This is a genomic window from Peptoniphilus sp. oral taxon 386 str. F0131, assembly GCF_000090945.1.
GTDB lineage: Bacteria > Bacillota > Clostridia > Tissierellales > Peptoniphilaceae > Anaerosphaera > Anaerosphaera mikwangii.
In genome coordinates this window covers 1,330,119-1,381,956 of the sequence record NZ_GL349422.1, presented here as the reverse complement: position 1 = coordinate 1,381,956, position 51,838 = coordinate 1,330,119, and the positions used below count along the sequence as shown (strand labels likewise).

The following is a 51,838-nucleotide window of genomic DNA, read 5'->3' as shown; positions in this document are numbered from 1 at the left end:
AAGAAATTGGTGTTTTATGTGTTGTTTAAAGCCAATATCTACTAAAAATAATGGTTGCAAGCAGCACATAAGCCGAAGAGAAAAAGAGGTAGTGTATGCAATGGATATTAAAAATTATCTTATTTCCGATTCGCCTTATCTTACGAATTTTGACAGCTTTTCTGAAATTCTTGCTTGGTATATGAACGGCACTTTTGTATATCGTTATGTTGTTCTGCATATTTGGAGCATTAGCTTCTTTCATTCAAGGAGAAGTCGGAATAGGTATATCGGGCTTAGTCATCGGTTTCCTATTTAGTCCTTATGGTCTCCCGATGATAGGAGCGACTGTGATAGCTTTTATTGAATTAATAAATGAGAAGATTAAAGCGGTGTAGACAAATTAGAAGTTGTAGGTGTGTTGAAATGGAAAAAGATATACAGTTATGTTTGATGGAAGAAGATGACCGAGAGCAGTTTATTTTGGATAATCAAGAAGCTTTTAACTACGGGGCTTTGGAGGAGTTTGGTTGTAGAGATAACCACTTTGAAGAAGATGGTCAAATCATTTCACGAGAGACCATCGAACAGTCCATTGACCACGGAAAGGCTTATCGTATTATTCTTGAAGAGAAAAAAGTTGGCGGTGCTGTAATTAAAGTTGATGGAGAAAAAGGAAGTTTAGACCTGCTATTCGTTTCCCCAGATGCTCACGGTAAGGGAGTTGGATCTGCTGCGTGGTGTCAAATTGAAAAGTTACATCCAGAAGTCAAAATTTGGGAGACTATAACACCATACTTTGAGCAGCGTAATATACATTTTTATGTAAATAGATGTGGGTTTCATATTGTTGAATTTTTTAATAAATTTCATCCTGACCCAAATGAGCCAGAAGCGGATGTTAAGGAATTTGATGAGCAATTTCCAGATGGAATGTTTCGGTTTGAAAAAAGAATAGATTAAATTAGAAGTTGGAGTTGCAATGGAGGGGTGCTTAATGACTATCTTAAAGATAATACTAATAACGATCGGTGTTGCATTTATTATGTTTGGATATGAGATTCATTTTCAAAAGAAGTATAATCTAATCAATGGTTTCGAAGAAGATTATAAAAACGGAAGAAAAACAGAATCGTATGCAAAAAAGGTGGGTCTAATAGAATTTGTATTGGGAATCGTATTAGCTCTAATTGGCATTTGCGTAATCATAATAAAGTAAATAACTCCCAGCTTGTCGAGCTGAATAAAATTAAATATTGAAGATATGGGGCGATAGAATGTAAAATATCTATCGCCTTTTTTTGCTCAAAATTAAAAAGAGAAGAGGTGCAAAAGTGGAATTTGACCATTTCTATAACAGAGACGGAGAGCGTATATGCTGCCGAAAACCCTTGTAACTGATGAGACGTTTAAGAACTTATCCTCGAACGCAAAGATTTTATATTCTTGCCTTTTGGAGCGAACAAGCTTGTCTTTTAGGAATAAATGGCTCGATGAAGAAAACAGAGTATATCATTTTCACTGTGGAAGAGATTATGGAGACTTTAGGAAGATCTAATAAGACGGCAGTCAAAATCCTTAACGAGCTTGATAACACCTCGGGAGGTATAGGACTTATCGAAAGAAAGAAACGAGGTTTTGGAAAGCCAAATATCATCTATGTTAGAGACTTTATGAGCGTATTTCGCTCCGAGTGTAAAAATTACACTTCAGAAGTGAAGAATTTACACTCCAGAAGTGTAGAAACTACATCTCAAGAAATGAAGAATGTACACGGAAGTAATCTTAATATAAATAATACTGAATATAGTAATCCTGATATGAGTTTAGGAAAAGTAGCCTATGGAACATTTCAAAATGTCTTTTTAACAGAGGATGAAGTAATGGACTTAAAAGAGATACTGCAAAGTCTTTTTGATAATTACATTGAAAGGCTTTCAACCTACATTCAAAGTACAGGAAAGACTTACAAAGACCACAAAGCAACTATTCTTTCCTGGTTCTATAAAGACAGAGGAAGCATTAAGCAAACAAACAAAGCTAAGTCATACAGCTTAGAAGATTATGAGATGGGAGATTATTTATGATGAAAGAATTGGCTGAGATTTTAATCAAGGGCGTTAGATATAGCTTCGATCCTGAAACGAAATATATGAAAGACGGACACGCCTATTGTAAAACTTGCCACGAAAGAAAAGGCGGTGAGGTTAGAAGCCTTATGGATATGAAATTTATCTTTAAGAATAACTGCAAATGCGACAGGGAAAGACTGGAAAAGCAGAAGCGAAGAGAAACAGATGTGTAGAATAGTATAAAAATGTCATTTTAAAGATTTTCTATCACTTCTGGAATAACAAGCATGGTTAAAAAGTAAAAAGGCTTTAGCCTTTTTATTTTTTTGTACTATTTAATTTGAAAAATTATGTGACAATTTAAAATGACCATCATGATTCATAAGCTCATCAAAGCTGTTTGTTTATACAATGTTTCCATTTTTTATAACAAGTATATTGTCATATCGTTTCATATTTTTACTCATGCTATGTGTAATTGAAACAACAGTTGTATCTTTCAACTCCAATAGATTTTTCACGATGCCATCAGCAGTCTTGTTATTACCTGTATAATTAACTCGTCTATTTTATAAATCGGATGATAATTTTATATTCAATTCAAATTTATATTAATATTTGATAATTAATATAAAAAATGGCAAAAATCCTATAAAAAAGCTGTATTTTTTAACTATTTGAGTATATAATATATTTCGGTTAATTATGTAAATATTTCTTGTAATTGAACTTATATAAATTACGTGATAAAATATTAATTTAGGTAAAGAAAGGGTGGTAAAATGAGTTTTTTGGAGAAACTTTTTGGCTCCTATAGTGATAGAGAAATAAAAAAAATAGAACCACTGGTAAATAAGGTAATGAACCTTGAAGCAAGTATGGAAAAATTGTCTGATGAAGAACTTAAAGCTAAGACACAGGAATTCAAAAATAGATATAACAACGGAGAGTCATTAGATGAAATGTTGCCGGAAGCATTTGCGGTAATGAGAGAGGCGGCATGGAGAGTACTTGGAATGAAGCACTTCAGAGTACAGGTAATAGGTGGTATTATACTTCACCAAGGACGTATTGCTGAAATGAAAACAGGGGAAGGTAAGACTCTTGTAGCGACACTTCCCGCATACTTAAATGCGCTTAGCGGTAAGGGCGTTCATATTGTAACGGTAAATGATTATCTTGCAAGCCGTGATAAGCAGTGGATGGGTAAAGTATATCAATTTTTAGGACTTACTGTCGGTTGTATTGTTCACGATATGAAACCTGAAGAGAGAAAGGTTGCATATAATGCGGATATTACTTATGGAACAAATAATGAATTCGGATTTGACTATCTAAGAGATAATATGGTTATTTACAAAGAAGAGATGGTTCAAAGAGAGCTTAATTATTGTATAGTAGATGAGGTTGACTCAATATTAATTGACGAGGCAAGAACTCCGCTTATAATTTCAGGTCAGGGAGATGAGTCTACAGATTTATATATAAGAGCAAACAATTTTGTAAATACGTTAACTCGTAGAATAAAGACAGAGGATGAGTCAAACTTTGAGAGATTTAACAGAGAGTTTGAGGAAGAAACTGTTGATTTTGTAATAAGTGAAAAGGATAAAACTTCTACACTTACAGATAAAGGTATCGCAAAGGCGGAAAGATATTTTAATATTGACAACTTGTCAGATCTTGAAAATATGGAAATTTCTCATCATATAAATCAAGCATTGAAGGCAGTAGGAAATATGAAGAGAGATATAGACTATGTCGTAAATGATGGAGAAATTATAATTGTAGATGAATTTACGGGCCGTTTGATGTATGGACGTAGATATTCAGAGGGACTACACCAGGCAATAGAGGCTAAAGAAGGTTTGGAAGTTAAGGCTGAATCTAAAACACTTGCTACAATTACATTCCAAAATTATTTCAGAATGTATTCTAAGCTTGCAGGTATGACAGGAACTGCGATGACAGAAGAATCCGAATTTAGAGATATTTATCATATAGACGTTGTTGAAATACCGACAAACAAACCGATAGCAAGAGAAGATAACAATGATTCAATTTATAAGAATGAAGATGCAAAGTTCAGAGCGGTAGTAAGAGATATACAAGTTGCACATGAAAAAGGGCAACCGGTTCTTGTCGGAACTATATCAATTGAAAAATCTGAAGAACTTTCAAAATATTTAAAGAGAGCAGGAATTAAACACAATGTATTAAATGCTAAAAAGCATGAACAGGAATCTGAAATTGTTGCTCAAGCCGGACGTTTTGGGGCAGTTACAATTGCCACAAATATGGCAGGACGTGGTACCGATATTGTACTTGGCGGTAATCCTGAATACATGGCAAAGGTTGAACTTAAAAAGCATGGAATGGAAGATGAAATTCTTGAACAGGTAGATTCATTTAACGAAACATCTGATGAAGTTATAGTTGAGGCAAGAAGACAGTATCAAGAACTTGTAAAGAAATTTAAAGTTGAAACTGACAAAGAAGCACAAGAAGTTGCGAATGCCGGCGGACTTCATATTATAGGAACTGAAAGACACGAATCACGTCGTATAGATAATCAGTTGCGTGGACGTTCAGGTCGTCAAGGAGACCCGGGCTCTACAAGATTTTATATATCCGGCGATGATGATCTTATAAGATTGTTTGCGGGAGATAGATTTAAGGATACTATGGAAAAGATAGATGCGCCTGAAGATGAACCTATCGAAGCCGGAATTCTTACAAGATTGATAGAGTCGGCACAGAGAAAAGTTGAAGGTAACAATTTTTCAATTCGTAAACATGTTTTACAATATGACGATGTCATGAATAAACAAAGAGAAGTAATATATAGGGAAAGAAGAAGAGTTCTTCAAGGTGAAAATCTTAAAGATGACATTGCACTTATGGTTGATGATGTAATTGAAAAGAATGTTGATTTCTATAATAAGGTAGATGAAACAGGAAATAGACATCTTGATTTTGAAGGTTTAGTTGGATTTGGAGTGAGAGAATTCGGATTTGATGAAGGATTCTTGGCAGATTTGAATAATTCGACAGTAGAACAAGTAATTGAAAGATTTAATACTCTTGCAAGAGAAAAATATACACAAAAGGAAGAAGAATTTGGTGACGAAAGATTTAGAGAAGTGGAAAGAGTTGTACTTCTTCAAGTAGTTGACCAAAAATGGATGGATCATATAGATGCAATGGATCAACTTAGAAAAGGTATAGGACTTAGAGCGGTAGGTCAAGTTGATCCGGTAAGAGCATATGGACAAGAAGGTTTTGACATGTTTGAAGAAATGAATGAGTCCATAAAGGAAGATACAGTAAAAATGTTGTTCCATGTGGTAAATCCGGAGAGGGTACAAAGGGTTAGAGTTGCAAAAGAGGTTGAAACTGTAAATCCTGATGACGGAAAGAAAAAGCCTTTTGTAAGAAAGACTAAAAAAGTCGGAAGAAATGATCCGTGTCCATGCGGAAGTGGAAAGAAATATAAAAATTGTTGCGGACGAAATGAATAAAAGAAAAGCTCCTAATAAGGAGCTTTTTTTATATTTCAATTGAATTTAAAACTTCTTCAAGTCTTGGAGTGATTTTTTCAATAACATAGGTAGTCATAGGATTTTCAAGATTTCCTATTTTCATGAGGTTAAAGAACGAATCGGAACCTCCGGCTTTACAAAGAGTAATATATTCATCCAATGTCTTTTTAGGATAGTTAATATATTTTAAAAGATATTGAAAAGCACAAACTTGAGCTAAGGTATAGTCAATATAGTAGAAAGGAGAGTTGAATACGTGAGCTTGACCGAACCAGTAAGTTCCTTGATTTAAATAGTCATCATCATAGTCTAAATCAGGAGTGTACATAAGTTCCAATTCATGATATTTTTGTCTTCTTTCTTTTGGAGTTGCATTCGGATTTTCATATACAAAATGTTGGAAATGATCTATTGTAGCTCCATAAGGTATAAACAGTAAAGCGCTCTTTAATGCGGAATATCTAAATTTATTGGCATCTTTTCCGAAGAATGCATTCATCCAAGGCCAAGTTAAAAATTCCATACTCATTGAATGAATTTCACAAGCTTCATAAGTTGGCCAAATATATTCAGGAAGAAGTTGATATTGAGACATAAAATTTTGAAAAGCGTGACCTGCCTCGTGAGTTATTACATCAATATCTCCTCTTGTTCCGTTGAAGTTTGAAAATATAAAAGGTGATTTATATTTATCAAAGCTTGTACAATATCCTCCTGCACGTTTTTTAGGCTTTGCAACTAAATCCATAAGTTCATTTTCAACCATAAAATCGAAAAATTTTCCTGTTTCGGGACTTAATTCCCGATACATTTTTTGAGCATTTTTAACTATGAAATCACAATCTCCATTCGGATTTGAATTTCCGTCTATAAAGTCACATGCAATATCAAAATATTTGAAATCTTCTATTCCAAGTCTTTCAGCTTGAGATTTTCTAATTGAGACTGCTAAAGGAGTAAAAGATTTTAAAAGTTTTTCTCTATATTTTGCAACATCTTTATGATCATAATCGGTTCTCTTCAACAGCTTATATTGAAGCTCTACATAGTTTTCATATCCAAGAGTGTGAGCCATATCTGTACGAACCTTTACAAGTTCATCAAAGATTGAATCAAATTCTTCTTGATGTTTTTCAAAAAAAGCATTTTTTGCTTTATATGCTTCTCTTCTCAGTTCTCTGTCCGGATCTTGTAAAAAAGGCGGCATTTGAGTTATGGTATAAATATTTCCTCTAAATTCAATTTTTGAATTTGCTATAATTTTATTATATTTTGTAATCAACTCATTTTCTTTTTGCATAAATGGAATGGCAGCATCATTTAATACAAGATTACACTCTAAGAGATTAAAATAGTGTTTTCCAAAATGTTTTTCAAGTTCACTTCTAAATTTTGAATTAAAAATTGCCTTTGAAACTTCTGTGTTAAGAGTTTCAAAAATAGGAGTGTTTTCATCAAAAAAAGAATTTTCCGCTTCATAAAATTCATCAAGAGTATCAATTGTATGTCTTACAGATGCGATAGAAAATGTGGTTTCTAAATCCTTTTTAAATTCTGCAAATTCTTCAATAATTTTAATTTGTTCATCCGCAGAGTTTGCCTTATTTAGATTTTCTTTAACGTTATTAAAATAAGCTTTAACTTTATTTATATCAGGTCTTACATACGGCATATCTTTAAATTTCATATATAACCTCCTTTGAAATTATTAATTAAAGTATAACTCTTATAAGCAGTTAATTGCAAGTAAAACAATAATAAAAACTTGTTTAATTAAATGCGATAAATCATCCATTAAATCAATATATCATCAAATTAAATCGATAAATCAAATTATATTAAAAAGTATAAAATAAAATTTATTAAATTGATATTATGACAAATTCGTGGTAAAATTTCATTACAAGAAATTATTACTTTAAATAGTTACGTTGGAAAATAGGTGAAAAAATGGAAGGAAAAATAGCTTTATGCGAAATGAAGAATCTGCATACCGGATTTAGAATTAGGGATAATTATTATGATGCTGTTGATGATGTGAGCCTAACTCTATATTCAGATGAAGTTCTTGCAATAGTTGGAGAGTCCGGATGTGGAAAAAGCACATTAGCTACCACTATAATGGGGTTACATGATTTTAATTATACCAGAGTGTCAGGTGAAGTTAATTTTGAGGGGAAAAATATACTTGAACTCAATGAAGAGGAATATAACAAGATAAGAGGCGGAAAGATAGGAATGATATTTCAAGATCCTCTTTCAGCTCTTAATCCGCTACAAAGAATAGGTCAACAAATAGAGGAAGGACTTATATATCATACGGATCTTAATGCAGAGCAGAGAAAACAAAGAGCCTTTGAACTATTGTCAAGAGTAGGAATTGAAAAGCCTGAAAGAATATATAGACAATTTCCTCATCAGCTTTCCGGTGGTATGCGTCAGCGTGTTATGATAGCAATAGCACTTAGCTGCAAACCCAAAATATTAATAGCTGACGAGCCTACAACAGCTCTTGATGTAACAATTCAAGCACAGATTTTAGACTTGATATCAGATTTACAAAAAGAAATTAAAGCGGGAATAATACTTATAACTCATGACCTCGGTGTAGTTGCGCAAATGGCGGATAGGGTTGCAGTAATGTATGCAGGAGAGATAGTTGAACTTGCAGAAAGTGAAGAACTGTTTACAAATCCATTACATCCATATACCAAGAGTTTATTAAATTCAATTCCGCATCTTGATAAAGAAGATGATAAACTTCATGTAATAAAAGGTATGGTTCCGTCATTAAAGAACCTACCGCGAACAGGTTGCAGATTCTCTGAAAGAATTCCTCATATACCTCATGAGGCTCATGAAGAAAATCCTACACTTCACGAAGTTAGTCCTGGGCATTTTGTAAGATGCACCTGCTGGAAAGATTTTTATTTTGATGAGGGGGATGACAACTAATGAGTTTACTTGAAGTAAAAGACCTTAAAGTTCATTATCCTATAAGAGGCGGATTTTTCAATAAGGTAGTTGACCATGTATATGCGGTAGACGGCGTAGATATGGTAGTAGAAGAAGGTAAGACCTACGGTTTGATAGGGGAGTCCGGATCCGGAAAATCTACCATAGGAAAAGCAATTATAGGGCTTGAGAAGGCGACATCGGGAGAAGTAATATATAAAGGAAAAAACGTTCTTGACTCCAGGGTTAGAAAAGAACTGAAATATAATCAGGATGTTCAAATGATATTTCAAGACTCAATGTCAAGTCTTGACCCGAAAAAAAGGGTATTGGACATCTTAGCGGAACCGATTAGAAATTTTGACAATCTTAATGAAGAAGCTGAAAAGAAAAGAGTATTTGAATTACTTGAAATAGTAGGTATGCCGAAGGATTCAATATATAAATATCCATTTGAATTTTCAGGCGGACAAAGACAAAGACTTGGAGTAGCAAGAGCAATAGCTTGCAAGCCGAAACTTATAATTGCAGATGAACCGGTATCTGCACTTGATCTTTCAGTTCAGGCACAAGTGCTTAATTATTTAAAAAAGATACAAAAAGATTTGAATTTGTCATATATATTTATTTCTCACGACCTCGGTGTAGTAAGACATATGTGTGATTATATTTATATAATGCACAGGGGAAGATTTACAGAAACAGGTTCCAGAGAAGATATATATAATAATCCTCAGCATATATACACAAAGAGATTGATAGCATCAATTCCTCAAATAAATCCTAAAGCGAAAGAGATTTTAAAGGAAAAGAGAGAATTAGTGGATAAAGAGTATGAACAGTCTTACTCTGAATATTACGATAAAGACGGAAAAGTATATACTCTTGAAAAAATGTCCGAGACACATTTTGTAGCACAGAAAAAAGGAGGTAATATCTAATGTGGAAAACAATACTTAGAAGAATACTTCTTATGATACCTCAACTTTTCATTTTAAGTATCTTGGTATTTATAATAGCAAAGGCGATGCCGGGAGATGCACTTACAGGTCTTATAGGACCTAAGGTAAGTCTTGAGGTAATAGAAAAGCTTAGACTTGAGGCGGGATATTACGATCCGTGGTATGTACAATATATAAGATGGATTACAAAGGCATTTCACGGTGATTTAGGAATAAGTTATAACTATAAATTACCCGTGCTTACAGTTATAGGACCTCGTGCGTTAAACAGCTTTGTACTGTCTCTTTTATCATTGATAATAATGTATATAATAGCACTTCCTGTAGGCATTTTTGCGGGAAAAAATCAAGGTTCAAGATTTGATAAAGGAGTAGTATTCTTCAACTTCTTTACATTTGCAATTCCATCATTTGTATTATATCTATTTGCAATTTTAATATTCGGATATAAACTAAAGTGGACACCTACGATAGGTTCAGTTGCAACCGGTCTTGCAAAGGGAACATTTGAATACTATTTAAGTAAATTACATCATATGATTCTACCTGCTTTGTGTATGGGAATATTAAGTACAACAGGAACAATTCAATATTTGAGAAATGAAGTAATAGATGCAAAAACATGTGATTATGTAAAAACGGCAAGAAGTAAGGGAGTTCCGATGAATAAAGTATATACAAAACACATATTCAGAAACTCGTTACTTCCGATAGCGGCATTTTTCGGATTTCAAATATCGGGACTTCTTGGAGGTTCGGTAATAGCAGAGGGAATATTTAACTATCAGGGAATGGGTAAATTTTTCTTAGAGTCGTTATTGACAAGAGATTACAGTGTAGTTACAGCACTGATATTAATATACGGACTACTTTTCTTACTCGGTTCATTAGTATCCGATATTACAATGACAATTGTAGATCCGAGAATAAGAATAGAGTAGGGGGAAGTCGGAACTATGAAACTTAAAAAGACAAAAAATAGTTTAGTGGAAGAAAACTTAAAGACAGAAAATCCGACAGGTTTTTCCGTTATTGCAAGAGAATTTAAAAAAGATAAGCTTGCAATGTTTTCGCTTATAGTATTGGTAGTATTTATAGTAACAGTTTTTGCGACTGCAATGACAATAGACTTAAAACAATTACAGGCAGTAGATATACTTAGAAAGTATGAACCGCCTTCATTCAATAACTTCTGGAATTTCTTCGGAAGAGATTCAGGTGGACGTAGTGTAATGGGATATGTAATTGTGGGAGCAAGAAACTCAATAACTATCGGCTTTGCTATTACAATAATTACAACATTGATCGGACTTATTACGGGACTTTCAATGGGGTACTATGGCGGTAAAGTAGATTCAATAGGGATGAGAATAGTAGACTTTATAGGAATTTTGCCGTCACTTATGATTATAATCGTATTTGTAAGTATATTACCTAAATATGATGTGTGGCAATTTATATTGATTTTCAGTGCGTTTTATTGGCCGGGAACAACAAGACTTGTTCGTTCAAAGGCATTGTCTGAGGCGAGAAGAGATTATGTAAATGCATCAAAGACAATGGGAACAAGTAATCTGAAAATTATGTTCGGTGGAATACTTCCTAATATTTCATCAATAATAATAGTAGATTCAACTCTTGCGCTTGCAGGAAACATCGGTGTGGAAGTTGCACTTTCATATTTGGGATTTGGACTTCCGCAATCAGTTCCGTCGCTTGGAACTCTAATATCTTATGCATCAAAGCCTGAAATCATTCAATATAAATACTATGTGTGGTTGCCTGCAGCATTGATATTATTATTTATGATGCTTGCTATAAACTACGTAGGACAGGCATTAAGACGTGCATCGGATGCAAAACAGAGATTGGGTTAATTTGGTAATAAAGCTTTGGCTTTTTACGATAAAAAAATAGGAGGGAATTATATTATGAAGAAGAATATTGCTAAGTTAGCTGGAATAATGGCTTGTGCATTATTGTTCACAGCTTGTGGAGATGTAAGCGGAGGAGGAGGTTCTTCAAAAGAGCCTACTGACGTAAAGCAAACAACATCTGCAATTGAAGAAAAATATCCTGCATTAGTTGAAAATGAAGGCGAACCTGTAGAAGGTGCAACACTAAAGGTTGCCATTGTATCAGATTCTCCATTTAAGGGAGTTTTTAACGGATTTTTATATACTGATGCGATAGACGATAACTTTATGAAGTATACAATGGACGGGGCTTTTCCTGTAGACGGAGACTTCAAATTAATTACAAACAGTGATGAAACACCTATAAATCTTTCATTTGATGAAGCTGAAAAAACAGTTACTTACAAAATTAATCCTAACTTTAAATGGTCTAATGGAGAACAAGTAACAACAGCTGATATTGTAAAGACTTATGAAATAGTTGCAAACCAAGACTATATAACAGCAGCACAATCTGCAAGATTTGATGAGTCAATGGAAAAAATAGTTGGTATTGTAGATTATAACCAAAAGAAAGCTGATAAGATTTCAGGACTTGAAGTTATAGATGATTCTACAATGAAAATACATTTAACAGAAATAACTCCGTCTGTGCTTTGGGGAGGATGTTTCTGTGGTGAATTTGTAAATGCAAAGCAATTTGAAGGCGTGGCAATGGATAAAATTATCGAATCGCCTGCACTTAGAAAAAATCCTCTTTCTTATGGTCCATACTTTATTAAAGATATGGTATCAGGAGAAAAAGTAATATTTGAAGCAAATCCATACTACTACAAGGGAGAACCTAAGATTAAGAACTTAGAAATGGAAATACTTCCACCATCTCAACAAGTAGCTGCTATAAAAGCAGGTAAGTATGACCTTGTATTTGGAACAAATGTTGATGTATTCCCTGAATTAATTGAACTTGACAACATAAATGTAGCAACAAGAATGGATTTATATATGAGCTATCTTGGATTTAAGCTTGGAACATGGGATGCTGCAAAAGGCGAAGTAGTTGTAAATCCGGAAGCAAAAATGGCAGATCCTAACTTAAGAAAGGCAATGGGATATGCAATAGATAATGATGCACTTGGAGAACAATACTACCATGGACTAAGATTTACAGCTGCATCACCTATACCACCACTATTTGCAACACTACATGATCCGGAAATTACAGGATATAAGTTGGACCTTGAAAAAGCAAAAACACTTCTTGATGAAGCGGGATTTAAAGATGTAAACGGAGATGACATCAGAGAAGATAAGAATGGAAATCCTTTAAAGATTAACTTGGCAATGATGAGCGGTTCAGAAATTCAAGAACCACTTTCTCAATACTATATGCAACAATGGAAATCTATCGGATTAGATGTAGAATTGGTTGATGGAAGACTACTTGATTTCCATAACTTCTATGACAGATTAGAAGCGGACGATGAAGGCATTGATTGTTACATGGCTGCATTCGGATTAGCATCTGACCCTGACCAAATCGGACTATTCGGAAAGAAGGCACCATTTAATATGGCTCGTTACACATCTGATGAATTACAAGCAGCAGTTGAAAAATTAGGTTCTGCAGAAGCTATGGATGATGCAAAGAGAGTAGAATTATATCATAATTTTGAAAAAGTATTTACAAATGAAGTGCCAATTATCCCACAAATGAACAGAGTAGACATTCTTCCTATAAACAAGAGAGTAAAAATGTATGACTGGAGATGGGATGACAGCGAAACAGGATTCACTTGGGCAAAGATTGAACTTGTAGCAAACGAACCTATAGCAAGTGGAAACTAATTAAAAATTAAACTACTTCAGAGAAATCTGAAGTAGTTTTTTTATATAATAAAATTTAAAAAGTTTAATTTTGCAGGTATTTAGAATATAAATATAGCATGCAAAATTAGAATGATTGTAAAATGAAATTATATTATTTCAGTTTTTATATTTAATTTATGATTTTAAATTATTATCGGACTTTTCAAATAGTCTTCCATAAAGTTTTTGTTTATCATCATATTATACATATTAGTTGCAAAAATTTCCTTTTCGGCAATTTGTTTGATTGTTGAGTTTTTGTTTAGAGAGTTTATTTTTGCAAATTTATCTATGAAAAAAATATTTTTATCTTTCAAAACTTTTAAAATTTCAGTTCCGTTTTTCCCTATTCCCAAAATTCTTATATAATTTGCGTTTAAAGCCTCAAATATAAAATCTTTTTTAATATCAAGTATAATTTGAGTTATAAGTCTTGATATTCTCGATTTGGTATATCGTTTTGAAGATACGGATTCTATAAAGTCATATATGTTTTTATTACTAAGGTATTTCATAAATCTGTTTTCAAGTCCGTTTTCATAATCGACATAATTTTCGTAGTTAATCTTTTGACTGAGCACTAAGAATTTAAAGATTTCAAAATATCTGTCTTGAAAATTATAGGAGCTGTTTTTAATTTCATCAAATGACTTTTTAGGCACCAAGTTTTCAATTGAATTCAGATTTTTATTTTCAATCAGCTTTCTTATACTGCTTGCAGATGTAAAATTATCAATTATTAAATCTGAGTTATGACAAGTGTTTTTTCTTTGGATTACGGCAGGTTGAATATATGAATTTATATGTTTTAATGCTTTTAGATATTCTATGCCGAGTATGTTATTTGACTTTTTCAGTATTTCAATTTCCGTGTCGTCTAAAAAATCATAGGACAGTTCTCTTGCTTCAAGATATGATTTTCCGGCTGATAAATAGTTTTTTAATTTTTCTTCGGAGTTTTTTTTGTTGAGTTCTATCTTTTCATTTATTTTTAGAAGATTTTCCAAGCTGTCTTCAGCTCCAAAATATAAATAGTCTATTGAATCTAAGCTCTCAAGTATATTTATTGCACCTTTGGAAAAAATTTCAGCGTTTGATGTTGAAAATATAACGGGAAGTTCTAATACTAAATCTGCACCGTAAGTTAGGGCAATTTTTGTTCTGGCAAATTTATCTATTATCGCAGGAGTACCTCTTTGAGTAAATGATGAACTCATTATTATAACGGCATTTAGATTTTTTTCTTTTATTTTTTTCAGTTGGTATAGGTGTCCGTTATGAAACGGATTATATTCTGCTATTATAGCTGCGGTTTTCATAATAATTTCTCCAATATTTTATAATTCTAATAAATATGATATAATAAAATTAATAAAATTAAAAGTAGGAGGATCAAATGAAAATATTAGTTATTAACTGTGGTTCATCTTCACTAAAATATCAATTGATTGATATGGATGGAGAAAAGGTAATTGCAAAGGGACTTGTTGAAAGAATTGGTATAGAAGGCTCTCGTATAAAACACGAAACAATAGGAAAAGAAAAGAAAGTTATAGAAGAACCGTTAAAGGACCATAACGATGCACTTAAGTTAGTTATGAACTCAATAGTGGATCCTGAATTCGGTGCAATCAAATCTCTTGATGAAATAGGAGCGGTTGGACATAGAGTAGTTCACGGTGGAGAAGATTTTGCACAAAGTGTTGTAATAGATGATAATGTTATGGAAGCTATAAATAAAAATGTAGAAGTTGCTCCACTTCATAATCCGCCTAACATTATGGGTATTGAAGCGTGCAAGAGCTTGCTTCCTAATGTAAAGCAAGTTGCAGTATTTGATACGGCATTTCATCAAACAATGCCTCCTATAAATTATCTATATGCGATACCATATAAATTTTATGAAAAATACAAGATTAGAAGATATGGATTCCACGGAACATCTCATATGTATATAACAAATAGAACTGCTGAAATTTTAGGAAAAGATGTAAATGAAATAAATTTAATTACATGTCACCTTGGCAACGGTTCAAGTATTACTGCTGTTAAGAACGGTAAATCTTATGACACTTCAATGGGATTTACACCACTTGACGGACTTGCAATGGGAACTCGTTCGGGAATAATTGACCCGGCAATAGTACCTTATCTAATGGAAAAGGAACATTTAAGTGCTGAGCAAGTAAATAATATTTTAAATAAAGAATCAGGAGTTCTCGGAATAAGTGGAGTAAGTTCAGATTTCAGAGATATTGAGGATGCTTGCAGTGAGGGAAATGAAAGATCAAAGCTTGCACTTGACATTTTTGAAAACAATGTAAGAAAAATTATCGGTGCATATATGACTGAATTTAAAAGCTTAGATGAAATTGATGCAATAGTATTTACAGCAGGTCTCGGAGAAAATTCTAAAGAGACAAGAGCAAATATTATAAACGGATTATCAGCATTTGGACTTAAGATAGATGATGAAGCAAATAATATGAGAGGCGAAGAAAGAATTATATCAAGTCCTGAATCAAAAATTAAGGTATTGTCAATTCCTACAAATGAAGAATTGATGATAGCAAGAGATACTTTAAGGTTAGTAAAATAGTTTAAGACGTAAATAAAGGTGAAGAATTTTTTCTTCGTCTTTATTTATGCAATTGACAAATTTTAAATATTAATGTATAATAACTTGCACTGGTTTTTTAGAGGTGAAATATGAAGCTTAATATAAAAGATTTTCTGCAAAGCCCTGATAAAAAAATGGAATTTAGCGGTAAGCTTGAACATCAACAAAGTGATTATGACATTTCAAATTTAAATTTGATTTTTCCGATTGAATATAGTGGAACTATTTTTGATTTAGAAAGTGAATTATTACTTGATTTGTCAATAAATTATAAGTATAATACTCATTGTGATAGATGTTTAAAACCATTGGTCAAAGAGCAAGTTTCCAATTTGAAAGGATATTTTGTGAAAAATTCCGATATGGAATATGAAGACGGAGCGGATATTCAATATTTTGAGCTTTGTGATGGTGAAATTTTTTTAGATGATATAATAATATCACAGGTAATTACGTCCATGCCCTTTAAAAATTTATGTGATGAATTTTGTAAGGGACTATGTCCGAAATGTGGTAAGGACTTAAATGAAGGCCTATGTGGTTGTGAGAAAACTAAGGATGTAGACCTGAGATTTGAAAAACTGATGAATTTGTTTAATGATGAGGAGGTGTAACAATGGCTGTACCAAAGAGAAAAACTTCAAAGCAAAGAAGAAATAAAAGAAGAGCATCTTCTTATAGATTAAATAAAACTACTATCGTAGAATGCCCAAATTGCCATGAGGCTAAAATGCCACATAGAGTATGTCCAAGTTGCGGTTACTATGATGGAAAAGAAGTTGTTGCAATGGATTAATTAAACTTCCTACGGGAAGTTTTTTTAGTTTAAAAATAATTAAGAGCACATTTTATGATGTGCTTTATTTTATGCTTTTGGTTAAGGAATAATTATTAATGAAAAAAAGATGTATGTATGATAAAATAAAAAGTTGTAATAATATAATAAAATAAAAATCGAAAGGTGGTAGGGTAATGTCAGGACATTCTAAATGGAATAACATAAAAAATAAAAAGGGCAAAGAAGACGCAAGACGTGGAAGAATTTTTACAAAGCTTGGACGTTATATTATGGTTGCAGTAAAAGAGGGTGGACCTGATCCGGAATACAATCCATCTCTAAAGGTAGCAATAGATAAAGCTAAAGCTGAAAATATGCCGAATGACAATATAGAAAGAGCAATAAAAAAAGGCGCAGGTGCCGATGCCGATTCAAATTATGAAGAAATAACTTATGAGGGATACGGACCGAGCGGAATAGCTATTATGGTAAATTGTTTAACAGATAATAGAAATAGAACAGCTCCGGATATAAGACATGCTTTTGATAAGTATGGCGGAAATTTAGGACAACCGGGTTGTGTTTCATTTATGTTTGATAAAAAAGGACAGCTTGGAATAGAAAAGACTGACAGCATAGATGCAGATGAGTTGATGATGAGTGCGATAGAGCTTGGTGCGGATGATGTAATTGATAGAGAAGATGTATTTGAAATATTAACGGCTCCTGAGGAATATCATGTGGTTAGAAACGGACTTGAGGAAATGGGGTATGAGTTCATTCATTCTGATATAAGTTATATTCCTCAAAATTATACGGCTCTTGAAAGTGAAGATGACATAAAGAAAATGATAAAGCTAATTGACATTCTTGAAGATAATGACGATGTTCAAGAGGTATATACTAATTGGGATAGACCTGAAGAGGAAGAATAGTTGAAAATTTTAGCCATTATGGGAAGTTCAAGAAAAAATTCCAATACTGATAAATTTCTTGAACTGTTTGTAAAAAAGTTTAAATTGCAAGATGAAGATTTAGAAAAATATACTTTAAGAGACTTGAATTATGATGGATGTACTTCATGCTACGGCTGTGGGAGAGTTCCTAAGTGTGTAGTAAAAGATGATTTAACGGAAATATATTCTAAAATTGAAGAGGCGGACTTAATTATTGTGTCTACTCCGATTTATTTCAACTCGGTTTCATCATTGACAAAGCAGTTTATTGACAGAACACAGGTATATTGGTCGAGAAAATTTATATTAAAGCTTAGACCTATTAAAGAAAAATATGGAATTGCACTTATAAATGGGGGAGCATTTAATCAAGAAAATCAATTTTTAGGTTCGGAGCTTGTTTTTGATCATTTTTTTAAAGCTACAAGCTGCAAAAAGAATATGTTTGTAGAGGTCAGCAATACCGATAGATTTCCGATTAATGAAAATAACGATGAGTTTGTAAGTTTCTTAGATAGTATAAAATTAGATTTTAACGTAAGTAATGTTTATAGATTTGAAGGAGGTATAAATGAAAATTGAAATAAATAGAATGATAGATCACACATTATTAAAGCCGGAATCTACAAGAGAACAAGTTAAAAATTTGTGTGAAGAGGCATTAAAATACAATTTTAAATCTGTTTGTATAAATCCATATTGGGTTGAATATGCAAGTGAGATTTTAAAGGGAAGTGAAGTTGGAGTTTGTACAGTTATAGGATTCCCTTTAGGAGCAAATACAACGGAATTAAAGGCATTTGAAGCAAGAGAAGCCGTTAAAAACGGAGCAGCTGAAGTTGATATGGTTATAAATGTAGGACTGTTAAAAAGTGAAGAGTTTGATGCAGTTGAAAAAGATATAAAAGCAGTTGTGGATGCCGCTGATGGAAGGATAGTAAAAGTAATATTGGAAACATGTCTGTTATCAGATGAGGAAATAATTAAAGCTTGTAAACTTTCAATGAATGCAGGTGCTGATTTTGTAAAGACATCTACAGGATTTAGTTCTCATGGAGCAACAGCTCATCATGTAAAACTTATGAAGTCGGTAGTCGGAGATAATCTGGAAGTTAAAGCATCGGGAGGAATAAGAGATTTAAAGACATCACTTGAAATGATTGACTCGGGAGCTACAAGACTTGGTGTTAGTGCAGGAATAGCAATAGTTAAGGAGTATTTAGATGAAAATTAATCCTATTGCATTTACCATATTTAATATAGATGTAAGATGGTATGGTATATTAATTGCATTGGGAGCTTTTCTTGCGATATATTTTGATGATAAATTGTCAAAAAAAGAAAAAATGTATAATGGAGTTGTCACAGATTTTGCGGCTGTTGCTATGATTTTTGGAATAATTGGAGCAAGAGCATACTATGTGATATTTGAATGGGAATATTACAGTACTCATCCAAATGAAATATTTGCAATTAGAAATGGCGGACTTGCAATATATGGAGGAATACTCACAGGAATATTAGTCGGATATGTATTTAGTAAGTTTAAAAAAATTTCGTTTTTAAAATTTGCAGATGTAATTGTTCCGGGATTATCTCTTGCACAGGGAATAGGAAGATGGGGAAATTTTATAAACGAAGAGGCGCATGGAGGACCGACAAATCTTCCGTGGGGTATATTAGTTGACGGAGTAAAAGTTCACCCTACGTTTTTATACGAATCTATTTTGGATGTATTAATATTTATATTTTTGTATAAATATCTATTTGACAGAAAAAAATTTGACGGTCAAATTTTTATGACATATCTATGTTTCTATGGAATGGGAAGATTTTTTATAGAAGGGCTAAGAACGGACTCATTATATATAGGAGTATTTAGAGTTTCTCAGATTGTCAGTATAGTTATGGTTTTAATAGGAGCAGTTTATATTTTGTATAATAAAAAGAGAAGTAATTAACAGCTTCTCTTTTTATGTTTCGATTGGAATGAGTGATGATAAGAATAATTTTTTTAATATTTTTGATTTATATGTTTTATGAGGTTTCTGTATTTAAAACGAATAGATTAAAAATTAAGAGCGGTAAAGTCAGAGGTACTATAAGGATAGTTCAAATATCGGATTTTCATAATAATGTTTTTGTTAATTTAAATAGACTTAGAAGAGAAATAAATATTTATAATCCGGATTTTATTTTTTTGACAGGAGATATTGTGAGCAGAGGTACTTCAAAATATAGAAGAATAGATCTATTTTTAAGCATATTTAAAGATTATAAAACATATTTTGTAGATGGGAATCATGAAATTGATAATGAAAATAAAAAAATATATGAAATTTTAGACAGGTATGGAATAGTAAACTTAAGCGGAAAATGTGAAACTGTAAATATTTTAGACAATGACATAGCTATTTACGGTAATGGATTTGGAGTTGATAATGTAATAAATGAAAAATTAAATTTTAACAATTACAATATCTTATTATCGCATAGTCCCGAGAATTTTTTGAATAACCAAAAATTATATGATTTAGTTTTAAGCGGGCATAAGCATGGAGGACAAATCAGACTTCCGTTTTTAGGGCAAATTATAGATCATGGGCCTAAATTTTTTCCTAAATACAGCAAAGGACTTTATCAAATTGAGAATACAAATTTCTATATTGATTCAGGATTAGGACAGAGTATTTATATTAGATTTTTTAACAGAATTTCATATTCTCAAATAGAAATAGAAGATAATCCTTAATTTTAAGGATTATTTTTAATAGATTACAATATATTTACAACTTTGTAATTCTATTTACTTTAGTAAAAATTATTGTTAATATTTAATATAGTTTAGGAGGAGAAGATGAGAAGGGCATTTAAGTTTTCGCTATATTTTATAATTTTTATTCTACTGTCAATTTATATTTTGGGATTTTATGTTTTCAGCAAAGTTTTTTTACCGAATTCAAGAATTAACGGAAAAGATGTAAGTTTTACAAAACTGTCAGAATTTTATAATACTTATAACTCAAATTATGATAAATTTGAGTTAACTCTTATAGAAAGAGACGGCAGGGAGCAAATAAAGGTATCAGATTTTGATTATAAAGATAAATTAGAACCGGGACAATCTATAAACCAAAAATCGTTTTATTGGGCATTTTATTTTCTTATACCGAAGGATTATGAACTTAAACATAAGATAACCTATGATAGAGAAAAACTTGAAAAATGTATAAATAAATTAAAGCTTTCTACTGATGAAATGATTCAGCCTAAAGATGCTAAAATAATTTTTAAAAATAATAAATTTATAATAGAAAAAGAAGTTTTGGGAAATAGAATAAATAGAAAATTGCTTCTTAAAAAGATTTTAGATCATGTATATGATAAAAAAGAAATTATAAACTTGGAAGAAGAAAAGATTTATATATCTCCTAATTTGTATGCAAGTGATGTAAAGCTGAATAATTTGCTTGCTCAGATGAATAAACTGAATTCATTTGAAGTAACATATAATTTTGATGATAGAAAAGAAATATTGAAAAATGAAGAGCTTTTAAAGTTATATGTTGAAAATAAAGATGGTTTGCTTGTGCCTGATATAGATAAGGTAAAGAGCTATGTATATTTATTATCCAACAAGTACGATACTTTTAGAAAAGACAGAAATTTTTATGCTACAGGAATTGGAATGGTCAGAACAAGCGGAGGAATTTATGGTTGGAGTACAAATATAGATGAAACTACAAAACAACTTGTAAAGGCGCTTGAAGAAACAAAAACTGTAACACTTGAACCTGTATATAAGTTGACAGCACAATCCAGAAAGAAAAATGACCTCGGAAGTGCTTATATCGAAATAGACCTTGCAAGGCAGCATATGTGGCTGTATAAAGATGGAAAGCTCATCATGGAAACGGATATTGTATCAGGAAATCCGTCAACGGGAAATGCAACTCCTACCGGAGTCGGTAAGATATGGACTAGGGAAAAAGATAGATTTTTAACAGGGGATGATTATAAAAGTCATGTAAATTATTGGTTGCCGTTTAATTGGTCAGGTTGCGGTTTACATGACTCTGACTGGAGAAGTGAATATGGAAAGGATTTGTATATCACTAACGGTTCTCACGGCTGTATAAATACACCGCCTGATTTGATGCATCAACTTTTTGAAAATACTTTTGTTGGAATGCCTGTGGTTGTATATGATTCAAATACTCAAATTATTCCGATGAATTCAGTACAAAGCTGATGAGAGGAGAAGTTATGGAGCGAAATAGAGGATTTAGTGGAAGTACCTTGAAAATTATAGCTATACTTACTATGTTGATAGACCATATAGGAGCAGGTATAGTTGAAAAAATGTATCCCGTTAATTCTGTTAATCTTCCTGCGATGTGGATGAACAATGCGGGAAGAGTTGATATTATTTTAAGATTTATAGGGCGAATAGCATTTCCTCTGTTTTTATTTTTATTAATTGAAGGGTATACTCATACAAGAGATAAGAAAAAATATTTTATCAGGCTTTTGATTTTTGCATTTATATCTGAAATTCCATTTGATTTGGCTTTTAAAAATAAAGTTTTGGAATTTTGGGGACAAAATATATATTTTGAACTTTCTTTGATAGTTTTAATGTTATATTTAATGGAATATTTTGAAAATAATAAGCTATTGAAATTAAGCTTGTTTTTAATTACTTGTGTTGTCTCAACTCTTATAAGATCGGATTATGGTTTTTTTGGAATAGTGGCAGCTTTTATATTATATGAATTGAGAGAGAATAGAAAAAATCAGGTTCTTGGAATTATTCCGGCATTTCTATTCGAGATGCCTGCCATGACGGTTTATCTCAGTATGATTCCGATTTATTTTTATAATGGGAAAAGAGGATTAAAGATGAAATATTTTTTCTATATTTTTTATCCGCTCCATTTAATAATAATTTATTTAATTAGAATTAACATTTTTAAAGTATAGGGTTGTAAAACGTTTATTAATATGGTATACTTACTTCAGTAAATATCTTCAGGGCGAGGTGAAAATCCTTGACCGGTGGTAAAGCCCACGAGTCTTTATGGACTGAACTTGTGAAATTCAAGTGCCGACAGTATAGTCTGGATGAAAGAAGGTTGCGATTTATTTTGCAATTATGCCCCGAAGAAGGGGCTTTTTTTAATGCCCAAATAAATCTTTGGAGGGTTATTTATGAACAGTGTAAAAAGTAGCGGTAGAAGTAGAGTTAAGGCGATTAGCAGAATTGGAATGCTTGGTGCAGTTGCATTTGTACTTATGTATTTTCAAGTTCCGCTTGCATTTGTAGCACCAAGTTTTATGAAATTTGATTTTTCAGATTTGCCGATTTTAGTTGGAGCTTTCACAATGGGACCTGTAGCGGCAGTTGCTATTTCAGCTTTAAAGAATGTACTTCACATTTTGATTCAGGGAACACATACAGGAGGTATAGGACCTTTATCAAATTTTATAGTTGGAAGTATATTTGCAGTTACAGCAGGGGTTATATACAGAGGTAATAAGACCTTTAAAAATGCGATTATCGGGCTTACAGTCGGAGTATTGCTTATGACAGCAAGTGCTGTTGTGTCAAACTATTTCTTTATATTTCCGCTTTATGCAAAATTATTTATGCCTATGGAAGCGATAATAGGAGCAGGTTCTGCAATCACTCCTAAAATAAACAGTTTATGGACTATGATGATTTATTCTATTATTCCGTTTAATCTAATTAAGGGATTTGTAGTTTCCATTGTAACAATACTTGTCTATAAGAAGATAAGTCCGCTTTTAAAAGGTTAATTTAATTAAAAAAGTAATCCGATGCTCTGCATCGGATTTTTTTATATAATAAAATTTGAAATAAAAAAAGTGCTTTCGCACTAAGTTTTATGGTGGACCTGGGAGGACTCGAACCTCCGACCTCACGCTTATCAGGCGTGCGCTCTAACCACCTGAGCTACAAGTCCTAAAAGAACCTTGTATTATACAAGGTTTATTTGGCAGGGGTAGCAGGACTTGAACCCACGACACTTGGTTTTGGAGACCAATGTTCTACCACTGAACTATACCCCTAAATTACTATTCACAATAACAAGGTATAGTTTAACAAAAAATTTTAATAATTTCAAGCATTATTTTAATTTACTGTAATAAGTTCTTTAATTGCATTGAACTTTTTTTCTCCAAATCCGGAAACGCTCTTTATATCTTCTATATTTTTAAATTGATTTTTTGTTCTGTAATCAATTATTTTTTTAGCCGTTTTTTCTCCGACTCCGGGTAGAGATGTCAGCATCTGCATATCCGCCGTGTTAATGTTTATTTTTTTATTTTCCGAGATGTATTCGGAGTCAGTATTTTCACCGAATACCGGTATGTAAATTTTATCTTCATCATTTAATTTTTTTGCAAGGTTTATATTATCAATATCAGCATCATCATACATACCGCCTGCCGCATTAACGGCATCAATAACTCTTGAATTTGCAGGAAGATTTATAAGTCCCGGGTTTTTAACTCTGCCACAGACGTGAACATATATTGTCGTATTTTCATCTTGTGTTTTAATGTCTTGTGATAGAGTTAGTACTTCGTTTAGATTTTCAGAGCTATCTATATTTTCTGATTTGCTTTTTTCGTTGTCTATATATATTTTAGCAATAAAAATTAGGAGGATAACGAGTATAGAAGCAATCATTTTAATTTGATTTCTATTTAGATTATTCATTACAACCTCCGAGACAAAATTTACAATTTAGATATTAAGTGCTATTTCCATCATATTAGTGAATGATTTTTCTCTTTCTTCCGATGTTGTTTCTTTATGAGTAACAAGAGAATCTGAAACGGTTAGTATAGTCAGTGCTTTTGCACCGTGTCTTTGTGCATTTGCATAAAGAGCATAGCTTTCCATTTCAACTGCAAGAATATTCATTTTAGCCCAATTTTTCCATTCTTCAGGATTATCATGATAGAAGATATCTGAAGATAGTACATTTCCTACATGAGGAGTAATGCCAAGTTTTAAACTTGAATTGTATGCTTTTAATAAAAGATCAAAATCTGCGAGCGCACTATAGTTTCCGTTTAAATTATATCCGCTTTGATAATTTGAATTTGTAGATGCCCCTTGTGCAAGTACAATATCAAATAGTTCCAAGTCTTTACTGTAAGCTCCGCAAGAACCGACTCTGATTAAATTTTCAACTCCATAGAATTTAATGAGCTCATAAGAATAAATTCCTATTGACGGAATACCCATTCCGCTTCCCATGACAGAAACTTCCTTTCCATTGTAAGCTCCTGTATATCCAAGCATATTTCTAACATTAGTTACAAGTTTGGCATCTGTTAAAAAATTTTCTGCAATAAATTTTGCCCTTAACGGATCTCCTGGCATTAAAACTGTTTTAGCAAAAGCTCCATCTTTAGCATTTATATGTGGTGTCATAAAATCCCTCCTGAAAATATTGTATATTAAAAATTAAAGTCTTTCAAGACGGTTTATTGTATAATTTGTTGAGTAAGAGTTTTAGATAGATTTAATATATTTTCAAATAAAATATTGTTTAAATATAAAAGATAAACTCCTCTTGGAGCAGGAAATTCCGTTTTATTTTCTATATCGTAATAATCGCTTGAGAGAATATACTTACATTTTTTATCTTTGCTATAATAATCTTCTCGTATCTCAATGGTGTATGAAAAAATTTTGTTTCTTATTTCTAAATTTTTATTAAAAAGATTATAATTTAAGTTTTTATTGTAGCTTGTAGTTCCCTTTATGGTTAAAAAATTTTTATCAAAAAATATATCTTCAATTATAAATTTATGCTCATCTACATAAAAAATTGATTTATTTTCTATATAATTTATGATTTCAAGTGAATTTAAGAGGCATTCAACGTCGTCTTTGTTATGTTTTAAAATTGAATGGAGCAGCATTTCATTTTTGGTTTGCAAATAAGTTTTGTAGTTGTTACAAACTTCACCACCACTGATAAAGTCACTTCTATTTATGTTTAAAAATTCTTCTATATTCTTTTGTTTGTAGCTTTTTAAATTTAATATATGTTTAAATTTATTTACATAATTGTATAAATCAAAGCTGTTAATTGATAGAGGACTTAGATTATATTCTGTCAGTTTTGAGTTTATAAACGGAATATCAAATCTATTTCCGTTGTATGTGATGATATTTTTTCCATTTAAATTTAGAGATTTAAGTAAATTTAACTCTTCTTTTAAATTTTCTGCAAATAGCAGTTTTGTTTTAGTATTCTTTTCTATTTCTATTATTCCTATTAAAAAAATTGCATCGTATTTTCTTGACAGTCCTGTAGTTTCTATATCAAGTACAATACTATTTTTAAAATTTTTCAATATGTATTCATTTTTAATTTCTAAATCAAATAATAATTCTTTCATTTTTTTATTCACCACACTTTAAATTATCTTAATTGTACTCTATAATGTTTATATTGACAATAATTAGCTATTATAGTGAAATAAGGGTTAATTTTATTAAAGGAGATAGTATGATTTATTTAGATAATTGTGCAACTACAAAACCGAGGGAAGAAGTAGTTGAAGCTGTTGTTTCCGCACTTAAAGATGACTTTGCAAATCCGTCGTCACTGCACAGGTTTGGGCATGAAATAGAAAAAAAGATTGATGTTGCAAGAGAAAATCTTGCGAGGCTTGTAAATGTATCGCCGAGTGAAATATATTTTACATCCGGCGGAACTGAAAGTAATAATATTGCGTTGCATGGATTTATAAATAAAAATAAAAGACTTGGAAATAAGATAATAACAACAAAGATAGAACATGCATCTGTACTTGAACAACTTAGAAGTTATGTTGATAGGGGTTTTGAAGTAGTAGAGATAGGTGTAGATGAAAATGCAAATTTAGATTTAGACAGCTTGTACAGGGAAATAGATGACAATACGATAGTAGTTGGGTTATTTCATGTAAATAATGAAATTGGAACTGTAAATCCTATCGAAGAAATAGTCAAAAAAATTAAATCTATAAACAAAAATGTGCTTGTTCACATAGATGGGGTTCAAGCTATTGGAAAGATAGATGTGGATCTTAGAAAAATAGGTTGTGATTCGTATTCTATGAGCGGTCATAAAATTTATGGTCCTAAGGGAATAGGAGCACTATATTTAAAATCAAATATAAAGATAAATTCTCTTGTAATTGGGGGAGGACAGGAAAGCGGACTCAGATCCGGAACTGAAAATGTACCGGGGATACTTGGGTTCGGGATTGCGGCTAAGATTATAAAAGAAAATTTCTCTAAGGAGCACAATCATGCTGTAGAAATAAAAAAATATTTGATAAATTCATTAAATACCATAGATGATATAAAAATTAACACTCCTGAAAATTCATCACCATATATAGTTTCGGTGTCGATTAAAGATACAAGAGCGGAAGTGTTGTTGCATTATTTAGAACAGGATGAAATATATGTATCAACCGCATCCGCCTGCACATCGAATGGAACACATAAGAGTCATGTGCTTGAGGCAATGGGAATTAAGAGAGAATATGCTGAAGGAACAATCAGAATATGCAGTTCAAAAGATATAACAATTGAAGATATAGATTTATTTATAGACAGATTGAAATTTTATGTTAATGAAATTAGAAGTATAATGAAAAGGTGATTAAGTGGATAGAGTTATAAGTATAAGCCTTGGCGAAGTAATGCTGAAAGGGAAAAACAGAAAAAATTTTATAGACAAAATAGTAGGACAAGTAAAAAGAGCAATAGCAGATATAGGTTATGAAAAAATATTTAATGATATGGGGAAAATTTATATACTTGCAGATTATGAATCTTTTGAAAGTATAATAAAAAGAGTTCAGCATGTGTTTGGAATAGTATATATAAGTCCTTGTATAAGAATAAAGAGAAATTCGGATGAATTTGAGAAAGCTGTGCTTGAAGTTGTAAAAGAAGCTATGGAGAAAAATTCAGATATCAAAACTTTTAAGGCACATACAAAAAGGGCGGATAAAAATTATGAATTAAAATCAATGGATGTAAATAATAAAATTGGGGGAATAGTACTTAAAAATACAGAGCTTAAAGTAGATGTTCACAATCCTGATTTATATGTATACTGCGATGTAAAAGAAGATATATATTTTTATACTCAAAGATACAAGGCGCACGGAGGACTTCCGATTGGAACAAACGGCAGAGGGCTGTTGTTATTATCGGGAGGAATAGATTCACCGGTTGCAGGTTTTTTAATGGCAAAAAGAGGAGTACAAATAGATGCTCTTCATTTTCACTCATATCCTTTTACATCGGATAGGGCTGAAGAAAAGGTTCATAACCTTGCGAAGATTTTATCGGCATATACGGGAAATCTTACAATATATTCAGTAAATTTGCTTCCGATTCAAAAGGAAATAAATAAAAATTGTCCGGAAGATGAAATGACTATAATATCAAGAAGATTTATGATGAGGATTGCAGAGAAGATTTCTGATAAAAATGGGTATAATTCGATAATAACAGGTGAAAATTTAGGACAGGTTGCATCTCAGACAATAGACGGGTTAAACGTAACAAATAGGATAACGGATAGACTTATATTTAGACCTTTGATAGGTTTAGATAAGGTTGATATTATGGATATAGCTAAAAAAATAGGAACATACGAGACATCAATACTTCCATTTGAAGATTGCTGTACAGTATTCTTACCGAAACATCCTTCATTAAAACCGAGATTATCCGATATTGAAAAGTCTGAAGAACCGCTTAATGTAGAAGAACTTGTTAATAATGCAATTTCTGAAATGAAAATTGTAAAGATTAAGCAGGAGGCATAAAATGAAGAAAATTATAGTTTTTATTTTAGCAGTAGTTGTAATTGTTGGAGGATTGTTAGTTCCGAAGTACAATAAACTTGTAACACTTGATAATGAAGTTGATGCAGCATATTCACAAGTTCAAGTGGTAATAAAAAGGCGTGCTGATTTAATTCCGAACTTAGTCGAAACTGTTAAAGGATATGCGTCTCATGAAGAAGAAACATTCCTTAAAGTAGTAGAGGCGAGAAATAAAGTTCAAAATGCACAAAATCCCGAAGAACTTTCTAAAGCGGATAATGAACTAACAAGTGCAATATCAAAATTAAATGTAGTAGTTGAAAACTATCCGGAGCTTAAAGCAAATCAAAATTTCTTGGATTTACAAGCTCAATTAGAGGGAACAGAAAATAGAATAGCTACAGAGAGAGGAAGATATAACGAAACCGTTAAGGAGTACAACGAAGTTGTGAGATCTTTTCCGATGAATTTATTTGCAAAAGCTTTTGGATTTGAAAAAAAGGGATATTTTGAGGCTAATCCGGAAGATCAACAAGCACCGGATGTTAAATTTTAGAGGATAAGACCATGAAAAACATTAGGAGATTTATATTTTTAACAGTTTGTTTGCTTTTATTTTCGACAAATGTATTTGCCGCAGCATCATTAGATAAAATATTGGTATCTCCATCAGCTGCAAGAGGTTGTGTATATGATGAGGTTAATATTTTAAGTGATGAAAATATAGAATATATAAACAACACCAATAGTGATTTGCAGAATAAGACAAAGGGACAAATTGCAGTTGTAATAATAAATTCTCTTGAAAATTATGATATTGAGCAGTATGCTACAAAGTTGTTTGAAAAATGGAAAATAGGTGATGAAAAACAAGACAATGGAGTTTTGATTTTATTTGCCATTGATGACAGAAAAATGAGGATTGAAACGGGATACGGAGCTGAAGGATTTATACCGGATGCTTATGCATCAAGAACAATAAGAAATATGGCGGAAATTTTCAAAAGAAACAGTGATGAATCTGACAAATCCAAAATGTATCAAGATGGAATAATGGAAGGTTATAATGAAATACTGTCACATTATGCAAAAGAGTATGGAGTTGAAATTGAAAATATAAAACAACCGATGTATGGTGAATACTTGGAATATTCTGAATATAAAAATGAAGATGAATTAACATTCAGCGAGGATATGATTATATTTGTAATTATTATATTGATAGTAATTACATCAAATATGATTAAACCTCGAAAAAAAGGAAAGCGACGCAGATATCATGGCCATGATTTTTTTGGTGGAGGTTCGTTTAGAGGCTCATCAGGCGGCGGTTCATTTGGTGGCGGTTTTTCAGGTAGAGGCGGTTCATCCGGCGGTGGCGGTGCCAGCGGAGGTTGGTAAGAATATAGAGGATAGGATTAAATATTTGAACCTATCCTTTTGTATTATTTTTATAAGTTCATTTAGATTTTTAATGATTTTCAGTGGAAGTATTTCAAAAAAATTTGAGCTTATTTCAGCACACATATTATCCTGCTTTTAAATATTATGTAAACAATCAGCTTGTTATTTTATATATGTTAAGTTATAATATTAAGCGTAGATTAAGTGTTTCTTAAAGAGTGAAGGGTATTACTATTTGTTGAAAAGAATAATTTTGAGATCACTGATATTTCAGTGATTTTTTTATGGAGGAATAATGTATTCAGTTGCAATAGACGGTCCTGCGGGCAGCGGGAAAAGTACAGTAGCAAAAATGTTGGCAAAGGAGCTTGACATTTCGTATATAGATACGGGAGCTATGTATAGAGCAATAGCATATAAGGCGAAAAAAAATTCGGCAATAACTGAAGAAGACATAAAAAAACTTCTTATAGAGACGGATATTGATTATAAAGATGGAAAGATTTATCTTGATGGAGATGATATCTCTGAAAATATAAGAACTGAAGAAATTTCTAAAATGGCATCCGATATTTCTAAGTATAAATTTGTGAGAGAATTTTTAGTTTTTATACAGCAAAAAATTGCAAAGAAAATTTCTGTCGTAATGGAGGGCAGAGATATAGGTACTGTTGTCCTTAAAGATGCAAAGTATAAGTTTTTTTTAACAGCAACGGTTGATATCAGGGCAAAAAGAAGATATGAACAGCTTTTAAAAAAGGGAGAAATTGCGGATTTTGAAATGATAAGAGAAGATTTAATTAATAGGGATTATAATGATTCTCACAGAGAAAATTCACCGCTAAAAAAAGCTGATGATGCGTATTTGGTAGATAATAGCAATTTGGATTTAAGGCAGACACTTGATTATATGTTAGATATTATAAGGGGTAAAAATGTTTTATAGGATAATCAGATTTATTTTATTCGTTTTTTTTAAAATCTTTTTTGGATTTGAGGTAATAGGGATTGAAAATTTGCCTGAAGATAGACCTCTTTTGATATGTCCCAATCATAAGAGTAATTGGGACCCTGCTTTTATAGATGCTTGTTTAAAACATAAGATATACTGGATGGCAAAAAAAGAGCTTTGGAGAAATAAGCTTGTAGGAAAGTTTATAGAGGCAATGGGAGCTTTTCCGGTTGATAGACAGACAGCAGATGTAAAATCTGTAAAAAATGCGCTCAGAATTTTAAAAAATGGTGAGATTGTCGGAATATTTCCTGAGGGAACAAGAGTAAGAAAAATAGATTATTCAATGGCAAAGCCAGGCGTTGCTATGATAGCGCATAGGGCAAGAACATTAATCGTTCCGATGTATATTGATGGAAATTATAAGCTGTTTAAAAAAATGAAACTTGTTATAAAAGAGCCAATTGATATAAGAGATTTGGAAAAACAAAATATAGAGCAATATGAGAGTATAGCTTCTGATATATTGAAAACCATTTACAATGGAGTTGATGGAAATTAAAGTAACAGTTGCAAAAAATGCAGGGTTTTGCGGCGGAGTAAAAAGAGCTGTAAAGCTTGCTATAGATAATGCTGATGAGGGAGTATATTCTTTAGGAGAATTAGTTCACAACAGAAGAGTAGTAGACGATTTACGCAAGCTTGGGGTTAAGCAGATAGATAATGTGGATGGAATTAAAAATTCAAAAGTTATAATAAGGTCTCACGGTGTTCATAAGTCGGTAATAGATAAACTGAAAAATTCAAATAATGAGATAGTTGACTGTGTTTGTAAAAAGGTATCTATGATTTATGATATAGTAAATGAGAATTATAACAAAGGGTATAATATAGTTATATTCGGAATGAAGGAACATCCTGAAATTATAGGGATAAATTCATATTGTAATGATAGTGCAACTATAATAGAAAATGAAACTGATATTGAAAAAATTCCCGATGGAAAACTTTGTGTAGTATCGCAAACTACAAACAATGAAGAAAGATATAAAAAATTAATAAATCTTATAAAAGATATTTCAAAAGATGAAGTTTTAGTTTATAATACTATATGTAGTGCAACTAAAAATAGGCAACAGAGTGTATTGGAATTATCAAAAGAAGTAGAAGCTATGATTGTACTTGGAGGAAAAAACAGTTCCAATACTAAAAAACTTGCTGATGTTGCAAAGCTACACTGTAAAAATGTATATTTATTAGAGTCGATAGAGGACCTTGAATATAGTAAATTTAAAAAATTTAATAAAATAGGTATTGCCGCGGGTGCATCCACACCTGATTCGGTGATCAAGGAGGCTGTTAGTAGTATGGAAAATTTTGACAACAATGAAATGATGGAAGCGATTGAAAACTCTTTTAAGAAAATTAGAAGAGGAGAGGTAGTTGAAGGTGAAGTACTTTTCGTAAACGAAAATGAGGTTATGGTTAATATCGGATACAGATCCGATGGAATAATTTCAAGAGAAGAACTTTCAAACGACCCTGAAGTTAAACCATCAGACTTATTTAAACCGGGAGATAAAATCCAAGTTTATGTATTAAAGATTGATGATGGCGATGGCAATGTTGTACTTTCATCTAAGAGAGTGGAAAACATTAAGGTATGGGACGAAGTTGAAGAAAAATTCAACAACAAGGAAAGAGTAACTGCAAAAGTTAAATCAGTTGTAAAGGGCGGTTTAACTGCTGAATTTAATGGAGTAAATGCATTTATTCCTGCATCACATGCATCAGTTAGGTTCCAAAGAGATTTGTCAAAATATGTTGGTCAAGAATTCGTATGTGATATTATAGATTTTGATAAATCAAAGAGAAAAGTCGTTTTATCAAGAAAGAATGTAGAAGCTGAAGAATTAGAAGCAAAGAGAAAATCAGTTTATGAATCTTTACAAGAAGGCGATGTAATAGAAGGAACAGTTCAAAGACTTACAAATTTCGGCGCATTTATAGATTTAGGCGGAGTAGACGGACTAATTCACATTTCAGAATTATCTTGGAACAGAGTAAAACATCCTGCTGATGTAGTAGCACCCGGACAAAAAGTAGAAGTTCAAGTTTTAACAGTAGATGAAGAAAAGAATAGGATTGCTCTTGGCTTAAAACAAACTACTAAAAAACCATGGGATATTTTTGTAAGTACAACACAAGTTGGAGATGTAGTTGAAGGTAAAGTAGTAAACCTACTTGAATTCGGTGCATTTATAAGACTTGAATCAGGAGTAGATGGACTTCTACATGTTTCTCAAATATCTAAAGAACATGTTGAAAAGCCTGCTGATAAACTTACTATGGGCGAAGAAGTTACAGTTAAAATTACTGACATTGATGAAGAAAACAAAAAGATTTCTCTATCAATGAAAGCATTGATTGAAGATGAAGAGCCTGAAGAAGTAGTTGAAGAAGTTGTTTCTGAAGAACCTGTTGTTGAAAAAGTTGAAGAAGAAGTAGTTGAAGAAAAAGTTGAAGCTCCAAAACAAGAAGAATTTAATACAACTATCGGAGATCTTTTCGGAAATATTAATTTAGAAAATTAATGAATTTAAAATCGCAAGTTACCTTGCGATTTTTTATGCTCTATATTAGCTGAAAATTATTTTAATTACAGCTAATATAGAGCATTTTTATTTCTTATGAGCTATGCTTATGTTATAATAGTCATTGGAGGTTATTATGACAAAAAATACTAAAAAAATATTTGCTGCAACTTTAATTGGGGCAGTTTTAATTTCAAATACAGTATATGCAAAAGCTTTTAGTGATGTAGAACAAAATGGAGCCTATTCGTGGGTGTATTCTTCTTTGGATAAGTTATCAAATAGAGGAGTTTTCGGCGGATATCCCGACAATACTTTTAAGCCTTATAGAGCGGTCAGCTTTTTAGAAGTAATGCAAGTTATTAAGAATATAAAAAATCCTTCTGCAGAAGAACTGAAAGCTTCCAGAGATAAATATGAAGCGGAAGCACTTCAGCAAGGCGTTCCGAATTGGGCATTAGAAGCCGTGTGTTATAATTTGTCAATTAACTCAATAACAATTAATACTATTAAATCGGCTAATGAAAAAGGTTTTTTAAAAGCAGTAAATACAGTTTATCCTGATAGAAATTCAGTAACGGTGTATTTCGGAAGAGCATTCGGTTTTGACGGAAATGGAGATAGAAGTCTTTTAAAACATTCCGATTTGGACAATGTAGCTGAAATGACAAAGGGATATCTTGCAAATTTAGTTGGAGCAAGTATCTATTCCGATACCGGAAGTGATGGCAAATTTAATGGTAGCAGCTTTATAAGAAGAGCTGAAGTTGCAGTTATAGCAGATAGAGCTTTAACATATTTGGAGTCTAATTCTAAAAATGATAAAAAAGACGATTCGGAATTAAAAATTGATGATGTAAGCGGAATTGTAAGTAATGTAGTTGCAGAATCTGCACAACAATATGGCAGTATAACTATTTCTGATAAAGAATATAAAATGAATATTCAAAATGTGGTTGTAGTCGATCCTAACGGACTTTATAATCCGCCTGAATTATCTACTTTAAAAGATAAAAATGTATCTGCTAAGATAAAGGACGGAGAGATTATATATATTACAATTTTGAGCTCAAATGCAAGTAGTACTGTCAATACAAATTTTAATATTGTAGAAATGACGGGAAAAGTTATTTCAATAACATCTGAAAGTGATGGAAATTTAGTTGAAATAAGAGTTTTAGTTTCGGACAGTAAGCATGTTGAGTCGGGTAGTGTAATAACAATAAAAACTAAAAATAGTTATAAACTCGATCAAATTTTAAATATTAAGGGTAATATTGTTGACTCTAAGCTTGCTAATATAGAAGTTAATTAGGTGAAGGGGAACCTTCACTTTTTACGTGAGGTAGTTGTGGAAATTTTTAATCGTAGTGAAATGGTAATAGGAAGAGAAAATATAAACAGACTTCAAAATTCTTCGGTTCTCGTATTTGGACTTGGAGGTGTCGGCGGAAGTTTGTGTGAGGCACTTATAAGAGCCGGAATAGGAAAAATAGGTATAGTAGATAGGGATATTGTAGATGTGACAAATATAAACAGGCAAGTAATAGCGACACAAAATACAGTTGGAATGAAAAAAACGGATGCCATGTATGATAGGCTCATATCTATAAATCCTATGGTAAAGATAGAAAAATATCATATAAATTTAAACGAAGATACTATTTCACAATTTAATTTTTCAAACTATGATTATATAGCTGATGCAATAGACACTGTAAGTGTAAAAATATTACTTGCCAAGATATGCTATGAAAATAACCATAAGTTGATTTCAGCAATGGGTACGGGAAATAAAATTAATCCTGCAATGCTTGAAGTCAGTGATATAAAAAAGACAAGTGTGTGTCCTCTTGCAAGAGTTATGAGAAGAGAACTGAAAAATAGAGGAATAGAAAAACTGAAGGTAGTATATTCAAGGGAGGAACCTATAAATACCAAATTTAAGCTTGAAAAAGCATCAATTCCGGGTTCAATGTCCTTTGTTCCGCCGGTATGCGGAATTATAATGGCTTCAGAGATAGTTAAAGAACTTATAGTACTATAATGGGTGAAAAAATGATTTACAGAGATTTGAATAACAAGCAAAGTGAAGCGTTGTTAAAAACAGAAGGACCTGTTCTTATTTTGGCGGGAGCAGGTTCCGGAAAAACAAAAGTTGTAACTAATAAAATAGCATATTTGATAGATGAAAAGAGAGTATATCCGTCAAGTATATTGGCAATTACATTTACTAATAAAGCTGCAAATGAAATGAAAGAGAGAGTTGCAAAACTCATAGATGTAAATGTGGATGCAATGTGGATTGGTACATTTCACTCTATTTGTCTTAGAATTTTGAGAAGAAATATAGAGAGAATTGATTATTCCTCAAATTTTTCAATTTATGACAGAGATGACCAAAATACTGTCATAAGGGATTGTATAAAGGAACTTAATTTAAACAAGGAAATGTATAAAAATAAGAGTATAATTGCAAAAATATCCGAGCTTAAAAATCAGGATATAAAGCCGGATGAATTTATAAACGCAAATTACATGGACTTTTTCAATAGAAATGTTGGAGAAATTTATAATTTGTATGAAAAAAAGCTGAAGGATAATAATGCTCTTGATTTTGATGATATATTAATAAAAACTGTTGAACTTTTTGAAAATAATGAAGATATTAAAAATTATTATCAGGATAAGTTTAAGTACATATTTGTTGACGAATATCAGGATACAAATATGATTCAGTATAGGCTCATAAAGCTTCTTTGTAATGCAAGTCCAAATTTGACTGTAGTAGGAGATAATGACCAGTCGATTTATAAATGGAGAGGTGCTGATATCAGCAATATATTGAATTTTGAAAAGGACTTTAAAGATGCTAAGGTAATATTGCTTGAACAAAATTATAGATCAACTTCAAAGATACTTAATGTTGCAAATTCTGTAATAAAAAATAACGGAAACAGAAAAGACAAAAATTTATGGACTGATAATGGAGTAGGAGAAGACGTTGTATACAGAGTTTTTAGGCACTCACAGGAAGAAGAACAGGCTGTTACGACAAAGATGCTTCAACTTAATTATAAAGGACACGCCTTTTCGGATATGGCAATATTATACAGAACAAATGCTCAGTCAAGAGGATTTGAAGAGGCTCTTATAAGAGAAAAAATTCCATATAAAATTGTGGGTGGTCTTCGATTTTATGACAGAAAAGAAGTTAAGGATATAATAGCGTATTTAAAAGTTATTCAAAATACTGCTGATGATGTTGCTATAAATAGAATTATAAATGTGCCGAAAAGAGGCATAGGAGCTCAATCAATAGAAGATATGTCGAAATATGCCGATGAAAATTTTATCAGCTTATTCAGTGTAATAGACGGCATAGAAGAAAATGAACAGCTGAATTTGAGATCTAAGAAAAATGTAAAAGAATTTGCAAATTTAATCAATTTGTTGAGATTAAATGCTCAGGAGTTGAGCGTTTCAAAGTTAATTGAAAAAGTTATTTATGAATCCGGCTATATATCTGATCTTGAGGCGGAAAATACCGTTGAAGCGAGAAGCAGAATTGATAATATAAAGGAATTGATATCAACTGCGGTTGATTTTGAAAGAAATAATCCGCTTGGAAATTTAGAAGAATTTTTATCCGGAATAAGTCTTTTGTCCGATGTTGACAAGACGAGTCCGGATGCATCGGCGGTGAAATTAATGACCATTCATTCGGCAAAGGGACTTGAGTTTAAAATAGTTTTTTTGGTTGGAATGGAAGAGGGATTATTTCCGACTTCAAGAGCTCTTGATGATGAAGAGGATATTGAAGAAGAAAGGCGTCTTTGTTATGTAGGAGTTACAAGAGCGGAAAAATATCTATATATAAGTTCATCTCAGACGAGAACTCTATATGGAAAAACATCACCTTGCTTAGAATCGAGATTTATAAAAGAAATGGAAGATACAATAACAAAAATTATTCCTGAAAAGGAAACATATGAATCTAAAAAGAACTTAGTTGAAGTAAGTGATTTCATAAGCTATAATGCAAATAGAGTGAAAAGTGTTCCGAAAAAAGAAAAGAAAACAGATGTTGATGTTAAAGTTGGAGATAAAATAGTTCATAAAAAATGGGGAGAAGGAATGATAGTTTCGAAGACTTCCAAGAATGACGATTTTGAAATTGTTATTTCATTTGAGGGTAAGGGTCTTAAAAAACTTATGCTCTCACTTGCTCCGATAAGTTTGGTGAAATGAGAATATGGAAATAATTGATAGAATTAGAGAGCTCATTGATAAAGTAAATAAACTTAACTATCATTACTATACATTAGATGACCCTATTGTGAGTGATGCTGAATATGATGAACTTTACTATGAGTTAAAAAAGCTTGAAGATGAAAATAAAATTATATTGGCGAATTCTCCCACTACAAGAGTTGGAGGGGAGGTGCTGTCAAAATTTGAAAAGCATACTCACATAGCACCTCTATATTCACTTGATAAAGCTCAAAGTTATGAAGAACTCAGAGCATGGCATGAGAGGAATCTAAAAGCTCTGCAATCATATAGAGCAAGCGGAAAAAATATAGAAAATCTTAAATATGTAGTAGAACTTAAATTTGACGGACTTACTATAAACTTAACTTATGAAGACGGCTATTTAAAAATGGCATCTACACGAGGGAACGGATTCATAGGAGAGGAGATACTTCCTCAAATAAAAACTATTTATTCAATTCCGCTTGAAATACCGTATAAAGGGCTTATGGAAGTTCAGGGCGAAGGACTTATGCCGTTAAGTTCACTTGAAAAATTTAACAGAACTCATGACGAGCAGTTAAAAAATGCAAGAAATGCAGCGGCAGGAGCATTGAGAAACTTAGATCCGAAAGTTACAAAATCAAGAAATTTGACCGCATTTTTTTATAATGTCGGATATATTAAAGATGACAGATTTAGAGATGATTCAGAAATGAAAAAATTTCTAAGAGACAACGGATTTAGAGTGAACGAGAACAATTATATTTGTAAAAATTTAGATGAAGTTATAGAAAAAATAGAAAAAATAGGTTCTATTAGAGAATCACTTGATATATTGATTGATGGGGTAACTATAAAAATAAATGATATGGAAACCAGAGACTTACTTGGATTTACAAATAAATTTCCAAGATGGGCAATAGCATATAAATTTGAGGCGAAAGAAGTTTCTACAAAGTTATTAGATGTAGTTTGGAATGTGGGAAGAACTTCTAAAGTTACACCGTCTGCAATTCTTCAACCGGTTGAAATTGGCGGAGTAACGATAAAAAAAGCAACACTTAATAACTATGATGATATTTTAAAAAAGAAAATCAGAATAAACGGGAGAGTTTTATTAAGACGTTCAAATGACGTAATTCCGGAAATTTTAGGAGCACTTCCAACTGAAGAAGAAACAATTGAAATAGAAATGCCGAAATATTGTCCGTCATGCGGCACGGAACTGTTTAAAGACGGAGTTCATATATTTTGTCCGAATACACTATCATGCGTACCTCAATTAGTTTCAAGACTTACTCATTTTGCATCAAGAGATGCAATGAATATTGAGGGTTTAAGTGAAATGACGATCTCAAAACTGCTGAATGAACTTGATATTCGCGAAATTCCGCAGATATATGAATTGGAAAAACAGGATTTATTAAAACTTGAAGGCTTTAAGGAAAAGAGAGCGAACAATTTGATAAGTGCAATAGCCGATAGTAAAATAAGACCGTTGCCGAATTTTATATACTCTCTTGGAATTAATAATGTGGGTATAAAAACAGCATACGATCTTGCAAATAAATTTAAAGATTTTGATTTGTTAAGGCATGCAAAGTATGATGAACTTGTAGATATAGATGATATTGGACCTATAACAGCCAAAGAAATAGTGGAATTTTTTAATGACAAGCATATAGAAAAATCTATCGACAGACTGTTTGAACTTGGAGTAAGTCCTAAATTTGAAGAGAGTACTGATGAAGAGACATATTTTAAAGATAAGAGAATTGTAATAACGGGAACTCTTTCAATTCCGAGAAAGGAACTTGAAAATATGTTGATAAAATTTGGAGCTAAAATCAGTTCTTCGGTAAGTAAAAATACCGATTTTGTTATTGCAGGTGAAGATGCAGGTTCTAAATACGATAAGGCTATTAATTTAGGCATTGAAATAATAGATGAGAATAAATTAAGAGAACTTTTAGGAGGAAAATATGGAGCGTAGTGAAATTAAGCATATTGCAGATATTGCTCAAATTGATTTTACAGATGATGAATTAGATAAGTTTCAAGAAAATTTTTCGGAAACATTTGAACTTATAGATAATATAAGAAAAATTGATACTGAAAATCTTGAAACAACTTTTCAGGTTAATGATACTGTAAATAATTTAAGAGAAGATGAAGCTCATGCGAGCCTAAGCCAGGAAGATGCTATAAGAAACACATTAGATGAAAAATATGGATATTTTAAAATAATAAAGTTTGTGGAATAGGAGGGATATTTTGAAACTTACCAAGTTGAAAGCACATGAATTAATAGACGGATATAAGAATAGAGATTTCTCCTGCGAAGAGGTAACAAGAGAATATTTAAGTGTTATTGAAAGAGAAGAGGCGGATTTAAACGCATATGTAACAGTTTGTGATGAATCTGCTATAAAAGAAGCTAAAGAAGTTGACAGAAAGTTTATGAATAGAGAAGAAGTTGGAATCTTATCAGGAGTTCCGATTGGAGTTAAAGATAATATTGCAGTCAAAAATATTCTTATGACCTGTTCTTCTAAAATGCTTGAGAATTTTATTGTACCGTATGATTCCGTAATATCCGAGAGAATAAAATCTAATGGCGGAGTTATTATAGGAAAAACAAATATGGATGAATTTGCAATGGGTGCAAGTACAAAAACTTCATACTACGGAGTTTCAAAAAATCCATTAGACAGAACACTGGTATCCGGAGGCTCATCAGGCGGTTCTGCTTCCGCACTTGCAGGAGAAGAGTGTGCTCTTGCAGTTGGAACTGACACCGGAGGATCTACAAGACAACCTGCAAGTTTTTGTGGACTTGTAGGTATAAAACCTACCTACGGTTCAATTCCAAGATATGGAGTTGCAACTATGGCAAACACATTCGACCAACCGGGTGCTTTTGGAAAAGATGTAGAAGATGCAGTTTTACTTTTAAAGGCTCTTGAGGGAAGAGATGAAAGAGATGCAACTTCAGTTGGAAATCCATCTATAAGAGAAGAATTTAATTTTAAAAATACAGATGAAGTAATAAGTTATTTGAAAAATATGAAAATAGCAATACCAAGTCTTTACATGAATATGAAATTAAACGATAGAGTTAAAGCTGACTTTGATAAAGCTATTAATGTATTTAAAAATGCAGGGGCTATTATTGATATAGTAGATATGAGTTCATTAAAATATGTAATTGAAACATATCATATACTCGTAAACGGAGAAATAGCTCCAAATATGGCAAGGTTTGACGGACTTAGATACGGACACAGAACAGAAAATTACGATACATTTGAAGAAATGTATAGAAAATCAAGAGCTGAAGGGTTCGGAGATGAAGTAAAGAGAAGAATAATGATAGGAACTCATATATTAAGTCTTGATTTAGCAGAAGATTATTATTATAAGGCATTGAAAGTAAGAACACTTATAAAAAATGAGTTTGATGAAGTTTTTAAATCTCATAATTTAGTAATGTGTCCTACCGTACCGGTACTTCCGTTTAAAATAGAAGATAATATGAGTCCTGTTGAAATGTATCAAGCGGATTTGTTTACAATACCTGCAAATATGACAGGATGTCCTTCTATAAGCATACCTATGCCTAAAATAGACGGATTATCAGTTGGAATAGAACTTACAGCCAATAGATTTAAAGATAATGAAATGATAAAGGCTGCACTTGGTTTTGAAAGGAGTGTTAAATAATGAGTTATAAGACAATAGTCGGTCTTGAGATACACGTTGAATTGTCGACCAAGACAAAAGCATTTTGCTCCTGTGAAAATCAATTTGGAGGAGAACCGAATACAAGAGTTTGTCCTATTTGTTTAGGACTTCCCGGCGGAATACCCGTTTTGAATAAAAATGTAGTTAATTATACAATAATGGCAGGGCTCGCATTAAATTGCAATATTGCTAAAAAATCTAAATTTGACAGAAAAAATTATTTTTATCCCGATTTGACAAAGGGATTCCAAATAACTCAAGATGATATGGCAATTTGTAATGAGGGTTATATTGAAATAGAAACTGAAGAAGGTTCAAAAAAAGTCGGTATTTATAAGATACAAATGGAAGAAGACACAGGCAAGTCTTTGCATACAGAAGATAATTCTACATTAATGGACTATAACAGATGTGGAGTTCCGCTAATTGAAATTGTTTCAAAACCGGAAATGAATAGCGGTAAAGAAGCGAGATTATTTCTTGAAAAATTAAAAAACACATTAATTTATATCGGAGTATCAGATTGTAAGATGGAAGAAGGTTCACTCAGATGTGATGTAAATGTAAATGTTGTTGATGAAGAAACAGGAAAGAAAACTGCTGTTACAGAAGTTAAGAATTTAAATTCATTTAGAGGAGTTGAAAAGGCAATAGATTTTGAAGTTCAAAGACATATTGCATTGCTTCAAAATGGAGAAAATGAAATTCGTACAACCAGAAGATGGGACGATGCCAATAATGAAACTGTATTAATGAGAGTTAAGTATACAGTTGCAGATTATAGATTTGCTCCTGAGGGAGATCTTCCTCCTGTTATACTTACAGATGAGCTTATTGAAAAAATTAAGGATGAACTTCCGGAACTTCCTCAAGCTAAAAAAGAAAGGTTTATGAGAGAATATAAAATACCTGAATATGATGCTGAAGTTTTAACTTCTACAAAAGAACTTTCAAAATACTATGAAGAAGTTGCAAAGAATTTTGACGACTCTATAATGGTATCAAATTGGATTATGACAGAAGTTCTTAGAAGAGTTGAAAATATTGACGAAGAATTTAAACTTCCATTTGAACCGGCAGATTTTGTAGATTTATTAAAGGCGGTTAAATCAGGCAAGATTAATAATAATGCAGGTAAAAAAGTATTAAGAGAAATGTTTGAGACATCTAAAAAGCCTGAAGATATAATTAAAGAGCAAGGCTTAGTTCAAATATCAGATACTTCAGAAATAGATGCATTAGTTGATAAGGTTCTCTCTGATAATCCTCAGTCAATTGAAGATTTTAAGGCAGGTAAGGATAGAGCATTCGGTTTCTTGGTAGGACAGGTAATGAAAGCATCAAAAGGAAAGGCAAATCCTCAGCTTGTAAATAAATTGCTGACAGAAAAATTAAATAAGTAAATAATTAATTATAGGTTCGATTTATTATCGAACCTATTTTATTGCAGTTAAAAACTTATAGTGATTATTATTTTAATAGGGTATAATTATAATATGAAAAAGAGGAAAATCGGAATAATTTTATTAATTTTATCAGCATTGGTTTTTTTGAAATTTAAGAACACATTATACGATAGCATAGCTATAAAAAATAATGAAGGAGAAGAAGTTACAGTAAACGTCTATAAGAATATTTTTTCAAAATATGCTAATGTTATAGAAATAGTATCTGAAAATCGAAAAGAAAAAATTGTCTTTTCAGGCAAGAAAAAAATAAATATTTGGAAATTGGACGCAGGTGATGTGGATGGTGACGGGATAGACGAAATTGCACTTGGAGTATATAAAAAATCTCCACATCATAGAGTAATGGCAAATAGAGTTTTTCTATACAATATTTCAGGTTTAGAGTTGAAACCGAAATTCAGGGCATCAAGGCTTGGACTTCCGTTTACGGAATTTTTATTGTATGACATAGACGAAGATGGAGCTTTTGAAATAATATCTATTGAAGAAAAAGACAATTACAAATTTATAGCGGCATATAATTACAAAAATTTTTCCATCTATAGAGATTATATAAGTCATGGATATGAAAAATTAGCCGGATTAGATAAGAGAAGTACCCTAAGCGTGAATGCAGATGGGAAAAATAAAAAAATAGAATTAAAAGGGAAGGAGATTGAATTGAAATGAAGAAGAGGTATATATTAATAGCTTTATTGATTACACTGTTGTGCGTAGGTTGTAAAAAAGATAAAGACGCTTCCGGAACAAATCAAAATAAAACGGATAAAAATGCAGAAGTAGTAAAAAAAGAAGATATATCATTTTTAGATGAGTATATAGAAGATATTATAGTTCCTGAATTTAAAGAAATAGAAATTGTTGCTAAAGTTGAAGATTATAAAATAGAAAAAAACTTAAAAAATGTATACAATTATGGCAAAGGTCCTTATGAATATATGAGTTTTAAAGGAAAACAGTTAAAAGCTTTAGAAGAAAACGGATTTGTAGTAGGAGGAAATGGATATTCAGATCAACCGTTCCAAATTTATGAAGTGAATGAATATACATATGTACCAAGTTTTGTTACTACAGATTCCGTATTACATCTATATCATATATTCTATGACAGCTTATTAAGAGAAGTTGAAACTAAACAATTTTTACCTAATTTCGAAAAATTGATTCCGATTTTGCTTGAAAAATCAATAGCAGACTATGAAAATGCAGATGATGAGTCAGTTAAAAACTCCGCACTCAAGAATATTGCATATTTTAAAGTGGCAGGAGAACTTATAAACTTGAAAACCGATATAGAAATTCCACAAGCTGCCGAGAAAATTGCAAAAGAAGAAATGAAACTTATCAAAGAGGGAAGTATATCAGATTCAAATCTTGTAAATGCCAAAGTTGATTATTCTCAGTTTAAGGTAAGAGGACATTATACGAGAACTAAAGAACTTGAAAAATATTTCAAAGTAATTATGTTGTTTTCACAAGAGGCATTTTTTATAGATAATGACGGCATAATTGATAAAGATAATTTAGTTCAAGCTATGTTAATAACAAAAAATTTATTTGAAAATAAAGAAAACTATAAATTATGGGAAGATGTAAACAGTTCATTAAACTTTTTAGTTGAGAAATCTGATGATTTGGATGTATTGACTTTTGCTAAAACAATGTATTCAAATTATGGAAAAGATATTTCATTAGAAAAAATTAAAAATGAAAAAATATTAGAAGATTTTTATAATGACCTTAGTAAATTATCAAATCCTGCAATTCAGGGCTATAAAGGAAAATCATTTAGATTTATGCCGCAAAAAGCGGTAATAGACAATGTTCTTATGCAAAATTTAGTGGATATTGCAACTGAAGATAAACCTTCATATAGACCGATATATTCCGGCGTTGATGTAATGGCTGTACTTGGAAATAAAACAGCGGAAGAACTTGTACTAAATAATGAAAATAATTTTAAATGGGATAAATTTAAAGAAAAATATGAGTATACAAAAGAACTTGAAAAACATATTGATGAAAAGAGCTGGATGAGTAATTTATATCGCGGATTATTATGGACATTAAAAGGATTTAATCAGGATTTTGCAGAAGGCTATCCTAAGTTTATGCAATCAAAAGCATGGAAGCTTAAAGATTTAAATACGGCACTTGCATCATGGGCGGAGCTTAAACACGATACAGTTTTATATGGTAAGCAAGTTGGCGCTGAAATGGGCGGAGGAGATGATTCTGAATTTCCTGTAAACTATGTAGAACCAAACGTAAAGATATATGAAAGACTGTTGTGGTTAATGGATTTTGCAGGTCAAAACTTAAAACATAGAAATATGTTGTCGGAAGCTACTGAAAAGAACTTAAATAACTTTAAAGATATGGTTCAATTTTTATTGGATTGTTCTGTGAAAGAACTTAGAGAAGAAACATTAACAAAAGAAGAAAATGAAAGAATATTTTATATTGGCGGAGAAATGGAGAATATATTTGTTAAGTTCATTGATGAAAAAGCAGCTTATTATTATGAAATAGAAACAGAAGCGGATAAAGATATGGCATGCATAGCGGATATTATGAAAGTTGCAAAAAATTCAGTTGGAATACCTGAAGGCAAATATTTAGAAGTAGGCTCAGGACATGCATCACTTATATATGTAATATATAAAGTAAATGGAAAATTATATTTAGGAGAAGGAGCAGTAATGAGCTATTATGAATTTTTATCAGATGATAGACTTACTGATGAACAATTCCAAGAAAAACTAAACTCCTTTGAAAAAGAAGACTATCCTGAAAGACCGGATTGGATAAGTGAATTTGTCAAAGAATATGAATATATCTTAAAACCATGATTAAATTGGAAAAACCGACTTGAAATAGGTCGGTTTTTTAGTTTTTTGCATAAAAAAACTTGATGCAATACATCAAGTAAATTGTCCACATCGGACTGCCTTTCGGCCAATTGAATAAATTTTTATTTGAACCTGCGTGTAATTTAAGATAGGTCTAAATACTACCTTAAATATATTGTACATTTAAACATTAAAATTGTCAAATAATAAATTTATTGATTAACAGATTAAAAGATTAATTTGTGTTATTATATTAGTTGAAAAAGCATTATAGGTTTATAAAAATTTAACGACAAGGGGGAAACAACTATTGAATACTAAGTTTAATGATGTTGATTATTATGTTGGATTAGATATTGGAACTAGTTCGGTAGGTTGGGCTGTTACAAATGAAAAATATGAGTTATTGAAATTCAATAATCACAAAATGTGGGGTTCAAGATTATTTGAAGAAGCATCAACAGCTCAAGATAGACGAGAACACAGATCTAACAGAAGAAGATTAGAACGTAGAAAATATAGACTTGATTTATTAGAAGAACTTTTTGTGGAAGAGATAAATAAAATTGATCCTGAATTTTTTATCAGACTGAGAGAGAGCAAGTTTCATTTTGAAGATAGAAGTTTGAAAAATACTTTCATTTTATTTAATGATAAGATGGAGGGAGGATATAATGATAAAGTATTTTTTTCAAAATATCCTACAATTTATCATTTAAGGTCAGCACTTATAAATGGAAATAAAGAAGATGTTAGAGCGGTATTTCTTGCTATACATAATATTTTGAAAAACAGAGGACATTTTTTATTAGCAGGGAATGATATAAATATAAGTTTATCTTTAAACGATACATTAACAGATTTATTTGAATATTTAAAAATACATTTGGGAATAGAAGTTGAATTTGAAAATAAGTTGAAAGATATTGAAAAGATTGCTTTAGATAAAAATTTGTCAAAAAGTGATAAACAAAAGAAAATAGTACAATTATTAGAAACAGATTATAAAAAACAGCTTGCAGATGTATTTAAGCTCTCTTTAGGGTTGACTGCAAATATGGAAAACATTTTTGGAAAAGAAAATGAACAGGGACTTGAATTTATTAATGCCGAAAATAAAATTAAGAAAATTCAATTTGATAGTTCATATGAAGAAAATATAGCTGAGTTTGATCAATTTTATGGAGAATATTTTGAAATAATCGATATTTGCAAAAAAATTTATGATGCTATAAGCCTTTCACAAATATTAGTAGACGGCAAGGGACTTTCAGAGTCAAAAGTTTTATCTTATGAAAAGCATAAAGAGGATTTGAAACTGTTAAAAAAGGTTTTGAAAAATATTGATAAAGCATATGACAATAAAGGAGAAGACAGATTAGTTTATAAAGTTCTTAAAGAAGATAAAGATAAAGGGACTAACTATGTAAATTATTCAAAATTATCTAATAATGGAACAGCTACAACTAAAGAAGAATTTTATAAATTTCTTTCGAAGAATTTAGACCTGAAAAAATTCGGTAAATTAAATAAAGAAGATATTGAAACATTAGATTATATAAATTCGGAGATTTTATTAGGAAGATTTTTGCCGTTGCAAAAAGAAAAGATTAACGGAGTAATTCCATATCAATTGCAAATGAAAGAACTAACTCAAATTCTCAATAATGCATCTAAATATTTACCTTTTTTGAATAAGATTGAAGATGGAATGACAGTTAAAGACAAAATTATATCATTAATTAAGTTTAGAATACCATATTATGTAGGTCCTTTAAATGAATACAACAGAATTGAAAATGGTAACGGGTTTGCTTGGATAGAAAAAAAGAAAAACGAAAAAATATTTCCTTGGAATTTTAATGATGTTGTAGATATTGAAAAGAGTGCAGAAAAGTTTATAAATAATTTAACCAACAAGTGTACTTATATTAAGGAAGAAACAGTACTACCTAAAAATTCAATTATATATTCAAAATTTATGGTTTTAAATGAACTTAATAATTTACAATACGGCAATAAGAAGCTTGATATAGAGTTGAAGATGAAAATGTATACTGATTTGTTTCTTGAAAAGAAAGATAACAGAAAAGTAACGGAAAAAAGAATACTTGAATATTTTAGAATAAACGGGATAAATGACGGTAAAGAAAAACTGACCGGACTGAATAATGAAATTCACGCAGATATGAAATCTTATAGGGATATGTGTGAAATAATGGGTGAAAATTTCAACATTAATGTAGCGGAAAATATAATAAATTGGATTACAGTATTTCATGGAGAGAAAAAGATCCTAATTAATAAGATTAAAAATGTATATGGTAAAATGTTTAACGATGAACAGATATCTAAGCTGTCAAAATTAAATTATTCAGATTGGGGAAGACTTTCTAAAAAACTATTAACAGATATTAAGTGTTATATAGATGCAGATGGGATTAATTTTCCTGTAAGTATTTTAGAAGCAATGGAAGTCAGCAATAAAAATTTAATGGAACTTCTTTCAAATAAGTATGAATTTATCAGCTGTATTGATGATATAAATAATAAATATTTTGGAGATAGAGATATAAGCGCATCGGAATTAATTGATGAATTATATGTTTCACCTGCCGTTAAAAGAGGAATTTGGCAATCAGTAAGAATTTTAGAAGAAATAGTTAGCATAATCGGACATAACCCTAAAAAAATATTTATAGAAATGACAAGGCATAACGAGGAAAAAGTTCAAAAATCTTCCAGAAGACATAATCTTGAAGAGTTATATAAAGCTATCAGAAAAGATCCGGAGTATGTAGAGCTAATTAAGGAATTCGATTCTACAACTGATACGGACAGCTTTAAAATTAAAAAATTATATTTATATTTTATGCAACTTGGAAAGTGTGCATATAGTAAAGAAAAAATAGATTTTGATAAATTATTTACAGACAGCTATGACATTGATCATATTTATCCGCGAAGTAAAACCAAAGATGACAGTATTCATAATAATTTAGTATTGGTAAAAGCAAAATATAATAGGGAAAAGACAGATGTATATCCTATTGATATTAATATTCAAAAAAATATGAATTCTTTTTGGAATTTTTTGTATACTAAAAAATTTATAACTGAAGAAAAATACAAAAGATTGATAAGAACTTCCGACTTAACGGATGAAGAATTGGCGAAATTTATTTCAAGACAATTAGTTGAAACATCACAATCTACAAAAGCAACAGCAGAAGTATTAAAACAAATTTACGGAGATAGTGATATCTGTTATGTAAAAGCGGAAAATGTAAGTGATTTCAGATACGGTTCAAGTAGACAAAAAGATAAAAATGATATTCAAAAGCTATTTGTAAAATGCAGAGAAGTCAATCATTTTCACCATGCGAAGGACGCATATTTAAATATTGTGGTAGGAAATGTCTATGATGTTAAATTTACAAAGAACCCTGTGAATTTTATAAAGAAGAACAAAATGGGAAATAAATCTAATTACAGTTTAAATCATATGTTTTGTTTTGATGTAGAAAGAAATGGATATAAGGCATGGGATTCATCAGAAACAATTAAAACAGTAGGACGTATGATGAAAAGTAATGATGTAAGAATTACAAAACATGTACATCCTACAAGAGGAGAATTGTATGATGCAACGATATATAAGGCAAAGATTGCAAAAACAGGTTCATATATGCCGTTAAAATCATCTAAAAACACACCTCTATCAGATGTAACTAAGTATGGAGGTTACACTAAGATAAAGATAGCATATTATTCTGTATATAAATATAAATTTAGTGATAAAAATTTAATAAAGACAGAAATCAGATTAATTCCAATACCTATTTATTTATCTAAGAATGATGACGATATAAAAGAGTATGTTAAAAATTATTTGAATGATAGAGTAAATTCAAAACTTATAGATTTTACAAAAATATATGATAAATTATACGTTAATTCTCTCATAAAGATTAATGGATATTTATATTATTTGGGTGGAAAAACAAACGACAGAGTTTGGATAGACAATGCAGTTAGCATAGTATTGGATGATAAAATAGAATATCTGATAAAGAGAATATCAAATGACATTAAATATGGATATGAAATAAATGTTTCCGATGATGAACTGATGGACATTTATGAATCATTAGCAGAAAAGGCTAATAAAAAAATTTTTTACAATAGATTAAGTGATTTTGAAAAAATATTTTCCAATATGGATGTTAAAAAGAAATTTGTAAAATTAGAAAAAAATGATAAATGTAGAGTGTTATTACAATTATTAAACGTTCTTACAGATAGTCAAACAACATATAAACTTGAAATGGTTGGCTTAAAACATTCACGTTCAAACATTGGAATGAAAATCAGCAATTTAGAAGAATTTAAAGTTATAAACAGTTCAATTACAGGGTTATATTCAAATGAAATAGATATACTTAATATTTAAAACACAGGGCAGAGATATTTTTCTTTGCCCTTAAAACTTATGGAGGTAAATATGGGCTGGAGAATTATAAAAATAGACAGCAGATCTAAACTTGACTATAAAATGAATTATTTGGTTTGTAGAAAAGATGGGGAGACATTGAGAATTTTTATAGATGAAATTTCCGTGTTGATTGTTGAAAGTACATCTATAAGTATAACGGCAGCTCTAATGGTGAAATTAATTGAAAATAAAATAAAAGTTGTATTTTGTGATTCAAAGAGAAATCCGTCATTTGAACTTATGCCATACTATGGAAGCCATGATACAAGTTTAAAAATACGAAATCAATTTAAATGGTCTGAATTTAACAAACAATTGGTGTGGACATCAATAGTAAAAAATAAAATAAAAAATCAAATGACAGTATTAAAAGAAAATAAATTATCGGAATATTTGCTCTTAAAAGAATATATAGAAAATATTGAATTTAACGATGAAACGAACAGGGAAGGTCATGCCGCAAAAGTTTACTTTAATGCACTTTTTGAAAGAGAATTTTCAAGGAATGATGACAGCATAATAAATTCGGAATTGGATTATGGATATTCAATAATTTTATCAATTGTAAATAGAGAAATATCTATTCAGGGGTATATAACACAAATTGGAATTCATCATAATAATATTTTTAATGACTTCAATTTAGGTTCTGATTTGGTGGAACCGCTTAGAATTTTTGTAGATAGAAAAGTAATAACGATGAACCATGATTGTTTTTCGAGAGATGAGAAATATGAAATTATTTCCATATTAACCGATTATGTAAAAATAAATAATAAAATATATACTTTAAATGATGCAATAGGAATATATTGTAGAAGTGTATTGGAAGCTATAAATGAAGGAGATATATCACTTATTAGCTATATTGAGGATGTGGGATGAGTTATAGATTTATGAGAGTTTTAGTAATGTTTGATTTGCCGATTTTAACATCTGAGCAAAAGAGAGAATATAGAGAGTTTAGAAGATTTTTAATAAAAAGTGGATTTTTAATGTTACAAGAATCTGTATATTGCAAATTAGTGTTGAATAAAACTACGGCAGATACAGTACTGAGTAACATTGAAAAAAATAAACCTCCTGAAGGTATAGTTCAGGTATTAGTGATTACGGAAAAGCAATTTTCAAATATGAAACTTATTGTTGGCAATTTAAAGAAAGATATAATAGATACTGATGAGAGGATAGTAATTATATGATTAAAATTGTAAACTTGGATTGGAATATGGAGCTTGATTTCGATAAATCCAATATAATAAAGTTGTATATAGAAGACAAAAAATATTTTAGAAAAATAATAACCGAGTTAAATGAACAGATAAATGGAAATATTGGGAAATTTATTATGTCGGAAGATGATAGGGAAATTTTGATATCGAAAAATGTTGATATAATTATAGATTTTTTAAATACAAACCCGAATAATAAAAAAGTTATTAACAGATTATTGTCCGAACTTACAGAAAATGCCAAAATAGAATATGAAAAATTAAATATTATAATAAATCAGCTGAATATATTCTTTGACGATTTAT

45 protein-coding genes, 2 tRNA genes, 2 pseudogenes and 1 riboswitch are annotated in these 51,838 nt (G+C 31.1%); of the genes and pseudogenes, 42 read left to right on the top strand and 7 right to left on the bottom strand.

Annotated elements, in window-relative coordinates; genetic code table 11:
- The first annotated feature begins 95 nt into the window (after nucleotides 1-95).
- The 6 genes and pseudogenes from HMPREF0629_RS08150 to secA all read left to right on the top strand — a co-directional run bounded on the left by HMPREF0629_RS08150 (nucleotide 96) and on the right by secA (nucleotide 5,572).
- A pseudogene (locus tag HMPREF0629_RS08150) lies at nucleotides 96-377 on the top strand (CD1845 family protein).
- A 28-nt stretch (nucleotides 378-405) separates the two neighbouring features.
- Complete coding sequence (locus HMPREF0629_RS06570; RefSeq protein WP_039856743.1) at nucleotides 406-942, top strand: GNAT family N-acetyltransferase; 537 nt, start codon at nucleotides 406-408, stop codon at nucleotides 940-942.
- Between the two features lie 19 nt (nucleotides 943-961).
- Nucleotides 962-1,198 carry a DUF3784 domain-containing protein gene (locus HMPREF0629_RS06565; RefSeq protein ID WP_369688057.1) on the top strand — a complete coding sequence of 79 codons (237 nt, stop codon included), beginning with the start codon at nucleotides 962-964 and terminating at the stop codon, nucleotides 1,196-1,198.
- A gap of 115 nt (nucleotides 1,199-1,313) precedes the next feature.
- A pseudogene (locus HMPREF0629_RS06560) lies at nucleotides 1,314-2,066 on the top strand (replication initiator protein A).
- The gene (locus tag HMPREF0629_RS06555) at nucleotides 2,063-2,284 is read left to right on the top strand and encodes a hypothetical protein (protein ID WP_009222547.1); all 222 of its coding nucleotides are present in this window, start codon (nucleotides 2,063-2,065) and stop codon (nucleotides 2,282-2,284) included. The pseudogene HMPREF0629_RS06560 and the gene HMPREF0629_RS06555 overlap by 4 nt, the downstream one beginning before the upstream one ends.
- 549 nt (nucleotides 2,285-2,833) lie before the next feature.
- On the top strand, nucleotides 2,834-5,572 hold the full coding sequence (gene secA / locus HMPREF0629_RS06550; protein ID WP_009222546.1) for a preprotein translocase subunit SecA: 2,739 nt from the start codon (nucleotides 2,834-2,836) through the stop codon (nucleotides 5,570-5,572).
- 28 nt (nucleotides 5,573-5,600) lie between these two features.
- On the opposite strand, the gene HMPREF0629_RS06545 is transcribed toward secA, so the two are convergent.
- Complete coding sequence (locus tag HMPREF0629_RS06545; RefSeq protein WP_009222545.1) at nucleotides 5,601-7,280, bottom strand: M3 family oligoendopeptidase; 1,680 nt, start codon at nucleotides 7,278-7,280, stop codon at nucleotides 5,601-5,603.
- Between the two features lie 263 nt (nucleotides 7,281-7,543).
- Here HMPREF0629_RS06545 and HMPREF0629_RS06540 point away from each other — a divergent pair, with 263 nt between their 5' ends.
- Genes HMPREF0629_RS06540 through HMPREF0629_RS06520 form a run of 5 tightly spaced genes read left to right on the top strand, consistent with a single transcriptional unit; the run spans nucleotide 7,544 to nucleotide 13,274 of the window.
- Nucleotides 7,544-8,548: an ABC transporter ATP-binding protein gene (locus tag HMPREF0629_RS06540; protein WP_039856741.1), complete on the top strand. Its 1,005-nt coding sequence runs from the start codon at nucleotides 7,544-7,546 to the stop codon at nucleotides 8,546-8,548.
- The gene (locus tag HMPREF0629_RS06535) at nucleotides 8,548-9,489 is read left to right on the top strand and encodes an ATP-binding cassette domain-containing protein (RefSeq protein WP_039856739.1); all 942 of its coding nucleotides are present in this window, start codon (nucleotides 8,548-8,550) and stop codon (nucleotides 9,487-9,489) included. Before HMPREF0629_RS06540 ends, HMPREF0629_RS06535 begins: the two co-directional genes overlap by 1 nt.
- Nucleotides 9,489-10,451, top strand: coding sequence for an oligopeptide ABC transporter permease (gene opp4B / locus HMPREF0629_RS06530; RefSeq protein WP_009222544.1), 963 nt, complete (start codon nucleotides 9,489-9,491; stop codon nucleotides 10,449-10,451). Before HMPREF0629_RS06535 ends, opp4B begins: the two co-directional genes overlap by 1 nt.
- 15 nt (nucleotides 10,452-10,466) lie before the next feature.
- Nucleotides 10,467-11,387 carry an ABC transporter permease gene (locus HMPREF0629_RS06525; RefSeq protein ID WP_009222543.1) on the top strand — a complete coding sequence of 307 codons (921 nt, stop codon included), beginning with the start codon at nucleotides 10,467-10,469 and terminating at the stop codon, nucleotides 11,385-11,387.
- 54 nt (nucleotides 11,388-11,441) lie between these two features.
- The gene (locus tag HMPREF0629_RS06520; RefSeq protein ID WP_036728304.1) at nucleotides 11,442-13,274 is read left to right on the top strand and encodes an oligopeptide ABC transporter substrate-binding protein; all 1,833 of its coding nucleotides are present in this window, start codon (nucleotides 11,442-11,444) and stop codon (nucleotides 13,272-13,274) included.
- A gap of 164 nt (nucleotides 13,275-13,438) precedes the next feature.
- Here the strand turns inward: HMPREF0629_RS06520 and HMPREF0629_RS06515 are convergent, their stop codons facing one another.
- Entirely contained in the window at nucleotides 13,439-14,614 is a 1,176-nt protein-coding gene (locus HMPREF0629_RS06515; RefSeq protein WP_039856737.1) for a nucleotidyltransferase family protein, read from the bottom strand.
- A gap of 77 nt (nucleotides 14,615-14,691) precedes the next feature.
- Between HMPREF0629_RS06515 and HMPREF0629_RS06510 the strand changes: the two genes are divergently transcribed.
- The 11 genes from HMPREF0629_RS06510 (at nucleotide 14,692) to HMPREF0629_RS06455 (ending at nucleotide 23,469) form a co-directional block, all read left to right on the top strand.
- Nucleotides 14,692-15,894 carry an acetate kinase gene (locus tag HMPREF0629_RS06510; protein WP_009222541.1) on the top strand — a complete coding sequence of 401 codons (1,203 nt, stop codon included), beginning with the start codon at nucleotides 14,692-14,694 and terminating at the stop codon, nucleotides 15,892-15,894.
- A gap of 110 nt (nucleotides 15,895-16,004) precedes the next feature.
- Nucleotides 16,005-16,529, top strand: a complete 525-nt coding sequence (locus HMPREF0629_RS06505; RefSeq protein ID WP_009222540.1) for a DUF177 domain-containing protein — start codon at nucleotides 16,005-16,007, stop codon at nucleotides 16,527-16,529.
- 2 nt (nucleotides 16,530-16,531) lie between these two features.
- Nucleotides 16,532-16,711, top strand: coding sequence for a 50S ribosomal protein L32 (rpmF, locus tag HMPREF0629_RS06500; protein WP_009222539.1), 180 nt, complete (start codon nucleotides 16,532-16,534; stop codon nucleotides 16,709-16,711).
- Between the two features lie 176 nt (nucleotides 16,712-16,887).
- The gene (locus HMPREF0629_RS06495; protein ID WP_009222538.1) at nucleotides 16,888-17,628 is read left to right on the top strand and encodes a YebC/PmpR family DNA-binding transcriptional regulator; all 741 of its coding nucleotides are present in this window, start codon (nucleotides 16,888-16,890) and stop codon (nucleotides 17,626-17,628) included.
- Nucleotides 17,629-18,231 carry a flavodoxin family protein gene (locus HMPREF0629_RS06490; RefSeq protein WP_050748000.1) on the top strand — a complete coding sequence of 201 codons (603 nt, stop codon included), beginning with the start codon at nucleotides 17,629-17,631 and terminating at the stop codon, nucleotides 18,229-18,231. It abuts the gene before it with no gap.
- Nucleotides 18,227-18,883 (top strand): deoxyribose-phosphate aldolase, encoded by a 657-nt coding sequence (gene deoC, locus HMPREF0629_RS06485; protein WP_039856894.1) that lies wholly within the window; start codon nucleotides 18,227-18,229, stop codon nucleotides 18,881-18,883. Before HMPREF0629_RS06490 ends, deoC begins: the two co-directional genes overlap by 5 nt.
- Nucleotides 18,873-19,610 (top strand): prolipoprotein diacylglyceryl transferase, encoded by a 738-nt coding sequence (lgt, locus tag HMPREF0629_RS06480; RefSeq protein ID WP_009222535.1) that lies wholly within the window; start codon nucleotides 18,873-18,875, stop codon nucleotides 19,608-19,610. The genes deoC and lgt overlap by 11 nt, the downstream gene beginning before the upstream one ends.
- Nucleotides 19,611-19,681: 71 nt before the next feature.
- Nucleotides 19,682-20,401 carry a metallophosphoesterase gene (locus HMPREF0629_RS06475; RefSeq protein ID WP_218015363.1) on the top strand — a complete coding sequence of 240 codons (720 nt, stop codon included), beginning with the start codon at nucleotides 19,682-19,684 and terminating at the stop codon, nucleotides 20,399-20,401.
- A 105-nt stretch (nucleotides 20,402-20,506) separates the two neighbouring features.
- On the top strand, nucleotides 20,507-21,901 hold the full coding sequence (locus HMPREF0629_RS06470) for a L,D-transpeptidase family protein (protein WP_009222533.1): 1,395 nt from the start codon (nucleotides 20,507-20,509) through the stop codon (nucleotides 21,899-21,901).
- A gap of 14 nt (nucleotides 21,902-21,915) precedes the next feature.
- On the top strand, nucleotides 21,916-22,632 hold the full coding sequence (locus HMPREF0629_RS06465) for a TraX family protein (RefSeq protein ID WP_039856734.1): 717 nt from the start codon (nucleotides 21,916-21,918) through the stop codon (nucleotides 22,630-22,632).
- A 40-nt stretch (nucleotides 22,633-22,672) separates the two neighbouring features.
- Nucleotides 22,673-22,789: riboswitch (FMN riboswitch) on the top strand.
- A 71-nt stretch (nucleotides 22,790-22,860) separates the two neighbouring features.
- A complete protein-coding gene (locus tag HMPREF0629_RS06455; protein ID WP_009222531.1) occupies nucleotides 22,861-23,469 on the top strand; it encodes an ECF transporter S component in 609 nt (202 codons plus the stop codon).
- A gap of 90 nt (nucleotides 23,470-23,559) precedes the next feature.
- On the opposite strand, the gene HMPREF0629_RS06450 is transcribed toward HMPREF0629_RS06455, so the two are convergent.
- The 5 genes from HMPREF0629_RS06450 to HMPREF0629_RS06430 form a co-directional block, all read right to left on the bottom strand.
- A tRNA-Ile gene (locus tag HMPREF0629_RS06450) sits at nucleotides 23,560-23,636 on the bottom strand.
- Between the two features lie 31 nt (nucleotides 23,637-23,667).
- Nucleotides 23,668-23,742: transfer RNA gene (locus HMPREF0629_RS06445), tRNA-Trp, on the bottom strand.
- Nucleotides 23,743-23,806: 64 nt separating this feature from the next.
- Nucleotides 23,807-24,397, bottom strand: coding sequence for a helix-hairpin-helix domain-containing protein (locus tag HMPREF0629_RS06440; protein ID WP_009222530.1), 591 nt, complete (start codon nucleotides 24,395-24,397; stop codon nucleotides 23,807-23,809).
- A gap of 27 nt (nucleotides 24,398-24,424) precedes the next feature.
- Nucleotides 24,425-25,120: a purine-nucleoside phosphorylase gene (deoD, locus tag HMPREF0629_RS06435; RefSeq protein ID WP_009222529.1), complete on the bottom strand. Its 696-nt coding sequence runs from the start codon at nucleotides 25,118-25,120 to the stop codon at nucleotides 24,425-24,427.
- A gap of 53 nt (nucleotides 25,121-25,173) precedes the next feature.
- Nucleotides 25,174-26,097 carry a ribonuclease H-like domain-containing protein gene (locus HMPREF0629_RS06430; protein ID WP_039856731.1) on the bottom strand — a complete coding sequence of 308 codons (924 nt, stop codon included), beginning with the start codon at nucleotides 26,095-26,097 and terminating at the stop codon, nucleotides 25,174-25,176.
- Between the two features lie 110 nt (nucleotides 26,098-26,207).
- Here HMPREF0629_RS06430 and HMPREF0629_RS06425 point away from each other — a divergent pair, with 110 nt between their 5' ends.
- The 20 genes from HMPREF0629_RS06425 to csn2 all read left to right on the top strand — a co-directional run.
- Nucleotides 26,208-27,353, top strand: a complete 1,146-nt coding sequence (locus tag HMPREF0629_RS06425; protein WP_009222527.1) for a cysteine desulfurase family protein — start codon at nucleotides 26,208-26,210, stop codon at nucleotides 27,351-27,353.
- A 4-nt stretch (nucleotides 27,354-27,357) separates the two neighbouring features.
- Nucleotides 27,358-28,533, top strand: a complete 1,176-nt coding sequence (thiI, locus tag HMPREF0629_RS06420; RefSeq protein ID WP_009222526.1) for a tRNA uracil 4-sulfurtransferase ThiI — start codon at nucleotides 27,358-27,360, stop codon at nucleotides 28,531-28,533.
- A 1-nt stretch (nucleotide 28,534) separates the two neighbouring features.
- A complete protein-coding gene (locus HMPREF0629_RS06415) occupies nucleotides 28,535-29,089 on the top strand; it encodes a LemA family protein (protein WP_009222525.1) in 555 nt (184 codons plus the stop codon).
- A gap of 11 nt (nucleotides 29,090-29,100) precedes the next feature.
- Nucleotides 29,101-29,934 (top strand): YgcG family protein, encoded by an 834-nt coding sequence (locus HMPREF0629_RS06410; protein ID WP_039856729.1) that lies wholly within the window; start codon nucleotides 29,101-29,103, stop codon nucleotides 29,932-29,934.
- A 298-nt stretch (nucleotides 29,935-30,232) separates the two neighbouring features.
- On the top strand, nucleotides 30,233-30,883 hold the full coding sequence (gene cmk, locus HMPREF0629_RS06405; RefSeq protein ID WP_009222523.1) for a (d)CMP kinase: 651 nt from the start codon (nucleotides 30,233-30,235) through the stop codon (nucleotides 30,881-30,883).
- Nucleotides 30,873-31,451, top strand: coding sequence for a 1-acyl-sn-glycerol-3-phosphate acyltransferase (locus HMPREF0629_RS06400; protein ID WP_009222522.1), 579 nt, complete (start codon nucleotides 30,873-30,875; stop codon nucleotides 31,449-31,451). The genes cmk and HMPREF0629_RS06400 overlap by 11 nt, the downstream gene beginning before the upstream one ends.
- Nucleotides 31,432-33,483 carry a bifunctional 4-hydroxy-3-methylbut-2-enyl diphosphate reductase/30S ribosomal protein S1 gene (locus HMPREF0629_RS06395; protein WP_255263834.1) on the top strand — a complete coding sequence of 684 codons (2,052 nt, stop codon included), beginning with the start codon at nucleotides 31,432-31,434 and terminating at the stop codon, nucleotides 33,481-33,483. The genes HMPREF0629_RS06400 and HMPREF0629_RS06395 overlap by 20 nt, the downstream gene beginning before the upstream one ends.
- 136 nt (nucleotides 33,484-33,619) lie before the next feature.
- On the top strand, nucleotides 33,620-34,798 hold the full coding sequence (locus tag HMPREF0629_RS07690) for an S-layer homology domain-containing protein (RefSeq protein ID WP_009222520.1): 1,179 nt from the start codon (nucleotides 33,620-33,622) through the stop codon (nucleotides 34,796-34,798).
- 36 nt (nucleotides 34,799-34,834) lie between these two features.
- On the top strand, nucleotides 34,835-35,530 hold the full coding sequence (locus HMPREF0629_RS06385; protein WP_218015362.1) for a ThiF family adenylyltransferase: 696 nt from the start codon (nucleotides 34,835-34,837) through the stop codon (nucleotides 35,528-35,530).
- Nucleotides 35,531-35,541: 11 nt separating this feature from the next.
- Nucleotides 35,542-37,734, top strand: a complete 2,193-nt coding sequence (locus HMPREF0629_RS06380) for an ATP-dependent helicase (RefSeq protein ID WP_009222518.1) — start codon at nucleotides 35,542-35,544, stop codon at nucleotides 37,732-37,734.
- 4 nt (nucleotides 37,735-37,738) lie between these two features.
- Nucleotides 37,739-39,733, top strand: coding sequence for an NAD-dependent DNA ligase LigA (gene ligA, locus HMPREF0629_RS06375; protein ID WP_009222517.1), 1,995 nt, complete (start codon nucleotides 37,739-37,741; stop codon nucleotides 39,731-39,733).
- Nucleotides 39,723-40,004: an Asp-tRNA(Asn)/Glu-tRNA(Gln) amidotransferase subunit GatC gene (gene gatC / locus HMPREF0629_RS06370; RefSeq protein ID WP_009222516.1), complete on the top strand. Its 282-nt coding sequence runs from the start codon at nucleotides 39,723-39,725 to the stop codon at nucleotides 40,002-40,004. The genes ligA and gatC overlap by 11 nt, the downstream gene beginning before the upstream one ends.
- Before the next feature lie 10 nt (nucleotides 40,005-40,014).
- The gene (gene gatA / locus HMPREF0629_RS06365) at nucleotides 40,015-41,463 is read left to right on the top strand and encodes an Asp-tRNA(Asn)/Glu-tRNA(Gln) amidotransferase subunit GatA (protein ID WP_009222515.1); all 1,449 of its coding nucleotides are present in this window, start codon (nucleotides 40,015-40,017) and stop codon (nucleotides 41,461-41,463) included.
- Nucleotides 41,463-42,887 carry an Asp-tRNA(Asn)/Glu-tRNA(Gln) amidotransferase subunit GatB gene (gene gatB / locus HMPREF0629_RS06360; RefSeq protein WP_009222514.1) on the top strand — a complete coding sequence of 475 codons (1,425 nt, stop codon included), beginning with the start codon at nucleotides 41,463-41,465 and terminating at the stop codon, nucleotides 42,885-42,887. Before gatA ends, gatB begins: the two co-directional genes overlap by 1 nt.
- A gap of 93 nt (nucleotides 42,888-42,980) precedes the next feature.
- Nucleotides 42,981-43,622 carry an FG-GAP repeat protein gene (locus tag HMPREF0629_RS07685; protein WP_050747999.1) on the top strand — a complete coding sequence of 214 codons (642 nt, stop codon included), beginning with the start codon at nucleotides 42,981-42,983 and terminating at the stop codon, nucleotides 43,620-43,622.
- Nucleotides 43,619-45,805, top strand: a complete 2,187-nt coding sequence (locus tag HMPREF0629_RS06350; RefSeq protein WP_009222512.1) for a DUF3160 domain-containing protein — start codon at nucleotides 43,619-43,621, stop codon at nucleotides 45,803-45,805. The genes HMPREF0629_RS07685 and HMPREF0629_RS06350 overlap by 4 nt, the downstream gene beginning before the upstream one ends.
- A 310-nt stretch (nucleotides 45,806-46,115) precedes the next feature.
- Complete coding sequence (gene cas9 / locus HMPREF0629_RS06345) at nucleotides 46,116-50,258, top strand: type II CRISPR RNA-guided endonuclease Cas9 (RefSeq protein ID WP_039856726.1); 4,143 nt, start codon at nucleotides 46,116-46,118, stop codon at nucleotides 50,256-50,258.
- Nucleotides 50,259-50,309: 51 nt separating this feature from the next.
- Complete coding sequence (gene cas1 / locus HMPREF0629_RS06340) at nucleotides 50,310-51,185, top strand: type II CRISPR-associated endonuclease Cas1 (protein ID WP_009222510.1); 876 nt, start codon at nucleotides 50,310-50,312, stop codon at nucleotides 51,183-51,185.
- Nucleotides 51,182-51,502 (top strand): CRISPR-associated endonuclease Cas2, encoded by a 321-nt coding sequence (gene cas2, locus HMPREF0629_RS06335; RefSeq protein WP_255263833.1) that lies wholly within the window; start codon nucleotides 51,182-51,184, stop codon nucleotides 51,500-51,502. The genes cas1 and cas2 overlap by 4 nt, the downstream gene beginning before the upstream one ends.
- Nucleotides 51,499-51,838 (top strand): type II-A CRISPR-associated protein Csn2 (csn2, locus tag HMPREF0629_RS08020; protein WP_176686345.1); only part of this gene is annotated, 340 nt, incomplete at its 3' end. The genes cas2 and csn2, both read left to right, overlap by 4 nt.

Bases quoted from the DNA above. Each gene is read 5' to 3' on its own strand.
- HMPREF0629_RS06570 (WP_039856743.1), top strand. From the start codon at position 406: ATGGAAAAAGATATACAGTTATGTTTGATGGAAGAAGATGACCGAGAG.
- HMPREF0629_RS06565 (WP_369688057.1), top strand. From the start codon at position 962: ATGGAGGGGTGCTTAATGACTATCTTAAAGATAATACTAATAACGATC.
- HMPREF0629_RS06555 (WP_009222547.1), top strand. From the start codon at position 2,063: ATGATGAAAGAATTGGCTGAGATTTTAATCAAGGGCGTTAGATATAGC.
- secA (WP_009222546.1), top strand. From the start codon at position 2,834: ATGAGTTTTTTGGAGAAACTTTTTGGCTCCTATAGTGATAGAGAAATA.
- HMPREF0629_RS06545 (WP_009222545.1), bottom strand. From the start codon at position 7,280: ATGAAATTTAAAGATATGCCGTATGTAAGACCTGATATAAATAAAGTT.
- HMPREF0629_RS06540 (WP_039856741.1), top strand. From the start codon at position 7,544: ATGGAAGGAAAAATAGCTTTATGCGAAATGAAGAATCTGCATACCGGA.
- HMPREF0629_RS06535 (WP_039856739.1), top strand. From the start codon at position 8,548: ATGAGTTTACTTGAAGTAAAAGACCTTAAAGTTCATTATCCTATAAGA.
- opp4B (WP_009222544.1), top strand. From the start codon at position 9,489: ATGTGGAAAACAATACTTAGAAGAATACTTCTTATGATACCTCAACTT.
- HMPREF0629_RS06525 (WP_009222543.1), top strand. From the start codon at position 10,467: ATGAAACTTAAAAAGACAAAAAATAGTTTAGTGGAAGAAAACTTAAAG.
- HMPREF0629_RS06520 (WP_036728304.1), top strand. From the start codon at position 11,442: ATGAAGAAGAATATTGCTAAGTTAGCTGGAATAATGGCTTGTGCATTA.
- HMPREF0629_RS06515 (WP_039856737.1), bottom strand. From the start codon at position 14,614: ATGAAAACCGCAGCTATAATAGCAGAATATAATCCGTTTCATAACGGA.
- HMPREF0629_RS06510 (WP_009222541.1), top strand. From the start codon at position 14,692: ATGAAAATATTAGTTATTAACTGTGGTTCATCTTCACTAAAATATCAA.
- HMPREF0629_RS06505 (WP_009222540.1), top strand. From the start codon at position 16,005: ATGAAGCTTAATATAAAAGATTTTCTGCAAAGCCCTGATAAAAAAATG.
- rpmF (WP_009222539.1), top strand. From the start codon at position 16,532: ATGGCTGTACCAAAGAGAAAAACTTCAAAGCAAAGAAGAAATAAAAGA.
- HMPREF0629_RS06495 (WP_009222538.1), top strand. From the start codon at position 16,888: ATGTCAGGACATTCTAAATGGAATAACATAAAAAATAAAAAGGGCAAA.
- lgt (WP_009222535.1), top strand. From the start codon at position 18,873: ATGAAAATTAATCCTATTGCATTTACCATATTTAATATAGATGTAAGA.
- HMPREF0629_RS06475 (WP_218015363.1), top strand. From the start codon at position 19,682: ATGTTTTATGAGGTTTCTGTATTTAAAACGAATAGATTAAAAATTAAG.
- HMPREF0629_RS06470 (WP_009222533.1), top strand. From the start codon at position 20,507: ATGAGAAGGGCATTTAAGTTTTCGCTATATTTTATAATTTTTATTCTA.
- HMPREF0629_RS06465 (WP_039856734.1), top strand. From the start codon at position 21,916: ATGGAGCGAAATAGAGGATTTAGTGGAAGTACCTTGAAAATTATAGCT.
- HMPREF0629_RS06455 (WP_009222531.1), top strand. From the start codon at position 22,861: ATGAACAGTGTAAAAAGTAGCGGTAGAAGTAGAGTTAAGGCGATTAGC.
- HMPREF0629_RS06440 (WP_009222530.1), bottom strand. From the start codon at position 24,397: ATGAATAATCTAAATAGAAATCAAATTAAAATGATTGCTTCTATACTC.
- deoD (WP_009222529.1), bottom strand. From the start codon at position 25,120: ATGACACCACATATAAATGCTAAAGATGGAGCTTTTGCTAAAACAGTT.
- HMPREF0629_RS06430 (WP_039856731.1), bottom strand. From the start codon at position 26,097: ATGAAAGAATTATTATTTGATTTAGAAATTAAAAATGAATACATATTG.
- HMPREF0629_RS06425 (WP_009222527.1), top strand. From the start codon at position 26,208: ATGATTTATTTAGATAATTGTGCAACTACAAAACCGAGGGAAGAAGTA.
- HMPREF0629_RS06415 (WP_009222525.1), top strand. From the start codon at position 28,535: ATGAAGAAAATTATAGTTTTTATTTTAGCAGTAGTTGTAATTGTTGGA.
- HMPREF0629_RS06410 (WP_039856729.1), top strand. From the start codon at position 29,101: ATGAAAAACATTAGGAGATTTATATTTTTAACAGTTTGTTTGCTTTTA.
- cmk (WP_009222523.1), top strand. From the start codon at position 30,233: ATGTATTCAGTTGCAATAGACGGTCCTGCGGGCAGCGGGAAAAGTACA.
- HMPREF0629_RS06400 (WP_009222522.1), top strand. From the start codon at position 30,873: ATGTTTTATAGGATAATCAGATTTATTTTATTCGTTTTTTTTAAAATC.
- HMPREF0629_RS06395 (WP_255263834.1), top strand. From the start codon at position 31,432: ATGGAGTTGATGGAAATTAAAGTAACAGTTGCAAAAAATGCAGGGTTT.
- HMPREF0629_RS07690 (WP_009222520.1), top strand. From the start codon at position 33,620: ATGACAAAAAATACTAAAAAAATATTTGCTGCAACTTTAATTGGGGCA.
- HMPREF0629_RS06380 (WP_009222518.1), top strand. From the start codon at position 35,542: ATGATTTACAGAGATTTGAATAACAAGCAAAGTGAAGCGTTGTTAAAA.
- ligA (WP_009222517.1), top strand. From the start codon at position 37,739: ATGGAAATAATTGATAGAATTAGAGAGCTCATTGATAAAGTAAATAAA.
- gatC (WP_009222516.1), top strand. From the start codon at position 39,723: ATGGAGCGTAGTGAAATTAAGCATATTGCAGATATTGCTCAAATTGAT.
- gatB (WP_009222514.1), top strand. From the start codon at position 41,463: ATGAGTTATAAGACAATAGTCGGTCTTGAGATACACGTTGAATTGTCG.
- HMPREF0629_RS07685 (WP_050747999.1), top strand. From the start codon at position 42,981: ATGAAAAAGAGGAAAATCGGAATAATTTTATTAATTTTATCAGCATTG.
- HMPREF0629_RS06350 (WP_009222512.1), top strand. From the start codon at position 43,619: ATGAAGAAGAGGTATATATTAATAGCTTTATTGATTACACTGTTGTGC.
- cas1 (WP_009222510.1), top strand. From the start codon at position 50,310: ATGGGCTGGAGAATTATAAAAATAGACAGCAGATCTAAACTTGACTAT.
- cas2 (WP_255263833.1), top strand. From the start codon at position 51,182: ATGAGTTATAGATTTATGAGAGTTTTAGTAATGTTTGATTTGCCGATT.